Here is a 57,671-nt window from a genome sequence, read left to right on the forward strand (position 1 = left end):
GCGAATGTGTCACCTTGGGGAAGCTACGCTACATTACATTGTTGGAGTCATTTTTCATGAACTACTACCTAATAACACCAAGCCCACTTGGGGATGTCACTATTCAAGCGAACGATGATGGTCTGCTAGGGCTTTGGTTTGAAGAGCATACTACATTGCCCGATGTTCTGGGCTCACTAGCTCCCGAGCATCCAATTTTGGCTGAAGCTTCTAAACAGCTCTCTTGTTACTTTGAAGGCAAGGTACAGTCATTTGATCTCCCCTTAGCAGCTGAAGGAACTGATTTTCAAAAGCTTGTTTGGCGAGCATTGTGTGATATCCCTTTCGGAGAGTCGATAAGTTACCAAGAGTTAGCGAATCGAATCGGCAAACCTAAAGCCGTAAGAGCCGTTGGAGCTGCAAATGGAAAAAACCCCATCTCAGTTATCGTTCCTTGTCATCGCGTAATTGGGAAAAGTGGTACATTGACAGGCTATGCTGGCGGAGTTGAACGAAAAAGAAAGCTGCTGGAGCTTGAAGGAATTAAGCTCTAACACAACAGAGAACCTAAAATGTTGGAGCATTGTAGGGTATTTAGTCTGTTATCTATTGGTGCTGTTTTATAAATATCAGGTTGCTTAGATACTGATTTCATATTGCTATGGTTTTTTTATTGCGTTTTTGCAAATATAGAGAAGGACTAATTGCAAAATGCATCTGTTTTTGCAAAATGAAAATACTATATGAGTATGGTTTACATGAAATCGATACTTATCTGACCAGAATTATCTGAAAACAACGATTTAAAAAGTTGGCACGCTTGATGCATTATTTAGAACGACCCTTTTTAAGCCGAGGGTCACCTAGCCAACTGACGTTGTTAGTGAACCTCTATTGTTCACACTTGTATATAGCCAGTCACACTATTTGGTGGCTGGCTTTTTTTGTTTCTAGGCTAAGAGCTAAATCACTAAGGCTTACACAATATCGCCTAGTTCAACTCCCTTACTTTCAGCACAACCTTCATAACAGCTTGGTTTTCTCGGACATGCTGCTCCTCTCGAACAAATTAACCGTGCATCGCCTTCAATACCTCGTTCAACCCAATTGATATTGAGGATTTTAGCCACTGTTTGCAGATCCTTTTTGATAGAACGAGGAATGCTGACACTGCCACCCCCTTCGACACATGATCGTTTTAGTTCACTAGCTATCTCCAATGCGTTGCCGCCTTGAGCATCTATCGCAGGATTTAGATCAATACCCGCGCAGAGTACTCGATTATTTCCAGCCGGGTCGGTCATGTTGATGGATTCACAGCAATAAATACGAGGTTCATCACCCACATTAAGAATAGAGATTTGTGCAGAAGAGCCGTTTTGAGGTTCAGATAAGCGCCTAAATACCGCCCAGTGTTGACACGGGTCGTTCACCATCCGCATGTTTCCCCATGGCAGCGGAATACCGTTTCCTCGGTAGACGGCTTTGAGCTTTCCAGGCCCGTAGGCGTCGAAATAGTGCCAATGTGGATAGGGAGATACCACGGTCATACGACGCATGGCGACAGACGGAGATACGCCTGCACGTTTGTGAACATCGATTTCATAACCACTTCTGTCTAGTAGTTGCCTAAATGGGACTTTAGGGCAAAGTAGGGCACCGGCGAAAAAGCTGGACTCAAAATCTCGCCATGCTTGCAAAATATCTTGTGAGTTCAAAGCAGATGTTGACTGGTTTGCTGCAGAGTCTTCCCAGCTATTGTGGTGACCGACACTGAGGACGCTCTTCAGCCCTTCTTCACTGTGCAGAATTCGGTGTCCGATATAAACTGCGAGATCATATTTAAGCCTTGTTGGGTATGCTTTGAGTATTTCGTTGAGGTAGATGGTACCCGGAGGCTCAAAAAACGAGGTAACGAGTTGCTTGGCGTTAATTCCTAACTCATCCACCACATCTTTTGGTGTTCGATTGACCCATTGAACTCTTAAACCTAAATCGCCAGCAATATCGATCAAATCTTCTACAGATAGGTTTAAGCGCTTCAGTCCCACTTCTTCAGCTGCTCGTTCCAGATCAGGAAAGTGGTTTTGCAGACTTTCTTGGTGAGCGCGGATTAAAAGATGTGCGAATTGTCTTCCGGTGATTCCGGTTTGCGACAGCATTTCCGGAATGGCAATTTGCAGTATGTCGTTTGAAAACAAAAAGCTTGGCTCTAAAGCCATGCCACTGATGCCTCCGCGATTACCTTTAACCGGGGTAATTTCTTCCTGCTCAGGCTCATTATCTAAGAACCAAGCCGGATCTTTCTGGAAAACTTCGGCGATAACTTCAAGCATATCGATACTTGGGACGCGTTTTCCTCGCTCAATCATCGATAAATACGAGACGGAAGGAGCGTACTCTGGGTTGATGCGAATACAACGCGCAGAGAGGTCTTCCATTGTTAAATGGTTACGTTTTCTAAGGTTTCTTACCTTAGTGCCCAAAAAATGGGACTGACGGATTAGACTTTTTGACAGAGGCATTTTGTAAAATTCACATTGTAAAATTTTTGTTGTGAAATTGTAGTCAAAAACAAGCTAGTCTACAAAGTATACAAATCACAAAACGAATATAAATTTAAACACTTGTTTAGGATATTTGCTCTAAATAGAACAAAAGGCCGTATGAGGGAAAGACTATGAACATGCTGACATTCGATAAAACAGAACTACATAAAAACCACTCAACGTTTATCGCAGAAGCTGTCTTTGCCGTGGAAATGGTGAAAGCCGATGAGCAAATAGAGAAACAAAAGATGGCGAAACAACTGCTTGATACTTTGTTTCCACTAGAGAATGGCTCACACGAAGAAGTAGTGAGTTACGAAATCGACTATCGTCACGTGCAAGCTTATTTTAAAAATGGTGAGCATACGGGGTTAAAGCGTGCAAAACACTTTGTGGCTTATGCGGGGGATAAATGTTCTCCTGAAGCGATTTTATTCCGTGATGAGAGCGGAACGCACGTAGAAGTGATGATGGGCAAGCGTAAAGGAACGGGTAATCTAGAGCTTGTGGAAATCGAAGATATTCAATTAGAGACTTGTACTACCTTTGGTAAAACGGACAAGTGTCATGCTGCAGGTATTCGACATTGGGTCAGTCTCGTAAAAGGAGATGAGAAAGGACGTCCTAGAGCAAGCAGTGAAGATAAAGAGTTCACTGCGAAGAACGGCGATGATTACAACCTAGGTTTCAGCTTCGCATTTTAATAATCGCTAGCACTTTTAATTAAATACCTATTTTCCTTTGGTAGTGTGGCCCCGCTTGTATGAGTGGGGCTTTTTTTGGATTAATATGTCATCGTTTGACTTCTCGAGCACTATTATCTCGACTAGTCTTACACTGTGCCAATTCAAAGCGTTATCAACTATGCCTAGCAACGAAAAAAACAACAATAAGTTTTCTTTACCTCTCCATCTACACATTTCCACTATTTTTGTAGTCTTGGTGTTGGTCATCTGTGGGGTGCAGATATGGATTACGCAGACCAGTTTGACTAAAGTACTGCTTAATGCGAATGAAAATTTGTTTGAACGTATAGCTGGTGAAACTAGAAGTAAGATGTCATTTCATTTTGGTCCAGCTTTTAACATTGTTGATGCTTATTCCGCTGGCGAATTAGTTCGTGAGGTGAACCCAGACCTCCGTTTTAGCTTTGTCCCTGAACTTGCTGCACAGCTTCGCGCAAATAAACATATTTTCTCACTCAAAGCTGCTTTTCCTGACGGTGAATGGCTAGCGGTTGTCAGGTTGGCAGATGATAGAATGAGAGCGCATTTGGGCATTGGTCCAAACGCAGAATATGCGGCGCTTAATTATGATGTCGTAACCAATCTACTTTCCATACGAACGTACAGTGCGCATTTAGGTCTATTAAAGTCCCAAACAAGGGAGAATTTCATGCATGACCCTCGCTCCATGCGTTGGTATCGCAGTTCATCATCAGTAACTGCTCAGGTATCAAAACCGTACTTCATGTCAATTTTGTCTAGAACAGGTGTCACAATTCACAGAAGGGCCGCGAATGGTACGGTATTTGGCGCTGATATCTTGCTTGATCAGGTGTCTCAAGTCTTACGTGACAGTGATGAGAACCGAGATGCTATGCGCGTTCTCTATGACGATGAATTCAATGTCTACGCTTATAGTCAGCCGGAATTATTTGAAGTAAGGGATGCCCTGAGGCAGTCAACGCCACTAAAGTTGGGAGAGATTAGCCACCCTTTGATTTCTAATACATCAAGTGTCGTGGAGTTTGGAACTGAAGCGAAGGAGATTAACTATCAAGGAGAAAAATGGGTTGTTAAAGTTGATAAGCTTCGAGGGACCCGTGATCAGCTTTTTAACTTAGTGATGGCAGTAAAGTCAGAGCAGCTCTTAAAAGATGCCAATATTGTGGCGAAACGTTCGCTAATAGGTTCATTTATCGCGTTGCTAATCGCATTGCCTTGTATCTACTATCTTTCTCAGTGGCTCGCTCGGCCAATTCGCCAGGCCACTCAGAAAGCACGAGCTATACAACATTTTAACTTTGACGATGATAATCAGGAGCATTCTCGAGTCACTGAAATCAAAGCTATGTCGGATTCATTGACGGTGATGCAGTCGACGATAAAGCGTTTTCTATCATTGACTAACTCAATGGCAAAAGAGAATGATCTGGAACGAATACTTGAGTTAGTTTGTGTCGAAACCGCAGATGCAACGAGCGCGAACAGCACGTATTTGTACTTATTGAGTAAAGATGAGAAGTATCTCGACCCTAAGTTTATTAAGCTCAGAACCAAAGGCGTCATTGATGTTACAACACAGCAGCGGCTTCCTCTTGATGAACCTAGGTTGGCTGAAGATGTTGAGGTGTTTTTTAATCAGAAACAGCCTATTTACTCTAAGTACTACGAGGCCAGACCTTTTGTCATTAAGGAAAATGAAACCGACAACTTGTTATTTATCCCCTTGATGGACCGTAGCAAAAAAGTAATTGGTGGTTTGGGCTTAGGATTTGATGAAGAACATGAGTCTCAAGTATTAATGGACAATAAAGAGTATCTAGAGACTTTGGCAGCGTATGCCTCTGTTACCATTGAAACTCAAACCATGTTGGCTGATCAAAGAGCGCTATTGGACTCTTTTATTCAAGTGATGGCAGGAGCTATTGATACCAAATCGCCTTATACCGGTAACCATTGCCAGCGTGTTCCTGTGTTGACTGAAATGCTGACTCAAGCCGCTCAGGACTCCACTCAAGGCGCTTTCGCTGATTTTTCAATGAACAAAGAGCAGTGGGAAGAGCTGCATATTGCTTCTTGGCTACATGACTGCGGGAAAGTGACCACACCAGAGCATATTATCGATAAGTCCACCAAACTGGAGACCATCTACAATCGAATTCATGAAGTCAGGACTCGCTTTGAGGTACTAAAGCGCGACGCGGAACTTAACATTTATCGAGCTAAATCTAGTGGTCAGTTAGATAAACAGGACCTGGAAGCGATTCGCTTGGCTCAGGAAGAGTTAGATAAGGAATTTGCACTGATTGCCGAAATCAATCTGGGCTCTGAGTTTTTAGATGACGACAAAGTGACACGTTTAGAAACCATTGCTCAAAGAACATGGCAGAGCACGATTGACCCGAGATTAGGCCTTTCATGGGAGGAGCTCGCTCGTTACTCGGACAATTCGTTTGTTGAAGGTCAACGTGTTCCCTTGTTGGCAGATAATGAATCGCACTTGGTTGCATGGGAAAAAGAGCCTCTGCGGGAAGAACGTTTTGTTTTAAAGGCTGGTGAGCATCAAAATAACCAAGGTGAGATGTACAACTTATCGATTCGCAAAGGCACGTTGAACCCAGAAGAGCGCTACATCATAAACAGCCATATGATAGAGACACTCCGAATGCTAGAGAGCTTGCCATTCCCAAGACATATGAAAAACGTGCCCCTTTTAGCAGGCAGTCATCATGAGAAAGTTGACGGGACCGGGTATCCATTGGGTTTGAAGGTCAGCGAACTTCCGCTTCCTGCTCGAGCCATGGCGATCGCTGATGTTTTCGAGGCACTAACAAGCTGTGACCGACCATACAAGAAGGCCAAGATGCTTTCTGAAGCCATTAAGATCATGAGTTTTATGGTAAAGGACGGACATCTAGACCCAGCTTTGTTCAAACTGTTTTTAACGTCAGGCGTCTATCGTGATTATGCGCAGGCGCATATTGATGACAAGCAAATTGATGATGTGGATATTTCTCAGTATGTGGACCAGTTAAGCTACTAAAATCTGTGGCGTAACCTATTATTAATTATCATTTAATTAGTTTTAGGTACGTGAAATGGATTTCAAGAAGACGGGCAAAAGTTGGTTCCGTTACCCGCTGCACATACACATTTCGAGTTTGTTTATCATCATTGTGATGTTGGTGTGTGGTGTGCAGTTATGGCTTACGTATTCAAGCTTAAATAAAGTACTGGTTGACGCCAATGACCATCTATTTGATCGAATATCTGGTGAAGCGAGAGCCAATTTGCTTCACCATTATAGTCCTGCATTTTCAACCGTTACAGCGTTTTCCAAAGGGCAGTTGAGTCGTTTGTCGACACATGAAGAACGTCTGAGCTACGTCCCCGAAATCAGTTATTTATTATCCGCTAGCCCTTCTATTTTTTCCTATACGTTAACACTACCTAATGGTGACCATTTCAGTGTTTATCGAGTATTTGACCGTAAGATCCAAAAAGGCTTAGAGGTTTCTCCTGAAGCACGTTACGTGGTGTTTAGTTACTATGCTGAACAGCAACTTTTACACAGATACGAATACAATGAAGCACACGATTTAGTTAATTTCACCTCTCAGGAAAAATACCAAGTCGACTTAAGAGATCGAGAGTGGTTTGAAATAGCCAATCGCGAATCTGTAGCCATGTCGGCCCCCTACTATTTTCAAAAACTGGGGAAGATTGGTATCACGGTATCAAGACGCTCCGAGAGTGGTGTGGTGGTGGCCGCTGATATCACTTTGGATCAAATTTCTGAGGTGTTGGCTGAGACCATTAGCCGTAAGTCTTCATTTAGGGTGCTCTATGATGAAAGTGGGCGCTTGTATGCCTACAGCAACCCGAAACAAGTAATCATTCAAGAAGACGCCTTGGATAGTGCCACCATTCTTATTGAAGATATTGATAACCCGGTTGTTCACGAAGCCGTGCTGTTATTTGGCAATACGGTAGATACCGTACATGAGTTTTATGTCGACGGTGAAAAATGGATAGGTAAAGTCACCAAGTCGGTCAACAACTCAGGTCACGACTTGTATTTGATGATGGTGGTGAAATCCACAGAGTTGTTGGATAAGTCTCAAGTTATCGCCAAGCGATCGATTCTGACCTCACTGCTCGTCTTATTGATTGCTCTCCCTTTTGTGTATATTGCAGCACAGCGCGTTTCTGCACCGATTCGAAGGGCAACACTACGGGCACAGAAAATTGAGAGTTTTGACTTTTCTAAAAAGACACCGCAAAAGTCACATATCAAAGAGATTCATGACTTATCTCAAGCCCTGTTTGGTATGCAGCAGACGTTGTCTAGGTTCTTGCTATTGACCAATGCTATTGCAAGGCAAGACGAGTTGAAACCTTTGTTGGGTTTGGTGGCCAACGGAGCACTAGATGCGACCAGTGCGAAGCGTGCTTTGTTGTATCTAAGTGATGATGACAACGTGTTGATTCCGCACAGTGTGGTTTCAAAAACGGATGATAAGTTTGATCTCTCTCAACTGTCACCACTTGATGCAAAGAATCCAGATGTAGCGTATTTATTCGAATCTTTAAATGGCGTTCGACCAAAAGCGTTAGCGGTCGAACATCAGGACATCAAGCGTGCTATTCCGCAAATAGGAACTCAGGACGTATTCTTGTTTCTACCATTGTTAGATAGAGGTGGTCAGGTGTTAGGTGGCTTCGGTTTGATTATAGAGAGCGAACAGCTTGATACGTTGTCGACCACACGTTTGCCATTTATTGAATCATTAAGTGAATATGCTTCTGTTGCCATTGAGTCTCAGCAAATTCTTGCTAATCAAAAAGCGTTGCTTAACTCGTTTATTGAGGTGATGGCGGGAGCCATTGATACTAAATCTCCATACACGGGCAATCACTGTCAACGTGTTCCAGTACTAACAGAAATGTTGACCAAAGCCGCCGAGCAGTCTGAAGCTGAGCCATTTAAAGACTTTAAGCTGTCATCTGAAGAGTGGCAAGAGTTACAACTTGCAGCTTGGCTACATGACTGTGGCAAGGTGACGACGCCAGAACATGTGGTTGATAAAGCAGTGAAGCTAGAGACAATCTATAACCGCATTCACGAAATAAGAACACGATTCGAGGTGCTTAAACGTGATGCACATATCTTGATATTACAGCGGGCCCTAGGTGAACCATTATCGTTTGAATTACAACAAGAGCTTGACGCTAAATGGAAGCGTATTGATGACGATTTTGCCTTTATTGCCGCTACGAATGTAGGCGGTGAGTTTATGACGGATGATGCGGTGACACGTCTTCATTCTATAGCTCAGAGGCAATGGACTAAAACTATTGATGAAGGCCAAGGCTTGTCGTGGGAAGAGCGTCGACGTTATGAGCAAGCTGAAACAAAACTTGGTGAAAGTGAATCGGTATTGGCCGATCAACCTTATCACGCCATTCCATGGGCAGTTGAAGCAGAGCCTTCGACTCGATTTACGCTTAAAAAACCGATGTATCAGAATAACTTGGGAGAGCTGTATAACTTATCCATTCGCAAAGGCACGTTAAACGATGAGGAGCGTTATGTGATTAACAATCATATCGTTGAAACCATTAAAATGTTGGAGAGCCTGCCGTTCCCGAAAGGAATGCGCAATGTTCCTGCTATAGCTGGCGGTCATCATGAAAAAGTGGATGGAACTGGATACCCTATGGGGCTCAAAGCCGATGCAATGCCTCTTACTGCCAGAGTGATGGCGTTAGCCGATGTCTTTGAAGCGTTGACCAGTGCGGATAGACCTTATAAAGAACCCAAGACGTTATCAGAGTCGATTAAGATCATGTCTTTCATGGTCAAAGACCAACACCTGGATGCAGAGTTATTTAAGCTATTCTTGACGTCTGGGGTTTATCAAACATTTGCCATGGAGTTCTTAAACCCTGAACAGATTGATGAAGTAGATATAGAACAGTATTTATCCTGAAGTAATAACAAGGGCAGAGAGTGAATTAGCTGCCCTTGTTATTCTAATTTACGACTATGGTTTTTCCTGAGTTGTTAAAAAGGCATAACTCGGTTGCGGCCTGCTCGTTTGGCATCATAGAGCATCTTATCTGCACGATCGACCAGTGAGGTGTAGGTATCACCCGCTGTAAATTCAGCGACACCAAAGGAAGCGGTAATATTGCCGACCTTTGAACCATTTTTTCGATCTTTAATCGTCATTTTTTCAATGGCTAGGCGCAGTGCATCCGCCATTTGTCTTGCCACTCTTAAGGACTTATTAGGAATGATCAATGCAAATTCCTCTCCGCCAAAACGGTAGGCAGTTATCCCACCTCGACAAGCTTGTTTTAGACGTTGTGAAATGCCTTTTAAGATCGTATCACCAAAGAGGTGCCCGAATTCGTCATTGAATTTTTTAAAGTGGTCAATATCCAAAAAGATGAGGCTCATTGGCTGCTTAGCATCGCAGAACATGTTGAGATCGGCGTCAAACGCTCCGCGGTTATACAATGACGTCAAACTATCGAATAACGCATTGCATTGAACCTTAGCCAACTGTGATTTTAGGCGTGCTATCTCATCACTAGCGTTTTTTAATTGATTATGAATAAAGTCGGTTGAATGGCGAATGTCGTTTGCTTCGTCAACCAACTGTTGAATCAAAGGCATTACCTCATCAAGTGTCGGATCGCGCTGTGATTCTATTTGCGTGCTTAATCCGTCAAAACTCTGCTCAAGCACTTTGGAGAACTGTGATGTATCGGCGATGGCGTCCGTCATTGAACTCGAGACTTCAGTAACGAGGGCTTCCATATTGTGCTTGAGATCTTGCAAATTGACTTCGGCTTTGCCGGCAATATGGTCGCGATAAAGTAGATTGGTGTTTGCTGGCGGTAAAATGTCGAAATCTTTGAGAATAGCGTCAACTTCAGCGTTCAGTTCTGGAATGGTCTGATCGACGTAAGTATACCAAAGTGCATAATTGGCAGGCGTCGCGGGAACGTGGTGTTTTACCATCAATGGTACTGCTTTTTTTAAATTAGCCGCCGATTTCTGAAAATCGTTCTTTTTCATGATCTAACTATTGTCCTTGGCTCATTCTGATTGGCGAGGCTTGCACTTAATTTGAAGTCAGACTCTTCTGGTCCGATTATTTTTAATTATCCAACGAGTTCAGTAGTTTGTCACTTTAGAAAGTTCAGTTTTTGAAAACGGACTCAAATATTAACGTGATTTTGGTTCAATAATGGCGCTATTTATAAAATGCATTAAAATTAACGCCATTATTTATTGGTTGTGTAAATTTATAGCGCCGAAGTATTAATGCGTCTCTCTCGCCGTCTAACTACAGCCTCTTTCACGAAGTGGTCGAATAGCGGTGCGAATAAATTAGCAAATAAAATGGCGAGCATAATACCTTCGGGATAGGCTGGGTTGAGTACTCTGATACCGATAGTCATAACTCCGATCAGTAAACCATATGCCCATTTCCCTGTATCGGTAAAAGCAGCGGACACCGGGTCAGTTGCCATAAAGAAGGTACCAAAAGCGACACCACCAATGACGAAATGCCAATAAACAGGCATCGAAAACATAGGGTTAGATTCCGATCCAATAATATTCAGTAAAGTGGCGGTTACTGTGAGGCCAATTAAGACTCCTAGCACGATTCGCCAAGAGGCAATTCCGATTGCTATCAAGAAAATACCCGCCAACATAATCAGTAACGTTGATACTTCTCCCATAGACCCAGGTAAATTGCCAAAGAACGCATCCCACCACGTCAGTGACTGTCCGGTCAGGGTACTATATAGGGCACTCTCTCCGCCTTCATACCATTGGCTTAGCGGTGTAGCACCCGAATAACCATCTGCGGCGACCCATACGGCCCCTCCAGACATTTGAGCAGGGTAGGCGAAGTAAAGAAATGCTCGTCCAGCGAGAGCTGGATTTAGAAAATTGCGCCCTGTACCGCCGAAAACCTCCTTAGCGACCACAATACCAAAGGTTATCCCTAATGCTGCTTGCCAAAGCGGGATAGTTGGCGGGAGGATGAGAGCAAACAAGATGGAGCTAACAAAAAATCCTTCGTTGACTTCGTGCTTACGGACGATAGCAAACAGGACTTCCCAAAAGCCGCCCACAATAAATACGGTGAGGTAGACCGGTAAGAAGTAGCTGGCTCCAAACAACATTTTACTAGCCCAACCCACTTCAGTTAGGTCGTTGGCAGAGCTGAATGCCAAAGAAAGACGCCAGCTTTCGGCGATCATTTGATTGATCTCTTCTGGGGAATAGGTGACCGACAGCGCTGCGACAGTCTGGTTGCCAATATTAAACATTCCCCAGAACATAGCGGGGAATACAGCGATCCACACCATTATCATGATGCGTTTGAGGTCAATACTGTCCCGCAGATGTGTCTGTCCTCGAGTGACGTGCCCGGGCGTGTAAAACAACGTGGCGACTGCCTCATAAAGTGGATAGAAAGTTTGGTATTTGCCTCCAGCTTCAAAGTGAGGAGCGAGTTTATCGAGGTTTTTTTTCAATGACATCCCAAAGCCCTCCTTGAGGTGTTGTTTATAGCGTCAACAAAGTTTCTACGTGATGGAATCACAGAATGACCAACTCTCTTCTAAGCTATCAAGGGTGTTGCTGCGTATCAGATGTCAGGGTAAAGACGACGTTGGGAAATGGTATGTCAAAAAGAAGAGGAATTTATTGGTTCCACCATGATCTCCGGTTGCATGATAATAAGTTATTGCAAAAGGCCAGTGAGCAGGTCGACAGACTGCATTGCGTTTACTTTGATGAGCTGAAAACCATGTATGACAGACGCTTTCTGCCAGTAGAGATAGACGATTCAGCGAAGCGAGAGTTCAAGATGCAGGCGCTGGGTGAGCTGAACCAATCTCTGATGCAACTCGGGCAAGTACTACATCAAGTTTCAGTCACCAGCCTTGATGAGGCCGTGAGCCAGTTAGAACAGATGTTCGACTATTATTCGATTACTGACCTGTATGTAGCGAACAGTGCAAGCTGGTACATTGATTATGTGGTGACTAAAGCGCTCTTCAAGCGCACCGATATCGTCTTGCATCGTGATGATACCGAGTCCTTATTTCACCAAACGTTACTGCCTTTTGACTTAGAAGACTTGCCACACTCTTTCACTCGTTTTAAGAATAAAATGGAAAGCATTGTAGTGCCGTCCCCATCTCAAACCACGACCCAGCTCCCTCCTCCAATGAATAATCGAGATGGCCTCCCTGCCAACTATGGGTGCGAACCTTCTTCTCTGAAGCTCCATGACAGCGTTCGTGGAGGTGAACTAGCTGGTTTGGGGCACGTGCGAGACTACTTTGCTACTCAGGCAGCGCTTAGTTACAAATCCACACGCAACGAACTCGATAACTGGAGCAGCTCGACCAAATTTTCTCTCTGGTTAGCCAATGGTAATGTGTCGCCCAGAGCAGTGGTGAATCAATTACACCGTTTCGAGCAAAAGCATAGGAGTAACGAGTCCACCTACTGGATTCTGTTTGAACTACTCTGGCGCGAGTACTTTCATTGGTACAGTCATAAACATGGCGCCAAGCTTTTTTCGTTTGGTGGGATACAAGACAAGCGCCCCCTAACCACTTTTTATGCTTCAAGATTACGTCAGTGGGTCGAGGGTAACACGCCGTTTCCTATTGTGAATGCTTGTATGAACCAACTCCGTGAGACAGGCTACATGTCTAACCGAGGGAGGCAGTTGGTCGCGAGCTGTTTGGTGCACGAGCTGTCACTCGATTGGCGCTATGGTGCATGTTATTTCCAGCACATGCTTATTGATTATGATGTCGGGTCGAACTGGGGAAATTGGCAATATTTGGCGGGAGTAGGTGCTGACCCAAGAGGGAATAGAAAGTTTGATCTAGATAAACAGACCCAACTCTATGATCCTGAAAGTGTTTTCATCCGTAAGTGGAAAGGTGACCGGCCTAATTCTCGTTTGAACGCGGTGGATATGGCGGATTGGCCAATTCAGGACTGATAGGAGTGAAAATGGGATACAAAACGCTGAGACTCGTCTTAGGTGACCAATTGGATAGCCAACATTCATGGTTCTCTCAACTGGACAATGACGTCCTGTATCTAATCGCCGAACTAAAGCAAGAATCTGAATATGTGACGCATCATATTCAGAAGCAAGTGGCGTTCTTCCTATCGATGGAAAGTTTCGCGCAAAGCTTAACGCAGCAAGGGCATCACGTTCACTATCTCACTTTAGATGACACTTGTGGCTTTGACTCTTTAACGGAGCTGATTGTCTCAGTCGGTGAGCAACACAACATCGTTAGTTTTGAGTATCAAAGGCCAGACGAATATCGTCTGCTTGACCAGTTGTCCCACTTTTCTCACCCACAATTTTCGGTCACCGTGGTGGAGTCTGAACACTTTTTAATGCCTTTTTCAGAATTAGAAACCTATTTCGTTAGGGGGAAAGCACTAGTCATGGACCACTTTTATCGCAAGATGCGCAAGAAACATGGCATGTTGATGGAAAGTGAAACCAAACCGCTTGGCGGTAAGTGGAGTTATGATGCCAATAACCGCAACAAACTGAAAAAATCCGACATAGAAGCGCTACCCACACCGTTGCTGTTTGCGTCACCGACGAAAGAGACCGTTGCGCGGATAGAGCGTCACAAGCTAAGCTCGATAGGACGAATTGGTGATCAGCTCATTTGGCCTATCAACCGTTCTCAATCTCTCACTCTACTCGCACACTTTTGCCAAGTCTGTTTGCCCAATTTTGGTCATTTTCAAGATGCGATGACGGAACAGCATGAGAGTCAGTGGAGTCTGTACCATAGCCGCCTTTCTTTCTCGCTTAACTGTAAGATGCTTTCCCCTTTAGAGGTGCTGTATGCAGCCATTGAGCAGTATGCTCACTCTGATGGGCAGATCACGCTTGCACAGATTGAGGGTTTTGTCCGACAGATTCTCGGTTGGCGTGAGTATATTCGAGGCATGTATTGGAGCAATATGCCAGACTACTCGACGACCAATGCGTTAAGAGCCTCTAGGGCGCTACCTCAATATTTTTGGAACGGCGAGACAAAGATGAGTTGTATGAAGCGAGCCATCACTCAGTCTCTTGATTTCGCTTACGCTCATCATATTCAGCGTTTAATGGTGACTGGTAATTTCGCGTTGCTCACAGAGCTGGACCCCGACCAAGTAGAGCAATGGTATCTTGGTATTTATGTTGATGCGATTGAGTGGGTAGAAATGCCCAATACCCGAGGTATGGCTTTATACGCAGATGGAGGACTTATTGCGACCAAGCCTTATGGTTCCAGTGGTGGCTATATCAACAAAATGAGTGATTATTGTAGTGGGTGTTTTTATAACGTCAAAGAGCGTTCAGGCCGACAAGCTTGTCCCTTTAACGGCTTCTACTGGCGGTTTATGCATAAGCATCGTGAGTGGTTGAATAAGAACCCCCGTACGGCGATGATTTATCGGACTTGGGACAGGTTGGCTCCCGAAGTACAAGATGAACATCTTACAACGGCCGAAGCAAACATAGCTCGAATAGAACGCCTGTGAGGTGGAGATGCAGCCATTGAATGTTTTGATCGTTGGCGCTTCCGGAGGGATAGGGAGTGCGTTAAGCCAGCATATTCTGACTCACACCAATGCCAATGTCTTTGCTACTTATCGCAGTGCTCAGCTTAGAGTGCAGCATGCGCGATTGCGCTGGTATGCTTTGGATGTCACCGCAGAAAATGATTATGGCTCGCTAACGATGTCACTCAATGTCGAGGTTGACCATCTAGATTGGGTCATCAATTGTGTTGGTGCCTTGTCGATAAATGAGCAAACTCCCGAAAAGAATTTAAAGGCAGTTACCTCGAACAACCTGATGACCAGTATTCAAGTCAATACAATGCCTACTTTGCTGTTAGCAAAGCACGTTTTACCTTTTCTCAGACGCTCGGATGCACCCCGCTTTGCCACCATCTCCGCAAGAGTGGGTAGCATTGACGATAATGAGTTAGGTGGCTGGTACAGCTATCGATGCTCAAAAGCCGCGTTGAATATGGCGCTTAAGAACATAAGTATTGAATGGGGGCGCTTAATGAAACGTTCTTGCACGATAGCTTTACATCCAGGAACAACGGATACCGAACTTTCTTTGCCTTTTCAAGCAAACGTTCCTGAAAAACAGCTATTCGCGCCAGAAAAAACTGCAGGTTTACTGTTCCATGTTTTGGAAAATCTTCGTCCAGAAGACAACGGCCGATTCATTGCTTACGATGGCAGTGATATTGGCTGGTGACGATGTTAATGTTCTGGCGTTTTCTTAGTTCCGCGCGCCTTACTTGCGCATCGCTTTGAGCAATATCGAACTTGTTCCCAACAGCGTTGCCACTTTTTTCGCCAGGTGAAAGGCCTTTCACAACAAATGCAGATTTTACTCGGTAGGCGGGCTTTTCGGTGCATATTAACCACTTTTCGACTCTTTTTGTTAATTACGAATTGATAACAGACGAGATCACCACCCATAACAATTAAACTCCGCTCGCGATTATTTTATCTATCCTTTAAAGTAGTAACGGTCCATAAGGAGTTGTCATGCAGTTAGATATCTATCAAGTAAATGCATTTACCAGTGAGCCCTTTACGGGGAATCCTGCTGGTGTGTGTATTACTCAAGAATCGTTACCCGCCTCATTAATGCTGTCTATTGCCAAGGAAATGGCGATTTCAGAAACCGCTTTTCTGACACTATCCGATAACCGCTTGCGTTGGTTTACGCCACAAGTGGAAGTCGCGCTTTGTGGCCATGGCACACTGGCTACTGTTAATGTACTAGATGAGATAGGGCTATTAGAAAAAGATGGAAAATGCAGTTTTCATACGCTTTCTGGGGAGCTTCATGCGCAGAAAGTTGGTGAACGTATTTCCTTAGATTTTCCACTTTACCCTGCCAATGAGGCTGAAATGTCGCTTGCGAAATTGGAGGCTCTGGGTCTGAAAGAAGAGGATATCGAGTCCTGGGGTGAGTTCGAAGGTGGTAAAGACTTACTGGTGATGAAAAGTGAAGAACGCCTGCATCATCTAACTCCAAATTTCCACGCTCTTATCCAATGTGAAGGTCGAGCCATGGCGGTAACGGCTAAGTCGGAGCGTAGTGATGTGGATTTCATCGCTCGTTATTTTGCTCCATGGGTTGGAGTCAACGAAGATCCTGTTACGGGATCTGCTTATTGCGCATTAGCTCCTTATTGGGCCGATAAGCTCAACAAGTGTTCGCTTATCGGCTACCAAGATTCTGAGCGCGGAGGCTACGTTGGCATGATGTTGAAACAAGACCGTATTGAGCTCAGTGGTCAAGCGATTACGCTTATAAAAGGTACTATCCGTGTTTAATGAGAAATGGATTCCTCAGTTTCTGGATTTTATTCAAGCAGAAATGAGCACTGATGCGGCGCATGATCTTAACCATGTACTGCGTGTCGTTAATTGTGCTAAACGCTTATCAGTGACAGAAAACGCTAATCTGGATGTGGTTATTCCTGCGGCCTATCTGCACGATTGCTTCACCTATCCTAAGGATCATCCAGAACGTTCAAGCAGTTCAACTATCGCTGCACATAAAGCGTGTCAGTTTTTGAGAACGATAGGTTACCCAGCGCAGCATATTGACGCTATTCACCATGCGATTGTCGCGCACAGTTTTTCTGCCAATATCTCAACCGACTCTGTCGAAGCGCGAGTAGTACAAGATGCCGACCGATTAGATGCATTAGGTGCTATTGGTGTTACGCGTTGTATTCAGGTTGCGACCAGTCTAGGTCGAACTTTGTATCATATTGACGATCCTTTTTGCCTCGAGCGCTCTCCCGACGACGCTAAGTTCACTATTGACCATTTTTACATCAAGCTATTTTCCATTGCAGATACAATGAAAACCGACGCGGGTAAACAGGAAGCAATCAGTAGAGTGGCGTTTATGAAACAGTATTTAGCGCAGCTAGGGCACGAAATATCATGATTGAACATCAACTGGATAGACAAAGATTTGTACTTTCTTCGAACGGGCAAGACTCGGTATTGGATTACAAGCTTTCGGGTAATACGGTTAATTTTACCCACACCTTTGTGCCAGAATCACAGCGTGGAAAGGGCTCTGCAAAACAGTTAGTCGATCACGGTCTTGCTTGGGCTAGAGAGCAAGGCTACCAGATTGAAGCCGACTGTTGGTATGTGGCTAGATTCTTGAATAGATAGCAGTGTTTTGGGTTAGCTCAGCGACGGTTCTCACACCGTCGCTGCAAGAGTGACAAAGGCTAACGTTCTGGATCAAATGGATACGGATCTAAGCCATTACTTTTACCGTCGTCGTCACTGTCATTATAGATACCATCCACGGGGGAGCGTCCCCAAGCATCCAACTGTCTATTGATGGCTTTGGAGACAGAAACGTTGTCGAAATAGATTGTCCTTGGACTGCGAATTTCGGTATACATTCCGATCTTGGTGTAGCCATTATTGCCAATCAGCATGTTTTTACCTTTTCGGTCTAGCTTCAGCTCACCATTGACCCAGACTTTTACTTGCCCATCGTCGGCCAAAGACTTTTTAAAGTAGATACGAATATCAGTCCATTGATCTTGTGGTGCAACGCCTAAATCGATCACCGGATAGTTAGGTGCGTGGAAGCTGAGTTTGAAAAGCCCATCATTGCTTAGACGTACTGCTGCGTGAGGACCAGAGCTGAATGACTTCCACTGCGCCAAGATAATGGAGTACTTAGTGATGGTCTGCCAAGATGCATCGGGGCGAATACTGGCACTAAAATAGAACTCATCGCCCGGTGCATACTGATAGCGGCCATCCATAAAGGCTGTTTCGCTTCGATAAGCTGGTGGCTCGCCGTAAAACTTCATCACATGATTACCTGTGCGAGCCCAATCTACTTGCGCTACCTCATAATAGTGATAGCTGGCGGGTGTTTTGGTAAGTGAGTCGTAACTACTAGAAAAAGAGGGGGTGAGTTCCCCAGGTAAGCCGGAGTCTGTTAGACCATTTTCCCAACCAGCAGTGTATATGGTGGCTGGATTTTCGATTGTCGTGGTTCGGTCAATTTGAATGTCGACCCAAGCTGGTTGTGATTGGTTAAATCCGTCTTCCACTTGGTAGAAGAAGCCATCTAGGCCCACAAAGTCAGCATTTGGTTGATACAATATTTGCCCTTCGACAACGCTAACCGTTCCATAGTTTGGTTCAGATGCGATGACGATGGTTAGTTCATCACCTTCAGGATCTAGGTCGTTTGCTAACACATTGCATAGTAGTGCTTGGTTCTCTAAACCATTGCAGCTATCTGGGGAGATAATGGTTACCTCATTTTTCCACCTTTCTGGGTCAAGCGGATAATCGTCGTCTATATCGGCAACACCATCTCCATCATCGTCGGTGTCCTTGTTATTTCCAATGCCATCGCTGTCCGTGTCGACAGACTCGGTAGGGTCATAGGGAAAGGCATCTTCGGCATCGATGACGCCGTCATTATCAGAGTCTTTGGAAAGGGGCGATAAGTCAAACTGCAAACGATCGATACGGATTGAACCTTCTACTGCTGCTAGCGTGAACGTATGTTTCCCTTTCGTTAACCAAATGGTCTGAGGTGAGGTTTGCTCAAATTCGCGAGTAATCTGGGTGGAGGAAAGGAATGGAATCTGGAACAACACTTCTGTACCCTTGCGCAGTTCTACATGTTTGGTTTTGTCGGCAGTAGAACCTAACCAAGCAGAGAATTCGTAGAAGGCATCCTCTTCGACTTGTACTGTGTAGTTCATCCATTCGTCGCGTGCAAACCAGCCAACGTGTACCTGCCCATCATTGTGAGTAGAGAAGTCTACACCATCGTTACGGAATTGTTTTCCCCCTCGGTTCTCTGGTTCTTTGTCGAAGTAGGCGATACCTTGTCCACCAAGGTCATAATCTTCCGCCTCCACAATGGAAGGTAATCGGTGAACAGGTAAGGCAGACTTGGTGTCGTCCCAAGGATAAATATCTTCAAGGTCGGGGACACCATCGCCATCAGAATCGACATTGGCGAAGGTCAGTGAGGTATTCAGCAGCATCCCAAACATCAATGCGGGGATAATCATTGCAGGGTAATTTAATCTTGTTCTCATAATATATTCCTTTGTTATTTACGCCTGTTACGAGCTCAGGTCGCAACATCTAATAGGCGGATCAAATTGGAATTAAATGAGTGCACTCTTCAACACCTTAGAAAGTTTGGAATGCATATCAAACAGGTTTTATATTGATGTGGTGAATGTATATTGGGAAAGAAAGACTATTTCTAAGCATTAGATAGGAAAAGAGCGACTAAGGCTTAAAATTCGCTAATAAGTCCGTAATCTAATATATCTATATGATACCGAGGGTTAATATCACAGTAATTTTGTTAGTGATTGACATATAAAAACGGTGAATATAATAAGATTTCTTTGCAATTGGCTAGTAATGAACGCATAAGTTTTAAATTGCTAGCTTTCACACTCCAGCGCATTGAATGACCGATTAAAAACTCGGCGGTACTGTGATTTTCGTTTTTTTGTAAATTTACTTAGATTTGGAATGAAAGTCTTACAGAGATAGTGTAGAAGTGGTTAAACCACTTTGATATTCTGGGGGTGGTATCGACGTTAGGAGGCATAGAATGAAGTGGAAAGTCAGTATGGCAATATTGACGGCTCTTGCTTTAGTAGGTTGCAGTAAGCCGGAGATAGAAAACGTCGATAGTGAGCTAAATGCACACCACTTAGATCAAGTTGTTGTAGTGCACGGTTTAGCGAGAAGCGCTTGGTCGATGCAAAACATGTCAAAAAGTATTGCCAAGCAAGGTTATCAAGTCTGTGTCGTGGATTACCCAACGCTTCGCCAGCCTATTGAAAATACGCTTGCCGAGAGTGCCAAGGAGCTCTCTCGATGTATTGACGAATTTAATCACTCAAAAAACCTTGTCACTAATCAGTCAAAAATCCATTTTGTTGGGCATTCATTAGGCGGATTAGTGATCCGCTCGTACTTGGCACAGCATCCCGATTTTGTCGACTCATCGGAGATGGGAAAAGTGGTGTTTGTTGGTACTCCCAACCATGGTAGTGATGTTGCAGATTTCTTCTCGGATACTTGGATGTTATCTCTAGTGGGTGGCACCGCTGAATCGCTAACAACCAGTCCTAATTCATTCCCAAATAGTTTGCCAAACCCAAACTACGATTTTGGTGTCATAGCAGGTACGCAAAGCTACCCGGTTTTCAGTGGCATGTTCAGCAAAAGCAACGATGGGCTAGTCTCGGTGGAATCCACAAAACTTGACGGTATGCGAGATTTTATTGAAGTAGATATCAAACACGATAGGTTGCGTCGTGATCCTTATGTAACGTCACTGGTGCTGAACTTTATTGAGACCGATAAGTTCGAATCGAAATAGCATAGCATTTTAGAACCACACGATAGTGTTAGTTCTGGTTCGCTACGGCATTTTGTCTAGTGACTGCGTTAGCTTATGGTATTTTGAGTGACATTCTTCAAAAAAACAGAAAATTCATTTCATTAGATATTTATAATTATTTATTTGAATAAATATCCAGATTTGAAAGTAGTTGTCATTTGTGGTTGTTTTGCATGCGAATATTATTCAAAAATATCTAGTTATTAATCCAGATAAATAATTTTATTGCAGCGGCTATTTGATTATTGCAGGAATAAGTGTGAACAAGGCACAAGAATAACAATAAATAAAGGCGTATATTTTCTTTGAAATTATGATTAGTAATTCTTATGGCTTCAATGTGGTGATTGAATGTAAAACATACAGCTAAAGTAGCAGGAAAGCCCTTCTACTAAGGAGAATACTATGACTACCCATGTCGTTCACGAGCCGAAAAAGTCGGGAGGCTTTTTTGCAAATTTCAAGTTTCCCTCAGCCTATACCATTTTATTTGTGTTGATTGCTATCGTTGCAGTCATGACCTGGATTATTCCTGCTGGTCAATATGAGAGAGTGATGAATGAAGATCTGGGCAGAGAAGTCCCAGTGGCTGGAACTTATTCGAGCGTAGAAAGTAACCCACAAACTCCAATCGATGTCTTAATGGCTCCTATTGATGGTTTCTATGATCACAATAGTTATGAAGCAGGTGCAATTGATGTCTCGTTATTTGTATTAGTCATTGGTGGCTTCTTGGGATTAGTGACGAAGACCGGTGCAATAGATGCTGGAATTGAGCGCGTAACTCACAAGCTAGAGGGTAGAGAAGAGTTGATGATTCCCATCCTTATGGCCTTGTTTGCTGCGGGTGGCACTGTCTATGGGATGGCAGAAGAATCTCTACCATTCTACACACTTCTCGTCCCAGTAATGATGGCAGCTCGATTTGACCCACTTGTAGCGGCCGCTACCATCTTATTGGGAGCTGGGATTGGAGTTCTGGGTTCCACAATTAACCCGTTTGCTACTGTGATTGCTGCGAATGCGTCCGGTATTCCTTTTACCGATGGTATTTTATTGCGTTTAGCCATGTTAGTGATTGGATGGATTATCTGTGTCGCTTATGTCATGAGATATGCTCGAATGGTCAAGGCCGACCCATCGAAATCCATTGTTTATGATAAACATGAGGAGAACAAGGCTCATTTCCTCGGTAATAAAGGAGAGGAAAAACTCGATTTCACGACAACGAGAAAAGTGATATTAGCTATCTTTGGTGGTTCATTTGCTGTGATGATATATGGTGTTTCCGTTGCTGGCTGGTGGATGGCAGAGATCTCTGCGATGTTCCTAGCCTCGTCGATCTTGGTTGGACTAGTCGCTAGAATGAGTGAAGAATCTTTCATCAATAGCTTTATTGAAGGGGCGAGAGACTTACTCGGAGTAGCTTTGATTATTGGTATTGCTCGAGGCATCGTTGTTGTGATGGACCGAGGGATGATCACTGATACTATATTGAACTCGGCGGAACATATTGTCACTGGTCTTTCTTCGATAGTGTTTGTTAATGTTATGTTTTTCCTAGAAATATTATTATCTTTCTTGGTGCCTTCGACTTCTGGACTGGCTGTGTTGACGATGCCGATAATGGCTCCCTTAGGTGATTTTGCTGGTGTTGGTCGAGAGTTGGTTATTACAGCGTATCAATCGGCTTCAGGGCTGGTGAATTTGATAACCCCAACTTCTGCTGTCGTGATGGGAGGTCTTGCCATAGCTCGGGTTCCTTACGTGAGATGGTTGAAATGGGTGGCTCCACTAATGGCTATTCTTACCATGTTCTGTGTAGTAATGCTTAGTATTGGCACGCTTATCGGCTAAATGTTTGTTTGCTTCCTATTTTTACTAGCCCACTGTTATTAGCAGTGGGCTTTTCCGTTTTGGTTCCTGACTTGTCTACGAACGATACTCGCTAGTCCTTAGCCGTTGCGACGAAATACCAATTTCTTTCCTCCTTGTTTGAATATGGGCAGTGTCCTGTCACTCATGTCCAACGGTCTCTCGAATGTGATGGTTATCACGAAAATAGACTAAAAATTGTTAATAGATACAGAAGAGGTGAGCTAGAAATAGGTAACTAACAAAAGCCAATGCATATTTCTGCCAAGTAATCATATTCATTAGAATTAATAATGCGAATCAAGTTTCCTAAAAGAACGTAGCTATGACGGCTTCACGAATAATTCATGAATACTATTTCATTTAATATGCCAGATTAATTTTCGGTAATTATATTTATCAAGGAATAAATATTGTTAATGGTCACTTTTTTGATGCCCTTGTTCACATATATATTTGTGTGATCGGTATCCAATATTATTTTGAATGATTGGTACATATTAATTACACCACAACGAAGCTATTAATATATTCCATAAAGAACGATTTTAGTTCTTATAATATTAGAGAGACATGATTATGAATAAACTATACGTTGGTTCTGAAGTTGGTCAGTTACGCCGTGTCTTGATACATCGTCCGCGACGTGCTCTCACTCACTTAACTCCTTCTAACTGCCATCAATTGTTGTTTGACGATGTACTAGCGGTAGAGAAGGCTGGCGAAGAGCATGATGTGTTTGCCAAAACACTAGAATCACAAGGTGTTGAGGTTTTACTTCTAACAAATTTGCTTGCTGAAACTCTCGCTATTTCAGAAGCAAAAGATTGGCTGTTAAATATTCAGGTTTCAGATTTTCGTTATGGCAATACCTTTGCCAACGATGTGAGATGTTATTTGGGTGATATGCCAAACATCGAATTAGCTAAAGTACTTACCGGAGGCTTGTCATTTGGTGAAATGCCGCTTGAGTCTTCGTCAATGTTGCAATCTTTATATAAAGCTAACGATTTCATTATCGACCCGTTGCCAAATCACTTATTTACTCGTGATACATCATGCTGGGTTTATGGCGGTGTCTCTATCAACCCGATGGCGAAGGTCGCTCGTCAAAGGGAAACAAATCATTTACGTGCAATATATCGCTGGCATCCGACCTTTGCTGGGCAAGACTTCATTAAATACTTCGGTGATGAGCAGCAGTCGTATGATCACTCGACTATCGAAGGTGGAGATGTATTGGTCATAGGTAAAGGGTCTGTGTTGATCGGCATGTCTGAACGTACTACGCCACAGGGTGTAGAGCATTTAGCATCGAGCCTATTTAAGAATAATCAAGCCAAGCAGGTTATTGCTTTAGAACTACCGAAAGATCGTTCATGCATGCATTTAGATACGGTTATGACGCACATGCGTGAGGATACGTTCTCCATCTACCCCAATGTTATTCCTGATGATGTGAAATGTTGGAGTCTTACTGGTGATGAATCCGGTCGAGTAACGGCCACGCAGCAGAGTTCATACATTACGACGATCGAAAAAGCGCTACAGGTCGATAAGTTAAATCTTATCACTACTGGAGGCGACAATTTCGAAGCTGAACGTGAACAATGGAATGATGCAAATAACGTCCTGACGGTCAAACCTGGTGTTGTTATTGGTTACGAACGCAATACCTATACCAACGAGAAGTACGATAAAGCCGGAATTACCGTATTACCAATTCCTGGTGATGAGCTTGGCCGCGGCCGCGGTGGCGCGCGTTGCATGAGCTGCCCAATTGAGCGCGATGGTATTTAGTCACTTCGCTATTCATTACCTGTACTGGATAAAAGATTATGAAAAAACAAACAATCGTTGTTGCTTTGGGTGGCAATGCGTTACTAAAGCGCGGAGAGCCACTCGAAGCGGAAGTACAACGCCACAATATTGAAATCGCGGTTAAAACCATTTCGGAAATTGCCCTGCAATATAACGTCGTATTAGTGCACGGGAATGGCCCTCAAGTCGGGCTATTGGCACTGCAAGGACTGGAATACAAGAAGGTGAGTCCTTACCCTCTTGATGTGTTGGGTAGCGAGACACAGGGCATGATCGGTTACATGTTGATGCAAGAGTTCAAGAATCAAATGCCCAGCAAGAATATCACCTGCATGTTGACACAAATGACGGTGGATCCAGCCGATCCGGCATTCAAAGATCCTACCAAGTTTATTGGTCCTGTCTATGACAAGCAGGAAGCATGTGAATTAGCTGAGAAATATCACTGGACTGTGAAACCTGATGGAGATTATTTCCGCCGTGTGGTCCCAAGTCCATTACCAACTGGCATTGTTGAGCACGAAGCCATCACCTCTCTTATTGATGAGGGGCACCTTGTTATTTGCACTGGCGGAGGTGGTATTCCGGTCACTCGTAAAGATGGCAAGCTTGTTGGAGTAGAGGCGGTGATTGATAAAGACATGTCGGCAGCCTTCCTTGCCAAACAACTTCACGCGGACCGATTACTGATATTAACTGATGCAGATGCCGTTTACCTAGATTGGGGTAAACCAACTCAACATGCGTTACGAGCCACGACACCATCAGAATTGTCACGTTACCAGTTCGATGAAGGTTCAATGGGCCCTAAAATTGATGCCTCGTGTGAGTTTATTAATCAAGGTGGACAAATGGTGGGGATCGGCGCGCTACAAGATGGTCTTCGCATTCTTGAAGGGACCGCAGGTACCACGATTTCAAAACACTAAATTTGTCGTCGAATACACATTTAAATCAAAGTACGAGCGTGTCAGTGGCAGAGTGTTGTCGTGACTGACACGCATAGATAGAAAAGGAACATAATATGGCTTTCAATCTTCGCAATCGCAACTTCCTTAAACTTCTAGATTTTACCCCTCGTGAGATTCAGCACTTGCTTGAGCTGTCCATTGAACTTAAAAAAGCCAAGTACAACGGATACGAACAACCTCGCCTAAAAGGCAAAAATATTGCACTCATCTTTGAAAAAACATCGACCCGCACTCGTTGTGCTTTTGAGGTGGCGGCATTCGATCAAGGAGCACAAGTTTCTTATCTTGGGCCTACTGGATCTCAAATTGGCCATAAAGAATCAATGAAAGATACCGCTCGGGTACTGGGGCGTATGTACGACGGGATTGAGTATCGCGGCTATGGTCAATCTATCGTTGAAGAGCTCGGTGCTTATGCAGGTGTACCAGTTTGGAACGGCTTAACAGACGAATTCCACCCAACTCAAATTCTTGCAGACTTCATGACCATGATGGAACATGCTCCGGGTCGTCCATTGCAAGATATTCGCTTTGCCTACTTAGGGGATGCTCGCAATAACATGGGTAATTCGTTAATGGTAGGCGCGGCAAAAATGGGGATGGAAATCCATTTAGTTGCGCCAAAACAGTTCTGGCCTGAAGAAGCTCTTGTTGAGGAATGTCAATCCATTGCCAAACACACCGGAGCGAAAATCGTACTCACGGAAGACGTACACGAAGGTGTGCAAGGGTGTGACTTCCTATATACAGATGTTTGGGTCTCTATGGGTGAAGCAAAAGAAGCCTGGGCTGAGCGTATCAAGTTGATGCTGCCTTATCAGGTCAATATGGAAATGCTCAAAGCGACAGGCAATCCAAACGTGAAATTCATGCACTGCTTGCCTGCTTTTCATGGCGAAGATACGACGGTGGGTAAGTCTTTATCAGCAGAATATCCAATGTTAGCTGATGGCTGCGAAGTTACCGACGAAGTGATTGAATCCGAGCATTCTATTGTCTTTGATGAAGCGGAAAACCGTATGCACACGATTAAAGCTGTAATGGTCGCGACCTTAGGTAGCTAAAAGGCTAGCACATTGCATGAGAGGAACAGGAATGTCCTCTCATCTTAACTAAAGTAGCAATAAGTTGCTGTAACAATGCGATTGGCTCGGGATTTTTCAGAACGATTAATTGTTACGTTATACCAGCGAAACAAATACAAGATCACGAACCCACTCATGGATGAGTTTCAATATTTTACAGGTGATAACATGTATGAAACTCCAACTTGTAACGACATGCTCGATGTCGATCAAAAACTGACAGATGTATGTAAGAAGCTTCTTCAGCAGCAGAGCTTTACTACACAGAATAAGCTCCGAGAAGCACTGGTAGACCTTGGTTATGATGGGATTAGTCAATCGACGGTCTCTCGTCTATTGACCAACCTGGGAGTAGTCAAAGTTCAAAATGCCTGCGGTAAAAAGGCGTATTGTCTAACGTCGGAGAACAGCCCTGTTCGTGTCGACTCTTCTATTTCGTCACAGATCGAGCTGATCACTAACAATCAGTCTCTCGTTGTCGTGAAAACTCACCCTGGAAGTGCTCAGCTTATTGCTCGCCTGATTGATATCGACCCTCACGCTGATATTTTGGCGACTATTGGTGGCAATGATACGATTCTAGTGATTCCAAAACAGGCTTCTGAAGTGAGTCGATGTGAGCGTGTCGTTAGAGCAAGGCTTGGTGCATTGTAGCCATATTGATACAGCACGATAATTGTTGTACCCCAACAAAAAAAGCAGCGATGTTGTTAATCGCTGCTTTTGTTACATTTTCCTCAGTTATTCAATATCAATGATCATGGCCTGATAAGGCTTCAAAACTAGCTCGTGCAGAGAGCTTGGTGCATCATCATAGTTATTTAGTACGACTTGTTTCACAGCGTATTGGTAGGTTCTCTCTAAGGTACTATCGGTAAAGTTAGCTATGATCAGCAAAGATTTTTCGCCGCTCGAGCGAATGTATGCGTAGACTTCACTGTCTTGCGGGTCGAGTAAGGTATGGTTGCCATAAACTACGACATCCCCATATTCTTCACCTTGGCGCAGTTGGATAAGCTGGCGATAATGGTGATAAATGGAATCCTCATCGTTAACCGCTTGTTCTGCATTGATCTCCACATAGTTTTCATTCACTGGTAGCCAAGGCGTGCCAGTAGTGAAACCTGCATGATCTTTTGTATCCCATTGCACTGGGACACGGGCATGGTCACGAGAGAAGTAGTTTAAAAACTCAATCGCATCATCATTGGAAACGCCGCGCTCAATCATTTTCTGGTAATGGAACTTCGCCATGAGATCATTAAACTCTTCGATATTATTGAAGTGCTTATTAGTCATGCCGATTTCTTCACCTTGATAAATATACGGGGTGCCGCTCATCATATGTAGAACCGTACCGAGCATTTTTGCACTGATGATGCGATATTCAGGAGAGTCAGAGCCGTAACGCGATACCGTACGAGGTTGGTCATGATTACTCCAATACACACTATTCCAACCTTTCTGGTATAAGTCTTCCTGCCAGCGCGACATGATTTCTTTGTACTGAACCAAGTCAAAATCTTTTTTCACTGCATTGTGTTCTTCACGGTCGATGCTGACATGCTCGAATTGGAAGATCATACTAATTTCATTGCGGTCAGGATGAGAGTAGTAACGGCCATCCAGTGTTGTGGTGAAGGGGGTTTCACCGACGGTGAGTACATCGTAATGCTTCAGAACTTTATCGTGCATTTCACGCAGATATTGGTGAACCAGTAGGTTATTTGACCAATGCTCCCAACCAGCGACTCCCGCATCAAAAATAGTTGCATCTGGATAGTCTGACGGTTTACCGATCATATTAATGACGTCCATTCGGAAACCACCTAAGCCCTTTTTCAGCCAAAAGTGCATCATGTCGTAGACCGCTTCACGTACCTCTGGATTTGCCCAGTTTAGGTCAGGTTGTTTATTGCTAAACAGGTGCAGATAGTACTGGCCGGTCGCTTCATCAAGTGTCCACGCTTTAGGCTTGAAGAAAGATTCCCAATTATTGGGTTCACTGCCATCTTCTTTGGGATCTTTCCAAATATACCAATCGCGTTTTGGATTATCCTTACTGCTTTTGGATTCGATAAACCAAGGGTGTTCATCTGAGGTGTGGTTTACCACGAGATCCATGACAATTTTGATGCCGCGTTTATCCGCTTCGAATAACAGCTTTTCCATATCGGCCATAGTGCCAAATTCTGGTGCAATTTCACGATAGCCAGAAATATCATAGCCGTTGTCATCCATCGGAGATTTATACACAGGACTGAGCCAAATGACGTTCGCGCCAAGGGCTTTAATGTAATCCAATTTTTCTATAATACCTGGGATATCACCAATGCCATCTCCGTTAGAGTCGTTGAAACTTCTTGGATAGATTTGATAAACGACAGCGTCATGCCACCAACGCTTTTCCAGTTGTTCCGTACTCATGGATCAATTCTCCTTAGCAAGTGAGGTAATGTCTAACTGCTGGTACGAATAATAAGCTCCGTATCCAGTTGGATAGATTCGTAGGGTAGTTGGCCGAGCGCCATCTTTGCAGCGATTCGGCCTTTATTCTCAATAGGCTGCTGAATAGTCGTTAAGCCGGCTTCTGCAGCTTTGGGTATTCCGTCAAAACCGACAATTCGAATATCGATGTTGATTTCTCTTGCCACTTCCAGAGCGGCCAAAGCGATTTTATCGCTCATACAAAGCAGTACATCCACGCGTTTAGGGGCCGTTAGTGTGCCACGCAACATGGTTTTTAACGTCGTTTCGTCAAGATCGTGAATTTGCCAGACATTTTCGAATGACAACGGTATGCCGTTTTCCTCGAGAGCTTGTTTGTAGCCTTCAAAACGACAGCGAGAAACGGACTCTTCGCTGGTATAAAGATTGTCGAGGTTGGCGAGCGACAACGATGTTGATGGCTCAAGACGCAGCCCCAAAATAAGCACATTGTCGTCGGATGAATGAATGGCATGCATGGCTATGTCGTAGCTTGCTTTGCGGTTGTCGACATTGATGGATGGAATGTCAGGCAATGCAAAATCGACCGCCACGACAGGCTTATGCTGACGCAGTATCAGGTTGATTATGCTTGAGTCCACAGGTTTGCCATAAACTATGAAACTATCGGGAATAGTTTCAACCTGCGTATTCTGATAGTTATCACTGCTTGATGGCAGCAACAGCATGTTGACATGAGACTCGTCTAAAGTCTTTGATATTCCAGCTAAAAACTGAGTAGCAACTGGGTCGGTAAAGTTATAGGCGAGATTGTCTGCGAGCAAAACTCCGATTACGCCGGTCTTTCCGGTGCGTAGGCTTCGTGCAGTGATACTAGGGCCGGTGTAACCGAGTTTTTCACATTCAAGCAGAATGTTCTCTCTCAGCGCCTTTGAAAGTTGGTTTGGACGGTTGAAAGCGTTTGATACGGTAGCCGTTGATACACCTAGGTGAGCGGCGACGGTTTTCAATGTAGGTTTCTTCCGTTCCATATCAGTCATTGTCCATGTTTATATTATCTGCAATCTAGAATAGCGAAATTTATCAGTTGAGTCTAAATCGATTAAGAAGGAATGCGAAATTAAAATTTCATAGCCATTATAATTTGTTTGATGCTTGTCACTTAAATGTAACCAAGGTATTTCAAAACATGATCAAAGGCACAAGATTTGGCAAGAAAGTGGTCGAATTGTCAATAAGGTTTTATGGTATTCATTAACGGCTTAACCGATTAAGTAATTAAGAAGAAGTTAAGTCGAGGACATAAGAACTGACTATAAAAACGAAACAAAGTATCTGAATACATGGAGTCTTACTGATGAAAACCTCTCTACTTGCTAGCGCAGTAGCTCTTGCTGTTTCTGCATCCTCCGCATTCGCCGCTGATTTAAAATTCGCACCTGGCGAAGACGCACGCTTTAACTGGCAAAGCTACGAAGAGCTTAAAAATATGGATCTGAAAGGTGAAACGGTCACTATTTTCGGTCCTTGGTTAACAGAAGATAAAGAGCTTGTTGAAAGTGTCATTGCGTATTTTGAAGAGGCAACTGGTGCCGATGTGAAATACTCAGGCTCTGACTCATTTGAACAGCAAATTGCGATTGATGTGCAAGCAGGTAGTGCACCTAACATTGCGATTTTCCCGCAGCCTGGTTTAGCGGCAGACCTAGCGTCTAAAGGTTTCCTAACTCCACTTGACCCTAAAATGGGTGATTGGATTAATGACAACTACGCTGCTGGTTCTTCATGGGTTGACCTAGGCACATTTGCTGGCAAAGACGGTAAAGATCATCTGTATGGTTTCTTCTATAAAGTCGATTTGAAGTCACTAGTATGGTATGTGCCTGAAAACTTCGAAGATGCAGGTTATGAAGTACCTCAATCAATGGAAGAGCTAAAAGCACTGACTGAGCAGATTGTTGAAGATGGCGAAACGCCATGGTGTGTTGGGTTAGGTTCTGGTGGTGCAACTGGCTGGCCTGCAACGGACTGGGTGGAAGATATGATGCTTCGTACTCAATCGCCAGCTGATTACGATAAGTGGACTACAAACGAGCTCAAGTTCAATGATGAGAAAGTTGTTGGTGCTATTGAAGAGTTTGGATGGTTTGTACGTAACGATAAGTTCGTCGACGGCGGTGCACGTGCAGTAGCTGCAACGGACTTCCGTGATTCACCAAAAGGTTTGTTTACATCGCCAGCTAAGTGTTACATGCACCGTCAAGCGTCATTCATTCCAAGCTTCTTCCCAGAAGGTACAGAGCTAGGTGCTGACGTTGATTTCTTCTACTTCCCTGCGTATGAATCAAAAGACTTAGGGAAGCCAGTACTTGGCGCAGGTACTATGTGGAGCATTACTAAAGACTCTAAAGCAGCACGTGCATTTATGGAGTTCTTACAGTCACCAATCGCACATGAAATCTGGATGGCTCAATCGGGCTTCCTAACTCCGCATAAAGGTGCCAACGTTAATGCTTATGGCAACGATACTCTGAAGAAACAAGGTGAAATCTTGTTGGATGCGACGACGTTCCGTTTCGATGGTTCAGACTTGATGCCAGGTAAGATCGGTGCCGGTGCATTCTGGACAGGTATGGTCGACTACAGTGGCGGCAAACCTGCGAAAGAGGTCGCTGATGACATCCAAAAAACTTGGGATGCACTTAAGTAACCAAGGAAGTAAGTAACTTGGCGAAGTAACGCGATGCCGGTAGACGTAATTTCATTGGGTCGTCTATCGGCTTTCGCAATCTTGATATTCGTTAAGTCTCTCTATAAAGCGAGGTAATGATGGAACAGCTTTATTCCTCTTTATTTATCATGGCACTAGGCGTCGCTGGATGTGTGGTCTACTTCGTAGGCAGCAACTGGCTTCTCACTATCCTATTTCCTACCAGAAATGTCTCAAACCAAAAGATGGCACAAAACCTTAGACGAGCGGCAGCGATTCGTCCTTGGTTATTCCTTGGGCCTGCCTTGGCGTTTTTAGGCCTCTATCTTGTCTATCCAGTATTTGAGTCATTCTATCTGTCAATGCACGACAGAAATGCTGACAAATTCGTAGGATTAGGAAATTACATTTGGCTCTTCAACGACCCTGAGTTTAGAGAGTCACTATTTAACAATCTATTGTGGTTATTGGTTGTGCCTGCCGCCTCCACATTTTTTGGCTTGGTTATCGCAGCACTGACTGACAAAGTGAGCTGGGGGAATATTGCTAAGAGTTTAATCTTTATGCCAATGGCTATTTCGTTCATTGGTGCATCGATCATTTGGAAGTTTGTCTACGACTACCGTGCGCCGGGGTCGGAGCAGATAGGTATTTTGAATGCCGTAGTTGAGTACTTTGGAGGTACCGCACAGGCTTGGATAACCATCCCGTTTTGGAATAACTTCTTTTTGATGGTCATTCTTATTTGGATTCAAACCGGCTTTGCCATGGTTATTTTGTCTGCGGCTCTGCGTGGTATTCCAGAAGAAACGGTAGAAGCGGCAGTCTTGGATGGCGCCAATGGTGTACAGATATTCTTTAAAATTCTCATTCCACAGATATGGGGAACGATTGCAGTAGTGTGGACCACAATCACTATTCTGGTTCTGAAGGTCTTCGATATCGTATTAGCGATGACGAACGGTCAGTGGAGTACTCAGGTTCTGGCAAATATGATGTTTGACTGGATGTTCCGTGGCGGCGGTGACTTTGGCCGTGGCGCGGCGATTGCGGTGGTGATCATGGTGGCGGTAATTCCTGTCATGGTATGGAACATGCGCCAAGCCAGCGCTCAAATGGAGGGGCGATAATGTCTGAAAAAGCCCAAACAGCGCCAAGTCTTGAAGAGAGTAACGCACGCTTTAGCTTAAGCAAATTGCGACGTTCGCCACTGACCATTTTGGTTCACGCTTCGGTTTTGCTGATTGTGATTCTATGGACTCTACCAACAGCAGGTCTGTTTATCTCATCGTTTAGGGACAAAGATCAGCTTGCTTTATCAGGTTGGTGGACGTCATTAACTGCTTCCGAGCAGAACCTAGTAGACCGTACTGGAGCACCCGACACTCAAATTCAGGAAGGTGACGTTTATGTACTCAAGGGGCAATTGCTTGTGGACGGCAAGCCTGCTGATGTACATGCTTTTGGTTTCTCTTCTCGCGAACCGACGAAATTTGTCCCTGGCGATGTTGCTGAAATGAGAAAGGGTGGCACCTTGACGGTAACGGAGGATGGTCAGTACACAATGACCGCACTTGAACCGTTCAAAGGTAAACGAGGGAAGCGTATTTTCTTTACCGCCGTTGTGCCACCAAAATTTGGTTTGGACAACTATCGTGAAGTGCTTACGGCAGAAGGTATTGGTCGTTCGTTTATTAATTCTTTGACCGTTACTATTCCCGCAACAATTATCCCAATTCTTATTGCGGCGTACGCGGCTTATGCGTTGTCTTGGATGAGAATGCCGGGTAGAAACTTACTGATTGCAGTTGTGGTTGGTTTGTTGGTTGTACCTCTGCAAATGTCTTTGATTCCTTTGTTAAGACTCTATAACGACATTGGGGCTTTCTTTGGTGTCGGGGCAAAAACCTATTTGGGAATATGGTTAGCGCATACTGGGTTTGGTTTGCCGTTGGCTATTTATTTGCTGCGAAACTACATCTCCAGTTTGCCTAGAGAGATTATCGAGTCGGCGAAAGTGGACGGTGCGACTGACTTCGAAATATTCATGAGAATCGTTCTGCCGCTGTCGTTCCCGGCACTAGCATCATTCGGGATATTCCAGTTCTTATGGGTATGGAATGACCTTCTTGTTGCAACGGTATTCTTGGGCACTGGTGAAGAGCACATGGTACTCACAGCACGATTACGTGAACTATTAGGTTCTCGTGGTGGTAACTGGGAGATTTTGACAGCATCTGCATTTGTTTCGATTGCTGTGCCTTTGGGCGTGTTCTTTACGCTGCAACGTTATCTAGTTCGTGGCCTACTTTCTGGTTCTGTTAAGTAAGCAGTTCCTGACTCAACGATGAGAAGAAAAAATGACAGGATTATCTCTAACAAACGTTAAAAAATCATACGGTGAAACTCAGGTACTGCACGGCATCGATCTGGACATCGACCAAGGCGAATTCATCGTATTCGTTGGGCCTTCAGGCTGCGGTAAGTCAACACTACTTAGAATGATTGCTGGCCTTGAGGACATTACTTCTGGTGAGCTTTGTATTGAAGATGCTCGTGTAAATGAGCTGCCGGCAGCGATGCGTGGCATTGCCATGGTATTCCAGACTTATGCTCTCTATCCGCATATGACCGTATATGACAATATGGCTTTTGCGATGCGCATAGCGAAAGAGCCAAAAGACGCTATACATGAGCGCGTTATGGAAGCCGCGCGTATGTTGCAACTTGAACCGTATCTTGATCGTCTGCCTAAGGCGCTCTCCGGTGGTCAGCGACAAAGGGTGGCGATTGGTCGAGCGATTGTCCGCCAACCTAAGGTGTTCCTATTCGATGAACCGCTTTCCAACTTAGATGCAGCGCTACGTGTTCAAACGCGAATCGAAATTGCCAACTTGAAGGAAGAGTTAACGGAAACCACGATGATTTACGTGACTCACGATCAGGTAGAAGCAATGACGCTCGCTGACCGAATCGTCGTCTTATCAGCAGGTAAGATTGAGCAAGTAGGCACGCCACTTGAGCTTTATACCAACCCAGCGAATGTATTCGTGGCTCAGTTTATTGGCTCTCCGGCGATGAACATTAGTAAAGCGCGTATGGAGAAAGCAGGAGAACATTCTTTGGTTACTGCAGAGAGTGGTCACAATGTGGAAATACCAATTGCAGCAGCACAAGATCTCAACGGCTGTACGTTACAATTGGGAATCAGACCGGAAGACTTTTTAGTCGCTGAAGAGTCCGATGCGCTTATGTCTGGGAAAGTGTTATTTGTCGAATCCTTGGGTGAAGTGACTCTCCTACATATTAATGTTGAAGGACACGACGAAACAGTCGTGGCAAAGCTACCAGGAATCCTTGATTTCCACAAAGGTGAAACCATTCACTTAAAAGCGCCGCCAGAGAAAATTCACTTGTTTAATGAAGAGGGTATTTCTTTGAAATATCTTTAAATAGAGGTTGTTAGCAATGATTCAAAGGGCTCCTTTCAGGGGCTCTTTAACTTTTAAGAGGTGAACCTAAACCGTTTCTTAAAGCAAATTGAATAAGTTCAGCCTTGCTATCCAAACCAAGACCAATCTGCATACGGTATTTATGAGACTCAATAGTTCTTGGGCTCAGATGAAGTAATTCTCCACATTCTTTAGCGGATTTGCCTTGAGCAAGTAACGATAAGATGGTCGTTTGCTTTAACGTCAGTTTAACGAGTCGTTCATTGTCGGATTCTTGAGCAATACTGCCTGCATTGCCATGTAAACTTAAACGTAAATCAGCATGCTGCCAATAACACAACCACATTTCGGCGACCATTTTTATCTGTCGAGCTAGAGTCTCTGTGAACTCATCATAACCTCGTTCAAAGTTGGTTAACGATATTGCTCCCCACGGTTTGGCAAAGAAACTTAGGGGAATAATGGCGTGCCAACGTCCGCCTTGACGAAAAATACGTTTTAAAACGTATTGACTGGATGTCGCTAATTCTACTTCATCAAATACTCGATAAAGTGATTTCGTTTTGAGCAAGCGCAAGTAGAGTAAATGACTATCATCATCCGACAGATAATCGAACTTATGCAGAGGGGGAATAGTTTCACGAGCACTGGAGAGAGTTTTTTGATCTCGGAGTAGTATTGGAGAGTTTGGATAAACCGTTAGTCTATCCAAACCATAAAACTCAAGTAGTTCTGAGGCGCAGGCATTCCATGTGCCAACAAATTGCTCGATTTCTCCAGCATGCAGTTTTTGGGACTGAGATAAAATCAAAGACTCAAAATTCATTTTCGACATAAAGACTTATTAGCTTTTCAATATACACTAAAAATAATTATAGGCACGTAGATGAAATTAGTGATCGTAACTTTGTTCTAAACAGAAAACTTCTTGAATCGTTTTTGTATTAGCTTGTACAGCGCGCTGAATAATCTCTTCATTTTCATAGCTTACTTGATTGAATGACCCATTCAGTAGACTGAATAGTGACTCAATATCAATCATCTGTTTATAGCTTCTGGTTTTCAGGTAATACAGACGGCGATATCGGGATAGTACACCAAGTATTGTCTTAAGCAGTTGGTGGGAAATAGTCTTTGATTTTTCTTCAGTGAGAGTCAGCAGAAATCGCTGATAAAGTTGCTCTATTCTATCGATATGGTTGAGTGTTAATGGTGATTCTAATAATGCGTGAGATAACTCAGTAACCAAGGTCTTCGCTTTTTTCAGCTGTGCAGGTGCTAGGGGGTATTCTCGTTGAGATAAAAGCTGTGACAAGATGAAGTTTGCAGTGGAAGTGGATTCGATGAACTCTTTCCATGTTAGGTTTGAAACAAAACCTCCCAAATGCGTTTTATATTCGACGAAACCTTCGCTACTTAATGCAATTATGGCTTCTCGCATTGGTGAAAGGCCTACATCATAAAGTTCTGCTAATTCGTTTACTCTGAGTTTTTGACCGGGTGGAAATTGATAATTAATGATATCGGATTTTAAGCGAAGTTTGGCTCGCTCTTTTGCTAGTGACATTCAGTACTCCTTAACCTGAACTACTTTGTAACTAATAATTGCCCGACTGAGTACCGTAAAACTACTGCATTATCGTTGAAAAACGATTAATTATATAAGTGAGGTGTATGGTGGTCGATTAACCACTCCATCAGTTGAATGTTTACTCGAAATTTAGACTACTAGTTAATCGCCATATTCGACGTGCTATTGAGGTTTTGAAATCTTCTTTACGCCGTAAGGGAGTTCAGAGAACAGCTTTGGAACTGTGACTGTGCTTGGCCCTTCTTTGGGCGGTTGCCAATCGAGCAGCATAATAGCAAGAACATTTCGATGTTCCCCATAAGCAAAATCAAAGTCGCCGGAAACTGATGGGATCATGCCTTTATCTTTGTCGATGGCTTTTTGTATCGACACTCTTGTTTTCGCTACAACAGGATCATCATCTAACCCAGCAAGCAAGAAACTTAACCCGACTTCTGCTACGACATCTTCTTTAGTATGCAAAATGATGTCATCGATGTTTTTTCTAAAGTAGTCGAAGATCCACTGGTGCTCTTTTTCGTCGACCAATCGTTGGTAATAGCCTGAGTCTGCGAGGATAATATGCGTCATGCCGTAAAGTTTATTACCGAATTGCTGATTGCTTAATCGGTAGTCCTCACCATCAGGGTAAGTTTTTCTAAAAGCAGCGATAAATTCATCAACAAGATCTTGTTCACCGATTTGCTTTAGCCAATAGGCTTGATTTGCTAGTTGAGCAGCCCAAGCTGTGATCATTTCTGGGTCGGTTAATACAGTTTCAAAATCGTATTGCTGTAATATCGACCTTAGTTTCTTATCGTCATTATGAACTACACCGTATTCATTCAGTCGTGCCAAATAGCGCAATAAGTCCAGTCCCATATAGAAATATTCAGGTTGGTCTTTAGTGGCCTGGTAGCGACGTTGGCTGCGTTCATCTTTGCCTTTTTTATAGTCGTTAAGTCTTTGCAGAGAATACGCTCGAATGGCTTTAGGCGTGGTCACGTCTGCGGCAATTTCGTTTATTCTAGAGGTCACGTTGGCAAGATCACCTAATACGACAGCATTGTATTTAGGGTCTTGTGTTTGCCTATACATACGCAGTCCGAAGTGGCCTTGTTTGTAGGCAGACAGAGTAAATAATTGCGACTCGTAGGTGTCTTTAACCACGTTTGCTGACGCCTGAAAATGTTGCTTGGTTGGTGGGGTATCAAGGGTGATGATACTAGCACCAGTTAGCAAAAATACGCTAACAAATATTGCAACGATTGCTTTGTTCATTTTCATAACGTGCAGCCTAAACGGTAAGTGTGAGCTGGATTGTAAAAACTTATTAATTAACGTGTGTGATTTTGAGGTTAATTTTTATTCAGAATATTTATGAACACTTGATTTTAGATCCTTCACTTTTTCATTTAGCGTGGTTGTAGAAGCGCATAAGTTGAAATCGAATTGTTTTTTCCTAGTCTACGTTATGCAGAGGCAGGGAGGCGGCGCTTCTGTCTATTTCTAGTACAGAAGGAGTGACAAAATGAGAGTATTATTAGTGACACTAAGCTTGATATTCGTATCGTTCTCAAGTTTTGCGGAAAATGGTGGTGCACCGGGTACCATCTGTCAGATGGAGTCAGGGCAAGTGATTACGACTCACCTGGAGCGTTGTCCTAAAAACACAACGAAACTCTGATCGTACATTAGTATGATTGAGAAGCTAACACGAACCAGCGATATATCGCTGGTTCGTTTGGTTTTATAGGGGGAAGACGGGTTATACGGTAAAACGGGATACCAGTTGCTCTAACTGCGTTGCACGTTGATTTAGATTGTCACTACCGCTCTTATTTAGACCTGCAAGTTGTGCGGATTCACCACTTTGGTCTGAAATCACCACGATACGTTGAGCTATATCTTTGCCTACAATCGCTTGTTCCTCCGTTGCCGTTGCAATTAGCGCGTTCATATCGTGAATATTAGCGATGGCTCGTTGTATTTCTTCAATGGCGGTAGCGGCATCATTGGTTTGACGTACCGTTTCATCTCCTCTGGTTCGGCTGGAGTCCATCGCTCTGACGGCTTCATCGGAAGCGCTTTTGAGTTGCTCGATCATCTGATGGATTTCGCCTGTGCTGTCTTGTGTGCGGCTAGCTAACTGTCGAACTTCATCCGCTACGACGGCGAAACCTCGTCCTTGTTCACCCGCTCGAGCCGCTTCAATGGCTGCATTTAATGCCAGTAAATTAGTTTGCTCGGCGATATCTTGAATAACTGTCAAAGAGGTAGAGATGTTTTTGACATCTTCTTCTAACTTACTGATAACTGAACTTGCCTGAAGGACTTCATCAGCTAGAGCTTGTACAGACGTTGCTGCTGTATTTACCGTTTGTTGGGCGTCTCGGGCATTTTCGTCTGCTTGCTGTGCTGATGTTGCAGCGCTAGTGGCGTTAGATGAAATTTCAGAGGATGTCGTCGTCATTTCAGTCATAGCTGTAGCTACTTGTTCGGTTTCTTCTCGCTGATTGGTGGCAAGGCTATCCACCTGCATTGCTCTTCCTTTCATTGCTCGAGTTTCTTCCACAACAATATGGCTGGTCTCCGAGACATTGGTAATGATTTCTTGGAGGCTGATCACAAACGCATTGAAGTTCTCTCCTAGACGCTTAAATTCTGGTGCATCGAAGCTCTCCATTCTTGCTGTCAAGTCGGCATCACCTGTCGCAAACGTTTTTAGCGAAGCATCGAATTTATCAAGTGGCTTCATAATGCTTCGGTTGATGAAGGTAGCCATACCAAATACCACTACCAGTGTCAGTCCAGACAATAAAATGATAGTGACAATTTTTGCGTTAAGAGCTTCTGTTGCTTGCTGCTCCATTGCAGAAATCGTGGTGTCTATGTCGTCGATGTAAAAACCGGTACCGAGTACCAAGTCCCACTCAGGTATATATATTGAGTAGCTTAATTTAGCTTCAGGATTGCTATGTCCTGGTTTAGGGAAATAGTAGGTAGTAAACGCATTTGATTTGGCGTTATTAATAAGTTCTTTGATAAACAAGTTACCTTTGCTGTCCTTAGCATCGATAAAGTTTTGGCCTAGACCTGTGCCGTTTTTGCCTACAAGCAGTCGATTGCCCTTCGAGTCATAGCCAAATAGATAGCCATTTTCTCCGTATTCAAGGTTTTTAAGTAACTGAAGTACTTCTTCTCTCTGACTTTTTTTCTCTATTAGTGGCAGAAGAGAGGACTTGGCAAGTTGTAAGTAGTTACGCAGTTCTTGTTTCTTATTAACGAGCAAGCTTTCTCGAGTATCATCAAATTGTTGTTGGTTGAGCTCAGAAACCTTTGAGTAAGTGACTCCTAAAATTCCTAATGTAACGAGTATTAAAGGAAGTATCGTTAAGACATACAACCGTTTTCGAATAGACAAATTCATAACATTCGTATCCTGATTATTATAATAAATACGCAATTATTGAGTTGCGTATCAATAACAAAGCAAGCGGTGTGCCTAAAATTTATTCAGGGGACGGTGTTTGGAAAATAGTGCGAAAAGTTCTTCCATCTGAATGATTTATTGAGATTGTTCCCGTCAAGCTGGCTAATTTGAAGAAGTGTTTATCGAATGCTTTAAAGCGGCCTTTGTCCCGTAACCGGAGATCGATTGCCGCTGAAATTACGGATTATATGATTCAGCGGACAAATCTTGCCATTAAACATATTGATTCTGCTTATCTGTATGAAAAATAAAGATAAAAATCAGTTTGTGAGTTGGTTTCTTCGACTAAGCTATAAATGACGAAGTAAAGGAAATCGTCATTTTTAAACGTAATGACATGGAGAATAATATGAAAGCAGTCTTTATTTTTATGCTAGGTGCTGTGTGTTCGTTCGCTTCTATAGCTGAGGAAGGAGGCGCACCAGGTAATATATGCTTAACGGAATCTGGCTTAGTTATCACTACTCACCTCGATACCTGTCCAAAAACGATGACGAAGCTTTAAAAGCTTGAGACAAAGTGTTGAACCAGCATTTATGCTGGTTCGTGTTTTTTAATGCACAAGCGATAGATCGTTGCGGTATTAGCTATAAGGAATGTACCTTCGACTAGTGAACCGCCGATAGAGCCAATCCACATATTATGGGTAAACCAGCATGCAGAGTTGAATAAAATTAAACTCCGCATTTTGATACCAGATGCGGAGAATAATGCCCACGTTCCCACTGCGGAACCAATAATTGGTAAGAGCTCTACAGGAGAGGAGACATTGGGGAGTGTCATGCCAATTAGAATGACAATGAAGAACCACATGGCGCGCTTAGAGCGAGTTTTAATGGAGACGAAAGCACGAATACCATTGATAGCGACACCTATTGCACCAACCACGGCCCCCATCATGGCAAAGTGTACCATCATGATGAAACAAAACGCGACCATACAGTAACGGAAACGAAGGTCGTCTTTTTGTAAAAATGCCATGATTCCAAAGATAAAAGCAACACCACCAACAAGTTGGGCGAATAGCATTAACGTCATTCTAATTGCTTCTCCAGATAGTTCAGGCAACTTTGTGGGCTGGACAAAACGGTAATGTCAAACTGACACTCCGCTAATGCATATGCCATCGACGCTTGTGCTAACAGGATAGCATCATAACGGTTTGTAGAATGTGTACGATGCTCTGTGATAGTGTTTGCAATGCTTGAATTGAAAGCCTGCGTTGAGCCCGCGACATAATGTTCCCACGCCGCAGGAATAAATAAAAACTCGAATTGAGAATGGTTGTTGCAGCTTTCTAGTAATGATCGAGTGGGTTCTATGGTACTTTCAAGCGTAACAGCAACAAGTATCCGACTATAGCCAATGGTTTGTTCTGCCATCGGTCGGTCGACTCGAAAAACACGGTTATCAGGGTAAGCATCCACAATTGGGCCCAGGGTTGAACAAGTGCAGACAATAAAGTCATAGCCTTGAGTAAGCTGCTGGCTTAAATAACCTTGAATCTGCTTGACGATAGAGGGAGTTTGCCCTGTTTTGCGTATGTCGCTTAGAAATGATTCTTGAACATCGTGGAATATGTCATGTTTAGGGAGCGATGTTGCGGCTAGAGGTTTAAAGAGGGTGATGTTGCTCGCTAAAGTGTGCAGGAACAAAATCTTCATAAAAATCCTTTTCGTTATTGCTTGGGAGGCTCCTTCTGGAGCCTCAACAATACAGATTAATTATTCACTAATGCAACCGCTTCACGGGTAAGTCGAGCAAGTTCTTCCCATTCCCCAGCTTCGATTAGCTTTTTATCAACCATCCATGTCCCACCACAAGCAAGTACACGAGGGATCGCTAGGTAGTCTTTGATATTCTTAGGATTGATTCCACCAGTTGGCATTAAGCAAATATCACCGTAGGGTGCCAACAGTGATTTCACCATACTAACGCCACCAGATGCTTCCGCTGGGAAGAATTTTAAAGTAGTGAGCCCCATTTCTAGCGCCGCCTCAACCGTACTTGGGTTGTTGACTCCGGGTACAATGTCGATCTCAAGCTCTTGACACGCTTTAACGGTATTTGGGTTGAAACCAGGTGAAACAATAAATGTCGCTCCTGCTTCTTTTGCTGCAATCACTTGCTCGCGATTTAAAACCGTACCAGCTCCAATCAACATGTCTGGTTGCGCTTCTCTTAGCAAACGAATCGCTTCGACTGCAGCCTCAGAGCGGAAAGTGATCTCAGCAGCAGGTAGGCCGTTTTCAGCCAGCACTTTGCCTAAAGGGATAATATCTTCCGCTTTGTCGATAGCGATAACAGGGATGACTTTAAGCGCCTGTAGTTGTTCGTTGATAGTCGACATGTAAATTCCTTAATGTTTTTGGGTCACGACATCAGTCGCAGTCTTGGGGATTATTGCCCCTTTATGTTGAATAACGATTCCCGCGAGACGATTGCCTCTCTGACAAGAGTGCTCCATTGAGCCGCCAGCGAGATAACAGGAGAGGAAGCCGCCGTTAAATGAGTCGCCCGCCGATGTAGTATCTACAACATTTTTCACGGGCTGCGTGGGAACGGTTAGGGATTGCTTGCCAAAGTTTTCTGAAACTAAACAACCCTCTGCGCCCAGTTTTAGCACAACATTTTTGATGCCCTCACTATGAAGTCGCTCTATGGTTCCTTGAGGATTGAGGTCTCCCCAAATTAGCTTTTCATCATCAAAGGTGACTAATGCTATATCAGTAAGTTGATACATCTGGCGGTAGTTTTCTTTGACGGTAATAAGTTCATCTGAAGGCCACAAAGCTGGACGATAGTTGCTATCAAAGCTTATTTCGACATTATTTCGTTTTAGCTCGTTAAGTAAGCCGAAAAGTTTGACTCGATCCTCAGTGGGTAAAATAGCTAAACTGATGCCGCTGAGAAAGACCATGTCTGCCGATTTTAGAGCGTGAGCAATGGTGTCAAAATTAGGGTGTTGTAACAGGTATTTTGCTGCTGACTGGTTACGCCAATAGAGAAACGTCCGTTCCCCTTGTTCGTCTAGCTGAATAAGATAGAGACCGGGCGTTCGATCCCTGTCACGCAACACGAACTGCGTATCGATATTTTCATCTTGCCAACGCGCAATCATTCCTTCGCTGATCGCGTCGGTTCCCAAAGCGCTGACAAAGGAGGTTCTTATTAAGGTGTCCTCAGAGTTAAGCTGACAGCCACGGTTCAAATAAACCGCGGCATTAAGCGTATCTCCACCAAACGTCTGATGCATCTCACCAAATGGTTTCCCATTTAGTTCAATCATACATTCACCAATGATGGCGATATGTTTCATCGTAAGTCTCCCAATTACTTGATGGAAAAATAACGCTTGGCGTTGTTAAAACAGATATCTTCAACCATAGGACCTAACAGTGATAGGTCGTTTGGTACTTCGCCATTTTCCGCCCAGCGACCAATCATGTCACACAAGATACGACGGAAATATTCGTGGCGAGTGTAAGAAAGGAAGCTGCGAGAGTCTGTCAACATACCAACAAACTGGCTTAGTAAACCCAGTTGAGACAACTGTTCCATTTGTCGCTGCATGCCATCTTTTTGGTCGTTAAACCACCAACCAGATCCAAATTGAACTTTGCCTGCAATGCCGCCACCTTGGAAGTTTCCAATCATCGTCGCCATCATTTCGTTATCACGAGGATTTAGGCAGTAAAGAATGGTTTTAGGTAGTTCATTACTTTGGTCCATTTCATCAAGAAGATGAGCTAGCTCGAATGCAAAGGTACGGTCGCTGATGGAGTCAAAGCCAGCATCTGCACCAAGCAATTTGAACATGCGCGTATTATTGTTTCGCTGCGCGCCAATGTGCAGTTGCATTACCCAACCTAGCTTGGCGTAGCGTTTACCTAACCAGACTTGTACCGCAGTAGAAAACTGAGCACACTCTTCGTCTGTAAGCCTTTCTCCGCTTAGACGACGGTTTATCAGGAGGTCTAACGCTTGCTCTGATGGAATTTGTGCGTAGCGAACGATTTCAATGCCATGATCGGCTGCACGGCAGCCGTGAGCATCGAAGTGAGTAAGACGTTTATCAAGTGCGTCAAGTAGTGTTGCGAAACTGGTAATCTCAATATCAGCTGCGCGGCCCAGTAACGTCATATAATCTGCAAAACCATCTAACTCAATTTTGAAGGCTTTATCAGGACGCCAACTAGGTAGTACTTCAACATCGAAACTTTCATCATCAGCAATCGCTTTATGATGTTCAAGCGTATCGACTGGGTCATCAGTTGTCCCAGCCATGACGACATTCATTTGCTTCATAATACCGCGAGCTGAAAACTCAGGCGTTTGTAGCAGCTCGTTACAGTGGTTCCAAATGGCGTCAGCCGTCTCGGGACTAAGTCGCTTCCCTGTAATACCAAATGGTCGACGCAACTCTAAATGTGTCCAGTGATAGAGCGGGTTACCTAGCGTCATAGGCACTGTCTTTGCCCACGCTTGAAACTTGTCGTAATCAGATGCAGAACCTGTGATCAACTGCTCTTGAATACCAGCCGAGCGCATGCCGCGCCATTTGTAATGGTCGCCTTCAAGCCAAATTTGACCGAGGTTATCGAACTTACGATTGCTTGCGACTTCGGCTGGATTTAGGTGGCAGTGATAATCGTAAATTGGCTGGTCCGCCGCATGCTCATGATAAAGGCGGCGAGCAGTTTCATTACTCAGTAAAAAATCTTCACATAGAAAGTCTTTCATCATTAATTCCTCAACTCAGCTTTAAAGTGCTGCGACGGTCGCTTTTGCACCATTGTCGATTAGTGATTGATAAGCGCTCGAAACGGCGTTTATAACCTGAAGGTTACGGCCAATATCAGCTGGAAAAATCGCTTCGATACCAAGTAATGCTGGGACGACAGTGACATTCAGACCGTGCTGATCGCAGACACTACGAAGCATTGTCGCCATTGGGTCGCGAACGTCGATTTCGTTGCCTTGCTCATCAACACCCGATACATAACGCATCCAGCCAGCGATGCCAGCGGCAAGCCACTTAAATTCAGAACCTTGGTCTAGATGGAATTTTAGGCTTCCCCCCATACGTTGAGGGATCTTTTGGCTACCGTCCATCGCGATCTGCCAAGTCTTGTGTTTTAAGCTAGGGTTAGTGAAACGATCAATGAGCAGCTTGGCGTAAGCTTCTAAATCTGTTCCTTCGGGCATCTTTAGTGATGGGGCTTGCGCTAACATCATCATATCGAAAGCGGCTTTGCGATAACCGGCATCTGTCATCGTGTCTGAAATATGAGCGTAACCACCGAGGTAACCTAGGTAAGCTAAGAATGAGTGACTACCGTTGAGCATTCTGAGCTTCATCTCTTCATAAGGCACAACGTCTGCAACGAACTCAGCACCAGCGATGTTCCAATCTGGACGGCCAGCTACGAAGTTGTCTTCGATTACCCATTGGCGGAAAGGTTCACAAGCAATACCACATGGGTCTTCAACGCCGAGTAGTTCAGTGATTTCACGTAGCGTTTCTTCCGTTGCTGCGGGAACGATACGGTCTACCATAGTGCAAGGGAAAGTTACATTTGCTTCAATCCAGGCGCCTAGCTCAGCATCTAATAACTTAGCGAATTCTAAAATAGCCGCTTTCGCCACGTGACCGTTTTCTTGTACATTGTCGCAAGACATGACAGTAAATGGTGATAGCCCACGTTCTCGACGAACTTTCAAGGCTTGCACTATATAGCCTAGTGCTGATTTTGGAGAAGATGGGCTTTCTAAGTCTGCAACCACTAAAGGATTGTTCTTATCTAGTCGACCAGTAGCAGGGTCTGCGCAGTAGCCTTTTTCAGTGATAGTCATTGAAACAATGGCGACCTGTGGCTCGGCCATCTTCTCAATAATAGCATCGATGCCGTCTAAACTTGGGTGTAGAGATTCTGTTACTGAACCAATGACTTTGACGTCAGTTGACTGAGCGCCTTTTTCAGCGACACTATATAAATGATCTTGTGCACGTAGCGAAGTAATTAACTCTTCTCCACCGAAAAGGTTGATTTCACAAATACCCCAATCGCTTTGTGATCTTCGCGCAACTTCATCAGTAAAGAGTCCTTGGTGTGCGCGGTGGAATGCACCGAAACCTAGGTGAACGATTCGTGATTTCAGCTCAGAACGCAGGTAGTTAGGTTGGCTTACAGATGCGTTCAGTGTGTGGTTACTGATATTTGTCATTGAATCGGTTCCTTATTTAGCCGCTGAAAGTGGAAACGCATCACCGTTTTGATATGTATTTCCGTTAACGATGAGTTGACGTTTTTCGCTGTTTGGAAGGTTCAGCGTTAATGTGTCATATGCCGGTAGGAAGTCACCGGTACGAGTGATATTCAAAGTAATGGTGTTGTTGTCGCAAACCATTTCGATATTCAGAGTAATGTGGTTGCCTGCAAGATAACCGTTAGACTCACCGTCATCATCAAAAATGCTACATTGAGTCTGTCCCACGCCTTGGAGTGGGTAAATATTCAGGCCACGACGGTCGTCTTTTTGGGCGTTGGCATTAGCGATTCTCGCACTTGTCGGGATTACTGAACCTGCACGAGCAAGCAGAGGGATACGCTCTAGTGGTGCTGCGACGGAAATTGTGTTACCGGCGCTATACCATTGACCTGTGTAGAAGTCGTACCAACCATCCTCGTTATTTGGAAGATAGATGTCACGTTCACGTTGTCCTTCTTCTACTACAGAAGCGACGAGTAGATCTTTGCCTAGTAGGTAGTCGTCATTTTCGATAAAGGTATTTTCATCATGCTCATGGTCTAGGAACGTAGGGCGAAGCATTGGTTCATCATGAGTATGAGCTTGATACAACGAATCATAGATGTAAGGAAGAAGCTGGTAACGAATCTTCATTGCGTCACGAATAATAGGAGTGACAGTTGGATGCATCCAAGGTTCGTTAACGCTGCCATCGTCATTCCAAGAGTGGATGGTGAAACGTGGGTGCATAACACCGTTCTGTACCCAACGAGCGAAGAGTTCAGGGTCAGGCTTGTCGCCCGAGAAACCACCAACATCATGACCAAGGTTATACAAGCCAGACAAGCTCATACCTAAACCCATTTTGATATTGTATTTTAAGCTGGTCCAGTTGGTTCTGTTGTCACCACTCCAAGTTTGAACATAGCGGTTCATCCCAGGGCACCCTGAGCGTGAAATCAGGTATGGGCGAAGTTCTGGAGCGAACTCGGTCTGCGCTTCGTAAGAAGCTCGCATCATGAGTAATGGTTGTAGTGGGCGAATCAGGCCCACAGGAATCTCTTTGCCGAAACCGAAGCAACGTGCACTCTTGTCCCATATCTCGTATTCGTTATTGTCATTCCAAGTAGAGTCGATGCCTTTCTCTAATAACTGCTCTTTAACATTGTCTTGCCACCACTTGATAGTTTCTGGATTGGTAAAATCAAGGTGTGAGCCGTCCGCATCCCAGAACACCGAGTTTTCTGGGAGGTCATACTCGGAATCTTTAATGAACAAGCCTTTCTCTTTGACTTCATCGAAACGAGGATGGTCATGTAGCAAACAAGGCTTAATATTTGCAGCTAGCTTCAGCCCATGAGCATGGAAATGGTCTGACATTGCATTTGGATTAGGAACTTTTTCGTAGTTCCAGTTGAAGACATAGCGTTTGTCCCCGATAGACGTATAACCCGAAGAAAGTTGGAACGAGTCGCAAGGGATACCGTGCTCTGCACACTGGTCTACAAAACCTTCTAGTAGCTCCTGAGAATTAGGTGCGTCTGTGTATTGCATGGTTGAGCCGCTGTAACCCAAGCTCCATTTCGGACCAAAGGCAGTGCCACCAGTTAAACGGACAAACTGTTGAGTCACATTTTTAATGCTTTCGCCGTACATGAAATACAGGTCTAGGTCACCATCTTCGGCACGATAGCTACGGTATTTGATGTGGTAGTTATCCAGCTCATTTCCTAAATCAAACCAGCAACTTGCTAAGTTGTCATAAAAAACACCAAACGATGCGCCACTTTCATCAGAGGTCGTTTTAGTTATATAGAAAGGAACATGTTTGTACAGTGGATCAGTCTTGCTTGCGTCATAACCCATTGCATCTAGGTTGCGCATTTCAAAACGACGGCCCTCACGATTGAGGTTGCCGGTCTTCTCTCCAAGACCGTAGTATAGTTCGTTGTCACCACGATTCATAAAGTGGGCAATACCTGGTTCACTGACACCCAATTGGTATGCACCTGTTCTACGATCTTTAGTTAATGGTTTCCACTCACCATTTACTTTATGTTCCCACTCCATCCATAGAGGCTGGTGGACAGTTAAACGCAACTGCTCTGTCTCAATGCATAGAGTATCTTGGTTTTCGTAGAGTTCGAATGTAGGTAAGGTGAATCCCTCTAGTGACATTCTGTCGCGACCTTCCCATGGTACGTCGTTACCATCGGGTGCCACCATCCAAGTTCTATCAAGGCGAAGAGTATTGTGACGTTGGAATAACACACGAATTAGGTGGTTCTCTAGTACGAATAAATGGAGAGTGTGTTTGTCGTCGCAGCTTAGGATTACTTCGTTATTATTTTGCTGCTTAAATTGCCAGTTTCTAATGGTCTTCACTTTAGAATTCCTTTCAATAGAGAGAGCCCAAACGGGCTCTCAGAATGATATTTGGTGAGATTAGTAGCCTAGGAATAGTTGAGGTAGTATCAGGCTTACTTGAGGTACGAAAGTCACTAGCATTAGTGCTAGTACCAATACAGCGTAGAAAGGCAGTAATGGTTTGATAACTTTGTCGATCTTCACATCGCCTACAGAACAACCGATAAACAGCGCACTACCTACAGGTGGAGTACAGATACCGATACATAGGTTGAAGGTCATCATGATACCGAAGTGAACTGGATCCATACCTAGGTCCATCGCGATTGGAAGGAAAATAGGTGTGAAGATCAGTAGTGCTGGTGTCATATCCATGAAGATACCGACGATAAGCAGAATCAAGTTGATGATCAGTAGGATGATCAATGGGTTTTCTGATACCGCCAATAGAGCATCGCTGATCATGTATGGAATATCCGCGTTTGCCATAGCCCAGGACATCCCCATTGAAGCACCGATTAGTAGCAGCACGATCGAAGTAGTAACCACAGATTCAAGAATGATTCCTGGAAGTTGCTTAATGGAGACTTCACGATAAAACACGACGGCTAGTAACAGGGTATAGACCACTGCAATTGCAGAAGCTTCCGTTGCTGTGAAAATACCGCCGATGATACCGCCCATGATAACAATGATTAAGCTAAGCGCAGGCAAAGCATCAAGCGTTTTCTTAATTACGACAGAGGTTGATGGCTTAGCGGCAACTGGGTAGCCTCGTTTCTTCGCGATAATAGCGGCAACGATCATAAGACCAAGGCCCATAATCATTCCTGGGATGTAACCCGCTAGGAAAAGTGCGCCGATTGATGTACCACCGGAAATAAGAGAGTAAACGATGAATGTGTTACTTGGTGGAATCAATAGACCTGTCGGGCATGAAGTAATGTTAACAGCTGCAGAGTACGCTGGGTCATAACCTTCCTTCTTTTGCAGTGGTGCCATGGTGCCACCTACAGCTGCGCCAGAGGCCACGGCTGAACCTGAAATAGCACCAAACATCATGTTAGCAAGTACGTTTACGTGAGCTAACGACCCTGGGAGGCGGCCTCCAAGTACTTTTGCGAATTCAATAAGGCGAAGTGCAATACCGCCTTGGTTCATGATATTACCCGCTAGGATAAAGAATGGTATTGCTAGTAGAGCAAAGCTATCAAGGCCGGATGCCATTTTCTGAGAAATAACGGCGATAGCGGCATCAAAAGGTAGTGTCATCATTACCGTTAATAATGACGCAATACCAATAGCGAACGAAATCGGAACCCCTAATCCTAGGAAAAGGAAAAAGCTACCAAATAAAACAATAATTATTTGCCATTCCACAGTAATATTCCTTATTAATTATTGGTTTGAAAGAGTGGAAGAGTTGGTATTTTTTGAGGTCATAAAAGCGATATTCTCAAGAATATCTTGGACCAAATAAATCACCATAAATAAGCCCGCAAGAGGAATTGCGGCATACACTAAACCCATCTCTATACCTAGAGCGGGAGATACTTGACCTGTCGCTAGAGTTTTTAACATTAATCTACCGCCACCATAGACCATAATGATGGAGGCGAAAGACATGCTGATCATATTAATCAGTAACTTCAACTTGTTATGTTTAACTTCGTCGTGTTCGATTTTCATTGCTAATAAGTCAATAGCAAGGTGGCGTTTTTGCCCTAACGTATAAGCTGCACCCATCAAACCAACCCAGATAAAGAGAAAACGTGCAACTTCATCAGTGAATGTACTCGGCGCGTTTAATACATAGCGAGAGAACACCTGCCAAGACACGCAAACAACTAAAACACTACTCAGCGAAATACAGAATAAGGATAAAACCTTATTCATTATCGTAATGAGCTTATTCATAACATCTCCTAGTTGACGAAATCCTTCGTCTTATAATTTGGAAAAAGAGCAAGAGGTAAGGTTGAGCAGATTTAAACACAGTAAATTGAAACCGCTTGTGACAAATCTCACAATAAAATTGGTCCAACCAATTTTAGCGATGAAAGTATGACATTGGTCAACCAATTCGATTTTTTACGTTGATTATTGGTTGGTGATGGTTCAGATTGATAGCGTAGTTAATAAGAAACGGAATTTAGCCATAATTGGTTAACCGAATTGTAATAATTAATCCTATAACTGAACATAAATTGAATGGAGACTCCCCTATGCGTTGGAACAAAACAGCACTAACAACTTTCGTTACTTGTGCTCTCGCTGCATCGACTTCTTTTACCGCTTCTGCAGTAACCACGCTAAAACTTAGCCACAACCAAGACCGTAATCACCCTGTGCATAAATCAATGCAGTACATGGCTGATGAAGTGAAAGAGCTGACAGATGGTGAAGTTCGTATCCGTATTTATCCAAACGGACAGCTTGGTACTCAACGTGAATCGATGGAATTGCTACAGAATGGTGCTTTAGACATTGCGAAATCAAATGCGAGTGAAATGGAAGCATTTGAACCAGCTTATGGTGCGTTTAACATTCCTTATATCTTCCGTGACCGTGACCACTACTACCGTGTAATGCAAGGTGAAGTCGGAGAGAAAATTCTTGAATCTTCTCACGACAAGGGTTTTGTTGGTCTTACATATTACGATGCCGGTGCACGCAGTTTCTACGCATCAAAGGCAATCAATTCTCCAGCTGATCTAAGTGGTATGAAAATTCGTGTTCAACCTAGCCCAACGGCAGTTGAAATGATCAAGTTAATGGGTGGGTCACCAACACCGCTTTCCTACGGTGAGCTATATACTGCAATGCAGCAAGGCGTTGTGGATGGTGCTGAAAATAACCCAACAGCTCTAACAACAGCTCGTCATGGTGAGGTGGCGAAAGTATTTAGCCAAGATGAGCACACTATGATTCCAGATGTATTGGTCATCAGTTCCAAAGTTTGGGACAAGTTACCTCAAGACCAACAAGAAGCACTTAAGAAAGCGGCTAAAGACTCAATGATGTATCACAAAGACTTGTGGACAAAAATGACCGACGAAGCTATCGAAAAAGCGAAAGATGGTATGGGTGTAGAATTCGTAACCGTTGAGAAACAACCGTTCGTTGATGCAGTTAAACCTATGCATGACGCTGCGTTAAACAACCCAGCAATTGCTGACTATGTACGCGGCATTGATGCGTTAGCAGTTCAATAATAATTGAGTTTGGGAGCACGTTTTGTGCTCCCGTTTTTCGGAGTTTACGTAAGATGTTAGAACGTTCTGAGCTTGCTGAAAATGCTATCAATTGTTTACACGATGAACAATATGATGTGCCTTTTAACTTACAGAATTTAAATCATACCAACATGCTGTTCATGGGGGGTCGTGAGACCGAATCTCTTAATGGACATTGGAATTTCGCAGTCGACCTGCTAGATACCGGACTTCGTCAACGTTGGTATGACATGAAGCCAATGCCATCTGAGCAACGAGTAGAACCATGGGACTATGACCCGTATGTGGGGGAAACTATCCCGGTTCCTTCGTGTTGGCAGATGCAAAAAGAAAAGTGGTACTTCTTCGAAGGCAGTGCTTGGTATACCAAATCTTGGGACTATGAAGAGCCTAATACGGATGAGCGTGTATTCTTACGTGTTGGTGCTGCACAATATGATTGTAAGGTATTCTTAAATGGCGAGTTTCTAGGTAATCACTATGGTGGTTCCACGCCATTTTTCGCTGAGTTTACGGGTAAATTAAACCAGGGTCGTAACTGGATAATGTGCTGCGTAAACAATACTCGCACCCTAGACCGAGTCCCAATGCGCAATACCGATTGGTTCAACTACGGTGGTATATACCGTGATATCGAGATTGTCAGAACCCCAAAAGAGATCATTCGAGATTTACATGTCTACTTAGTACCAAACGGCCAATATAACTTGGTGCATGTTGACGTAGAAGTTGAAGGTTCTCAGTCTGAAATTACCTTTGCAATTGAAGAGTTGGGTATCAATGAAAGACTGTCAATTGTAGATGGAAAAGCAACAATAGAATTAAGCGTTGAACCTGAGCTTTGGTCTCCAGAAAGTCCGAAATTGTATGATGTTTCAGCAACCTACGGGAATGATGTCGTCACAGATCGTATCGGTTTTAGACAGGTCGAAGTTAAAGGTACTGAAATCTTTGTTAATGGTGTGAATACTTTCCTACGTGGTATTAGTGTCCATGAAGATGACAAAGAGATAGGTAAGGTTGTTACACCGGAGGACCTGAAGCGTCGGTTCCAGCATGCGAAAGAACTGAACTGCAATTACATGCGATTTGCGCACTATACGCACCACGAAATGGCGACCAAAATGGCTGATGAGCTTGGTTTCCTTATTTGGGCTGAAATACCAGTATATTGGGCGATAGATTTCGAAAATCCAGCAACTTACCGAGACGCTGAAAACCAATTACTAGAGATGATTAAGCGTGACCGTAACCGCGCAAGTATCATTATGTGGTCAGTGGGCAATGAAAATGCTGATACGGATGCGCGTTTAGAGTTTATGTCTGGTCTAGTTCGTACCGCGCGTGACAATGATCCTTGTCGTCTAGTTTCTGCTGCTTGTTTGGTTAACCATGCGAAGAACAAGATTGAGGACCGCTTAGCTGAGCATCTAGATATCATTGGTATCAATGAATACTACGGTTGGTATGAAGAAGTATTTGATGACCTTATCGAAATCGGTGAAAACTCTAATCCAGGTAAACCGGTTGTTATTTCGGAGACCGGTGCTGATGGCTTTATTGGTGAAGGCGCGCCGAAAACTGGCTTCTTCAGCGAGTCATACATGACAGACGTATACAAAAAGCAAATCGAATATCTGGAAAAACTGGATTACATTAAAGGCATTTCGCCATGGATTCTTTATGAGTTCCGTGTGGAGCGTCGCCAGAACATGTTCCAGAAAGGTTGGAACCGGAAAGGCCTGATCTCGAATGACAAATTTACGAAAAAAGAGTCATTTACGCTACTTGCTGACTTCTATAACAAGTTGAAACAAGAAAGCTTAAAATGAGATATAATTGGTCAACCAATTGGTTGACCAATTTAAACCAAGTGATATTATTAACCTAAGACCAATTTATAAGACGATGCTATGAATATCGCTATTACTGCACCTAAAAGACTGTATCAAGAAATCGGACTTGCGCTTCAAGAGCGTATTCAATCAGATGAATTCAAAATCGGAGACAGATTGCCTCCTGAACGTGATATCGCTGAAGAGATGGAAGTGAGCCGATCTGTGGTGCGTGAAGCGATTATTATGCTAGAGCTACAAGGTTTAGTTGAAGTGCGCAAAGGCTCAGGCGTTTACGTCAACGCAAAGCCGTCTGCTGATGCTCAGCAATCTCAATTGGCAACGCTTAGAGCAAATTCTGATATTGGCCCTTTTGAGTTACTTCAGGCTCGACAAGTACTCGAAAGCCAAATCGCCAGTTTTGCAGCGATGCATGTGACGAAAAACGATATCAGCCGCCTCAGAGAGGCATTAGATACCGAGCGTCAACAGTTGGAAACAGGTCATGGGGATTACGATGGCGACGAACTATTCCATTTAACCATTGCAGAAGCGTCTCAAAACAGTGTCCTTAGTGATATTGTTAAAGATCTTTGGATGCGCCGCGATGAGAGTTCAATGTGGAGACAGTTGCACTCACGTATCACTAACATGAATTATCGTACCGCTTGGTTAGACGATCACGAAAAAGTGTTGCTTGCCCTTCAACGTAGAGATCCTGAAGGTGCAAGAGAAGCGATGTGGCAACACTTGGAAAACGTAAAACAAACGTTATTTGAATTATCTGACGTAGATGATCCGCAATTTGACGGCTTCCTTTTCCGTTAGTTAAAAATAACAATTTAGCTCTTCAATAATAATAACGACTAGTGAGTATGAAATTATTCGCTACGCACTAGTCTTGTCCAAAGATAGGTAATTAATATGGAACAAACATGGCGTTGGTATGGCCCTAATGACCCTGTATCACTAGATGACATTAAACAGGCGGGAGCAACTGGTATTGTAAATGCTCTGCACCATATTCCAAATGGTGAGATTTGGACAAAAGAAGAAATATTAAAGCGTAAAGAAATAATTGAAGCAAAAGGCTTTGTTTGGTCGGTTGTAGAAAGTGTACCAGTACATGAAGAAATTAAGACGCGTTCTGGTAATTATCAACAGTGGATTGATAACTACAAGCAATCGCTAATCAATCTTGCTGAATGCGGTATTGATACGGTGTGTTATAACTTCATGCCAGTATTAGATTGGACGCGTACAGATTTGGAATATGAATTAGCTGATGGCTCAAAAGCACTGCGTTTTGACCAAATCGAGTTTGCAGCGTTTGAACTATTTATTCTCAAACGTCCAGGCGCGAAAGCTGAATATACCGAACAGGAGCAAGCGGATGCGAAGGCGTGTTTTGACGCTATGTCTCAAGCTCAGATCGATAAACTAACGTCTAACATTATTGCTGGACTGCCTGGTGCCGAGGAAGGGTACACACTTGAAGAGTTTCAAGCGCGTCTAGATACCTATAAAGGCATCGATAAAGAAAAACTGCGCGAACACATGGTGCTGTTTTTACAAGAGCTGATTCCAGTTTGTGAGCAGTATGGACTTAAGTTGGCGGTTCACCCTGATGATCCACCGCGTCCGATTCTTGGATTGCCACGTATTGTGTCGACGATTGAAGATATTGAAGCGTTAACAACGGCAGTGCCGAGTAAGATGAACGGTATCACGATGTGTACTGGTTCGTATGGCGTCCGTGGCGACAATGACTTGGTGAAAATGATCGAATCATACGGAGATCGCATTTACTTTACGCATTTACGCTCTACTCAGCGTGAAGATAATCCGATGAGCTTCCATGAGGCTGCTCATTTGGAAGGCGATGTCGATATGTACAATGTCATCAACGCATTATTGAAAGAAGAGAATCGTCGAGTAAGCGCCGGCGAAACTCGCATGATTCCGATGAGACCAGACCATGGCCATCAAATGATCGACGATCTAAAGAAACAAACCAACCCGGGTTATTCTTGTATCGGTCGTTTGAAAGGACTGGCTGAGATTCGTGGTGTGGAACTTGCTTTGAAGCGCGCATTTTATATGTAATGGCTCCACCATTCGTATACTAAAAAAGAAGGAGGCATTTGCCTCCTTCTTTTTTTTGTGGCTAATGAATTAGACCTTGAACAATAGCGGTAACACCACTGATTGAACATAATGCTAGTGCGCCAAGACGAATTTTCTCTTTTGGTAAAGAATGAGTGGTCATTAAAGCTAACTTATAGCCTAACCATGCTGCTGGGATAAGCGGAACCGTGATATACAAATGATGTAGCGTTAGGAAGCCTATCGGCGCTTGCACGACTAATGACATGATTGAACTGAAGACAAAGAAAGCAGACAAATTGCCTCTTAATTGGTTCGCCTCTTGGTGCTGGAGTAGCAAGGCCATCGGTGGCCCCCCAATGGCACTGCTGGTACCAAAAAAGCCGGAGAAGAAGCCAGCGACACCCATTCTGGTCGGTGTTGGTTCTATTCTGAATGGCAGTAGGCTAACTACAACGGCGAATACTACTAATACCCCCAACCACAGAGATAGAACCTGTGTGGAAACGTACAGAAGCAACGCAGCTCCTGCAATCGAGCCCGGTACACGGCCAATCATGGCCATTTTTAATCCGCCGATTGCAATATTAGAGCGATGTTTCGCAGCATTAAGTAAAGAGATAAATAATGCAACCAAACAGATAGGGGCCGGTACATAGTCAGGAGATACTTGGAACAGCAGTGGTGCAGCAACGATCGCTAACCCAAATCCAATGGCAGTTTGTACAAACGAACCCAAAAAGATCAGCAACATCGCGATAAGTGCCGTGTGACTAAACCAGTCAGCGAGCATGGGACTTCCTTTATAAAGAACAACAATACAACAGCGGTGCTGCTATTGTATACAATTGTCATCGCGCAGACACGCTAAAAGTAACAAAATATTTAAAATAGATGATGTTAAGAATTATTATATGAAGTGATATAGAAAATAAAAAAGGGAGCAATAATGCTCCCTGAAATATTAAGCAACTAAAAGAAGTTAAAAATGAATGCCGCTAATATTCCCTTATTCCTTGCGAAGTATTATTATGTCCTATTCAGAGCTTTCTAACCCAGTGCAGAGCAGTAATTCTGTCGCTAAAGCACCAGTACTGAAAGTAATACCAGCTACAAGTAGTACAATGGCATATTTGCTTGCTATGATGCAGAGGCCAATGGTATTAATTATCTTCTCCATATCGCTTCTCCTTTGAAACGTGAACAGTATTTATCTGCTATCTATTTTATGTCATTGGTAGAATATTAATTGCGACGTCAAGCTATATATTGGACTTTATCTTTGAGCTAATTGTATAAAAAGCGAGTAGGTCATAAATTTACAACTGCTTACAATGACAAGTCTGGGAATGTAATTTGATATATTGAAATGTTTGTACGTGTTTTGAAACAAATATCTTATAATTAAATCATCAATCAACAAGGGATACGTTGTATGTTGAATATGGATTTCTCCCAAAGAGTTGTTATCGATACATTGACTATGGAATGGATCGCCTCTCCCGCAAATGGTGTTAATCGGAAGCCTTTAGAACGAGAAGCCGCTGAGTCAGGTCATGTTACTAGCATCGTTGAATACCTCCCAGGAACTCGGTTTAGTCAACACTCGCATCCACTGGGGGAAGAGATATTTGTATTAGAAGGTGTG

50 protein-coding genes (2 of these 50 cut by a window edge) are annotated in these 57,671 nt (G+C 43.7%); 28 read left to right on the forward strand and 22 right to left on the reverse strand.

Going from position 1 to position 57,671, the window contains the following annotated elements; translation table 11 throughout:
• Together AWH66_RS10890 and AWH66_RS10895 are read left to right on the forward strand one after the other, a co-directional pair.
• Positions 1 to 60 carry the 3' end of a DNA-3-methyladenine glycosylase 2 family protein gene (locus AWH66_RS10890; protein ID WP_063602987.1) on the forward strand. 1,314 nt of this gene lie to the left of the window's left edge, so the window shows 60 of its 1,374 coding nt (coding positions 1,315-1,374); the start codon falls outside the window, past its left edge; its stop codon occupies positions 58 to 60.
• The gene (locus AWH66_RS10895; protein ID WP_063602988.1) at positions 57 to 533 is read left to right on the forward strand and encodes a methylated-DNA--[protein]-cysteine S-methyltransferase; all 477 of its coding nucleotides are present in this window, start codon (positions 57 to 59) and stop codon (positions 531 to 533) included. The genes AWH66_RS10890 and AWH66_RS10895 overlap by 4 nt, the downstream gene beginning before the upstream one ends.
• Positions 534 to 956: 423 nt before the next feature.
• Here AWH66_RS10895 and AWH66_RS10900 read toward each other — a convergent pair whose 3' ends face one another.
• Positions 957 to 2,504 (reverse strand): DUF3612 domain-containing protein, encoded by a 1,548-nt coding sequence (locus AWH66_RS10900; protein WP_081411533.1) that lies wholly within the window; start codon positions 2,502 to 2,504, stop codon positions 957 to 959.
• Between the two features lie 155 nt (positions 2,505 to 2,659).
• On the opposite strand from AWH66_RS10900, the gene AWH66_RS10905 reads away from it, so the two are divergent.
• From AWH66_RS10905 to AWH66_RS10915, 3 genes are all read left to right on the forward strand, one after another.
• Complete coding sequence (locus AWH66_RS10905; RefSeq protein ID WP_063602989.1) at positions 2,660 to 3,232, forward strand: aldolase/citrate lyase/malate synthase family protein; 573 nt, start codon at positions 2,660 to 2,662, stop codon at positions 3,230 to 3,232.
• Between the two features lie 160 nt (positions 3,233 to 3,392).
• Positions 3,393 to 6,296, forward strand: coding sequence for an HD domain-containing phosphohydrolase (locus AWH66_RS10910; protein ID WP_063603691.1), 2,904 nt, complete (start codon positions 3,393 to 3,395; stop codon positions 6,294 to 6,296).
• 55 nt (positions 6,297 to 6,351) lie between these two features.
• Positions 6,352 to 9,246 carry an HD domain-containing phosphohydrolase gene (locus AWH66_RS10915; protein ID WP_063602990.1) on the forward strand — a complete coding sequence of 965 codons (2,895 nt, stop codon included), beginning with the start codon at positions 6,352 to 6,354 and terminating at the stop codon, positions 9,244 to 9,246.
• A gap of 74 nt (positions 9,247 to 9,320) precedes the next feature.
• Here AWH66_RS10915 and AWH66_RS10920 read toward each other — a convergent pair whose 3' ends face one another.
• Entirely contained in the window at positions 9,321 to 10,343 is a 1,023-nt protein-coding gene (locus AWH66_RS10920; RefSeq protein ID WP_063602991.1) for a GGDEF domain-containing protein, read from the reverse strand.
• 230 nt (positions 10,344 to 10,573) lie between these two features.
• On the reverse strand, positions 10,574 to 11,824 hold the full coding sequence (locus tag AWH66_RS10925) for an NADH:ubiquinone reductase (Na(+)-transporting) subunit B (protein ID WP_063602992.1): 1,251 nt from the start codon (positions 11,822 to 11,824) through the stop codon (positions 10,574 to 10,576).
• Between the two features lie 143 nt (positions 11,825 to 11,967).
• On the opposite strand from AWH66_RS10925, the gene AWH66_RS10930 reads away from it, so the two are divergent.
• The 3 genes from AWH66_RS10930 to AWH66_RS10940 are packed head-to-tail and all read left to right on the forward strand — an operon-like array spanning position 11,968 to position 15,603.
• Entirely contained in the window at positions 11,968 to 13,308 is a 1,341-nt protein-coding gene (locus AWH66_RS10930) for a DASH family cryptochrome (RefSeq protein WP_063602993.1), read from the forward strand.
• 11 nt (positions 13,309 to 13,319) lie between these two features.
• The gene (locus AWH66_RS10935; RefSeq protein ID WP_063602994.1) at positions 13,320 to 14,870 is read left to right on the forward strand and encodes a cryptochrome/photolyase family protein; all 1,551 of its coding nucleotides are present in this window, start codon (positions 13,320 to 13,322) and stop codon (positions 14,868 to 14,870) included.
• A 16-nt stretch (positions 14,871 to 14,886) separates the two neighbouring features.
• The gene (locus AWH66_RS10940) at positions 14,887 to 15,603 is read left to right on the forward strand and encodes an SDR family NAD(P)-dependent oxidoreductase (protein WP_063603692.1); all 717 of its coding nucleotides are present in this window, start codon (positions 14,887 to 14,889) and stop codon (positions 15,601 to 15,603) included.
• A gap of 5 nt (positions 15,604 to 15,608) precedes the next feature.
• Here the strand turns inward: AWH66_RS10940 and AWH66_RS25415 are convergent, their stop codons facing one another.
• The gene (locus AWH66_RS25415) at positions 15,609 to 15,767 is read right to left on the reverse strand and encodes a DUF2256 domain-containing protein (protein ID WP_083400021.1); all 159 of its coding nucleotides are present in this window, start codon (positions 15,765 to 15,767) and stop codon (positions 15,609 to 15,611) included.
• Positions 15,768 to 15,899: 132 nt separating this feature from the next.
• Here AWH66_RS25415 and AWH66_RS10945 point away from each other — a divergent pair, with 132 nt between their 5' ends.
• From AWH66_RS10945 to AWH66_RS10955, 3 genes are read left to right on the forward strand one after another with little or no spacing between them, the layout of a single operon-like run.
• The gene (locus AWH66_RS10945) at positions 15,900 to 16,697 is read left to right on the forward strand and encodes a PhzF family phenazine biosynthesis protein (RefSeq protein ID WP_063602995.1); all 798 of its coding nucleotides are present in this window, start codon (positions 15,900 to 15,902) and stop codon (positions 16,695 to 16,697) included.
• Between the two features lie 43 nt (positions 16,698 to 16,740).
• Positions 16,741 to 17,322 (forward strand): HD domain-containing protein, encoded by a 582-nt coding sequence (locus AWH66_RS10950; protein WP_063603693.1) that lies wholly within the window; start codon positions 16,741 to 16,743, stop codon positions 17,320 to 17,322.
• A complete protein-coding gene (locus AWH66_RS10955) occupies positions 17,319 to 17,558 on the forward strand; it encodes a GNAT family N-acetyltransferase (protein ID WP_063602996.1) in 240 nt (79 codons plus the stop codon). The genes AWH66_RS10950 and AWH66_RS10955 overlap by 4 nt, the downstream gene beginning before the upstream one ends.
• Before the next feature lie 59 nt (positions 17,559 to 17,617).
• Here AWH66_RS10955 and AWH66_RS10960 read toward each other — a convergent pair whose 3' ends face one another.
• Positions 17,618 to 19,471, reverse strand: a complete 1,854-nt coding sequence (locus AWH66_RS10960) for a heparin lyase I family protein (RefSeq protein WP_063602997.1) — start codon at positions 19,469 to 19,471, stop codon at positions 17,618 to 17,620.
• Between the two features lie 533 nt (positions 19,472 to 20,004).
• Between AWH66_RS10960 and AWH66_RS10965 the strand changes: the two genes are divergently transcribed.
• The 6 genes from AWH66_RS10965 (at position 20,005) to AWH66_RS10990 (ending at position 27,208) form a co-directional block, all read left to right on the forward strand.
• Complete coding sequence (locus tag AWH66_RS10965; protein ID WP_063602998.1) at positions 20,005 to 20,781, forward strand: alpha/beta fold hydrolase; 777 nt, start codon at positions 20,005 to 20,007, stop codon at positions 20,779 to 20,781.
• A gap of 426 nt (positions 20,782 to 21,207) precedes the next feature.
• On the forward strand, positions 21,208 to 22,659 hold the full coding sequence (locus AWH66_RS10970; protein WP_063602999.1) for a YfcC family protein: 1,452 nt from the start codon (positions 21,208 to 21,210) through the stop codon (positions 22,657 to 22,659).
• A gap of 597 nt (positions 22,660 to 23,256) precedes the next feature.
• Complete coding sequence (arcA, locus tag AWH66_RS10975) at positions 23,257 to 24,477, forward strand: arginine deiminase (protein ID WP_063603000.1); 1,221 nt, start codon at positions 23,257 to 23,259, stop codon at positions 24,475 to 24,477.
• Between the two features lie 38 nt (positions 24,478 to 24,515).
• A complete protein-coding gene (arcC, locus tag AWH66_RS10980; protein WP_063603001.1) occupies positions 24,516 to 25,427 on the forward strand; it encodes a carbamate kinase in 912 nt (303 codons plus the stop codon).
• A 95-nt stretch (positions 25,428 to 25,522) separates the two neighbouring features.
• On the forward strand, positions 25,523 to 26,533 hold the full coding sequence (locus AWH66_RS10985) for an ornithine carbamoyltransferase (RefSeq protein WP_063603002.1): 1,011 nt from the start codon (positions 25,523 to 25,525) through the stop codon (positions 26,531 to 26,533).
• A gap of 189 nt (positions 26,534 to 26,722) precedes the next feature.
• Entirely contained in the window at positions 26,723 to 27,208 is a 486-nt protein-coding gene (locus AWH66_RS10990) for an arginine repressor (RefSeq protein WP_050798595.1), read from the forward strand.
• Between the two features lie 87 nt (positions 27,209 to 27,295).
• Here the strand turns inward: AWH66_RS10990 and AWH66_RS10995 are convergent, their stop codons facing one another.
• Positions 27,296 to 28,981 (reverse strand): glycoside hydrolase family 13 protein, encoded by a 1,686-nt coding sequence (locus AWH66_RS10995; RefSeq protein WP_063603003.1) that lies wholly within the window; start codon positions 28,979 to 28,981, stop codon positions 27,296 to 27,298.
• 32 nt (positions 28,982 to 29,013) lie between these two features.
• Positions 29,014 to 30,033 (reverse strand): LacI family DNA-binding transcriptional regulator, encoded by a 1,020-nt coding sequence (locus AWH66_RS11000; protein WP_063603004.1) that lies wholly within the window; start codon positions 30,031 to 30,033, stop codon positions 29,014 to 29,016.
• A 326-nt stretch (positions 30,034 to 30,359) separates the two neighbouring features.
• Here AWH66_RS11000 and AWH66_RS11005 point away from each other — a divergent pair, with 326 nt between their 5' ends.
• The 4 genes from AWH66_RS11005 (at position 30,360) to AWH66_RS11020 (ending at position 35,164) form a co-directional block, all read left to right on the forward strand.
• On the forward strand, positions 30,360 to 31,712 hold the full coding sequence (locus tag AWH66_RS11005) for an ABC transporter substrate-binding protein (RefSeq protein WP_006070304.1): 1,353 nt from the start codon (positions 30,360 to 30,362) through the stop codon (positions 31,710 to 31,712).
• A 116-nt stretch (positions 31,713 to 31,828) separates the two neighbouring features.
• Positions 31,829 to 32,842, forward strand: coding sequence for a carbohydrate ABC transporter permease (locus AWH66_RS11010; RefSeq protein ID WP_231892907.1), 1,014 nt, complete (start codon positions 31,829 to 31,831; stop codon positions 32,840 to 32,842).
• Complete coding sequence (locus tag AWH66_RS11015; RefSeq protein ID WP_063603005.1) at positions 32,842 to 34,041, forward strand: carbohydrate ABC transporter permease; 1,200 nt, start codon at positions 32,842 to 32,844, stop codon at positions 34,039 to 34,041. Before AWH66_RS11010 ends, AWH66_RS11015 begins: the two co-directional genes overlap by 1 nt.
• A 31-nt stretch (positions 34,042 to 34,072) precedes the next feature.
• Complete coding sequence (locus AWH66_RS11020; RefSeq protein WP_063603006.1) at positions 34,073 to 35,164, forward strand: ABC transporter ATP-binding protein; 1,092 nt, start codon at positions 34,073 to 34,075, stop codon at positions 35,162 to 35,164.
• Positions 35,165 to 35,210: 46 nt separating this feature from the next.
• On the opposite strand, the gene AWH66_RS11025 is transcribed toward AWH66_RS11020, so the two are convergent.
• From AWH66_RS11025 to AWH66_RS11035, 3 genes are all read right to left on the reverse strand, one after another.
• Positions 35,211 to 35,999, reverse strand: coding sequence for a helix-turn-helix transcriptional regulator (locus AWH66_RS11025; RefSeq protein WP_063603007.1), 789 nt, complete (start codon positions 35,997 to 35,999; stop codon positions 35,211 to 35,213).
• A 57-nt stretch (positions 36,000 to 36,056) separates the two neighbouring features.
• Positions 36,057 to 36,731: a GntR family transcriptional regulator gene (locus AWH66_RS11030; protein WP_006070309.1), complete on the reverse strand. Its 675-nt coding sequence runs from the start codon at positions 36,729 to 36,731 to the stop codon at positions 36,057 to 36,059.
• A 186-nt stretch (positions 36,732 to 36,917) separates the two neighbouring features.
• Positions 36,918 to 38,021 carry a DUF3541 domain-containing protein gene (locus AWH66_RS11035; protein WP_083400007.1) on the reverse strand — a complete coding sequence of 368 codons (1,104 nt, stop codon included), beginning with the start codon at positions 38,019 to 38,021 and terminating at the stop codon, positions 36,918 to 36,920.
• Positions 38,022 to 38,265: 244 nt separating this feature from the next.
• Between AWH66_RS11035 and AWH66_RS25915 the strand changes: the two genes are divergently transcribed.
• Positions 38,266 to 38,421, forward strand: coding sequence for a hypothetical protein (locus AWH66_RS25915; protein WP_167360946.1), 156 nt, complete (start codon positions 38,266 to 38,268; stop codon positions 38,419 to 38,421).
• 81 nt (positions 38,422 to 38,502) lie between these two features.
• Here the strand turns inward: AWH66_RS25915 and AWH66_RS11040 are convergent, their stop codons facing one another.
• On the reverse strand, positions 38,503 to 40,164 hold the full coding sequence (locus tag AWH66_RS11040) for a methyl-accepting chemotaxis protein (protein ID WP_063603008.1): 1,662 nt from the start codon (positions 40,162 to 40,164) through the stop codon (positions 38,503 to 38,505).
• 412 nt (positions 40,165 to 40,576) lie between these two features.
• Here AWH66_RS11040 and AWH66_RS25920 point away from each other — a divergent pair, with 412 nt between their 5' ends.
• Positions 40,577 to 40,732, forward strand: a complete 156-nt coding sequence (locus tag AWH66_RS25920; protein WP_167360947.1) for a hypothetical protein — start codon at positions 40,577 to 40,579, stop codon at positions 40,730 to 40,732.
• Between the two features lie 29 nt (positions 40,733 to 40,761).
• On the opposite strand, the gene AWH66_RS11045 is transcribed toward AWH66_RS25920, so the two are convergent.
• From AWH66_RS11045 to AWH66_RS11085, 9 genes are read right to left on the reverse strand one after another with little or no spacing between them, the layout of a single operon-like run.
• On the reverse strand, positions 40,762 to 41,265 hold the full coding sequence (locus AWH66_RS11045; protein WP_063603009.1) for a YgjV family protein: 504 nt from the start codon (positions 41,263 to 41,265) through the stop codon (positions 40,762 to 40,764).
• A complete protein-coding gene (locus tag AWH66_RS11050) occupies positions 41,262 to 41,891 on the reverse strand; it encodes a hypothetical protein (protein ID WP_063603010.1) in 630 nt (209 codons plus the stop codon). The genes AWH66_RS11045 and AWH66_RS11050 overlap by 4 nt, the downstream gene beginning before the upstream one ends.
• Positions 41,892 to 41,947: 56 nt before the next feature.
• Complete coding sequence (locus AWH66_RS11055) at positions 41,948 to 42,577, reverse strand: bifunctional 4-hydroxy-2-oxoglutarate aldolase/2-dehydro-3-deoxy-phosphogluconate aldolase (protein ID WP_063603011.1); 630 nt, start codon at positions 42,575 to 42,577, stop codon at positions 41,948 to 41,950.
• A gap of 9 nt (positions 42,578 to 42,586) precedes the next feature.
• Entirely contained in the window at positions 42,587 to 43,546 is a 960-nt protein-coding gene (locus AWH66_RS11060) for a sugar kinase (RefSeq protein ID WP_063603012.1), read from the reverse strand.
• 14 nt (positions 43,547 to 43,560) lie between these two features.
• Entirely contained in the window at positions 43,561 to 44,970 is a 1,410-nt protein-coding gene (uxaC, locus tag AWH66_RS11065) for a glucuronate isomerase (RefSeq protein ID WP_063603013.1), read from the reverse strand.
• A gap of 21 nt (positions 44,971 to 44,991) precedes the next feature.
• Positions 44,992 to 46,455, reverse strand: coding sequence for a fructuronate reductase (locus AWH66_RS11070; RefSeq protein ID WP_063603014.1), 1,464 nt, complete (start codon positions 46,453 to 46,455; stop codon positions 44,992 to 44,994).
• A 12-nt stretch (positions 46,456 to 46,467) separates the two neighbouring features.
• Positions 46,468 to 48,864, reverse strand: coding sequence for a glycoside hydrolase family 31 protein (locus AWH66_RS11075; RefSeq protein WP_063603015.1), 2,397 nt, complete (start codon positions 48,862 to 48,864; stop codon positions 46,468 to 46,470).
• A gap of 60 nt (positions 48,865 to 48,924) precedes the next feature.
• Positions 48,925 to 50,226: a TRAP transporter large permease gene (locus AWH66_RS11080; RefSeq protein ID WP_006070321.1), complete on the reverse strand. Its 1,302-nt coding sequence runs from the start codon at positions 50,224 to 50,226 to the stop codon at positions 48,925 to 48,927.
• Positions 50,227 to 50,244: 18 nt separating this feature from the next.
• A complete protein-coding gene (locus tag AWH66_RS11085; protein WP_063603016.1) occupies positions 50,245 to 50,763 on the reverse strand; it encodes a TRAP transporter small permease in 519 nt (172 codons plus the stop codon).
• A 308-nt stretch (positions 50,764 to 51,071) separates the two neighbouring features.
• Between AWH66_RS11085 and AWH66_RS11090 the strand changes: the two genes are divergently transcribed.
• The 4 genes from AWH66_RS11090 (at position 51,072) to uxuA (ending at position 56,023) form a co-directional block, all read left to right on the forward strand.
• The gene (locus AWH66_RS11090; protein ID WP_063603017.1) at positions 51,072 to 52,061 is read left to right on the forward strand and encodes a TRAP transporter substrate-binding protein; all 990 of its coding nucleotides are present in this window, start codon (positions 51,072 to 51,074) and stop codon (positions 52,059 to 52,061) included.
• Between the two features lie 53 nt (positions 52,062 to 52,114).
• Positions 52,115 to 53,914 (forward strand): glycoside hydrolase family 2 protein, encoded by a 1,800-nt coding sequence (locus AWH66_RS11095; RefSeq protein WP_063603018.1) that lies wholly within the window; start codon positions 52,115 to 52,117, stop codon positions 53,912 to 53,914.
• 81 nt (positions 53,915 to 53,995) lie between these two features.
• Positions 53,996 to 54,745, forward strand: a complete 750-nt coding sequence (locus AWH66_RS11100; protein WP_006070325.1) for an FCD domain-containing protein — start codon at positions 53,996 to 53,998, stop codon at positions 54,743 to 54,745.
• 96 nt (positions 54,746 to 54,841) lie between these two features.
• Entirely contained in the window at positions 54,842 to 56,023 is a 1,182-nt protein-coding gene (gene uxuA / locus AWH66_RS11105) for a mannonate dehydratase (RefSeq protein WP_063603019.1), read from the forward strand.
• Between the two features lie 61 nt (positions 56,024 to 56,084).
• Here uxuA and AWH66_RS11110 read toward each other — a convergent pair whose 3' ends face one another.
• Positions 56,085 to 56,816, reverse strand: a complete 732-nt coding sequence (locus AWH66_RS11110) for a sulfite exporter TauE/SafE family protein (protein WP_063603020.1) — start codon at positions 56,814 to 56,816, stop codon at positions 56,085 to 56,087.
• Between the two features lie 243 nt (positions 56,817 to 57,059).
• Positions 57,060 to 57,203 (reverse strand): hypothetical protein, encoded by a 144-nt coding sequence (locus AWH66_RS25925; protein WP_006070328.1) that lies wholly within the window; start codon positions 57,201 to 57,203, stop codon positions 57,060 to 57,062.
• Between the two features lie 255 nt (positions 57,204 to 57,458).
• Between AWH66_RS25925 and AWH66_RS11115 the strand changes: the two genes are divergently transcribed.
• Positions 57,459 to 57,671 carry the beginning of a cupin domain-containing protein gene (locus tag AWH66_RS11115; protein WP_063603021.1) on the forward strand. The gene runs 444 nt beyond the window's last position, so 213 of the gene's 657 nt are visible here — the first part of the coding sequence; it begins with the start codon at positions 57,459 to 57,461; its stop codon lies off the right edge, out of view.

It is taken from the genome of Vibrio barjaei (assembly GCF_001639065.2).
Taxonomy (GTDB): domain Bacteria; phylum Pseudomonadota; class Gammaproteobacteria; order Enterobacterales; family Vibrionaceae; genus Vibrio; species Vibrio barjaei.

Excerpts from the sequence above, each read along its gene's own strand:
- AWH66_RS10895 (WP_063602988.1), top strand. The coding sequence starts at position 57 with ATGAACTACTACCTAATAACACCAAGCCCACTTGGGGATGTCACTATT.
- AWH66_RS10900 (WP_081411533.1), bottom strand. The coding sequence starts at position 2,504 with ATGCCTCTGTCAAAAAGTCTAATCCGTCAGTCCCATTTTTTGGGCACT.
- AWH66_RS10905 (WP_063602989.1), top strand. The coding sequence starts at position 2,660 with ATGAACATGCTGACATTCGATAAAACAGAACTACATAAAAACCACTCA.
- AWH66_RS10910 (WP_063603691.1), top strand. The coding sequence starts at position 3,393 with ATGCCTAGCAACGAAAAAAACAACAATAAGTTTTCTTTACCTCTCCAT.
- AWH66_RS10915 (WP_063602990.1), top strand. The coding sequence starts at position 6,352 with ATGGATTTCAAGAAGACGGGCAAAAGTTGGTTCCGTTACCCGCTGCAC.
- AWH66_RS10920 (WP_063602991.1), bottom strand. The coding sequence starts at position 10,343 with ATGAAAAAGAACGATTTTCAGAAATCGGCGGCTAATTTAAAAAAAGCA.
- AWH66_RS10925 (WP_063602992.1), bottom strand. The coding sequence starts at position 11,824 with ATGTCATTGAAAAAAAACCTCGATAAACTCGCTCCTCACTTTGAAGCT.
- AWH66_RS10930 (WP_063602993.1), top strand. The coding sequence starts at position 11,968 with ATGTCAAAAAGAAGAGGAATTTATTGGTTCCACCATGATCTCCGGTTG.
- AWH66_RS10935 (WP_063602994.1), top strand. The coding sequence starts at position 13,320 with ATGGGATACAAAACGCTGAGACTCGTCTTAGGTGACCAATTGGATAGC.
- AWH66_RS25415 (WP_083400021.1), bottom strand. The coding sequence starts at position 15,767 with ATGCACCGAAAAGCCCGCCTACCGAGTAAAATCTGCATTTGTTGTGAA.
- AWH66_RS10945 (WP_063602995.1), top strand. The coding sequence starts at position 15,900 with ATGCAGTTAGATATCTATCAAGTAAATGCATTTACCAGTGAGCCCTTT.
- AWH66_RS10950 (WP_063603693.1), top strand. The coding sequence starts at position 16,741 with ATGAGCACTGATGCGGCGCATGATCTTAACCATGTACTGCGTGTCGTT.
- AWH66_RS10955 (WP_063602996.1), top strand. The coding sequence starts at position 17,319 with ATGATTGAACATCAACTGGATAGACAAAGATTTGTACTTTCTTCGAAC.
- AWH66_RS10960 (WP_063602997.1), bottom strand. The coding sequence starts at position 19,471 with ATGAGAACAAGATTAAATTACCCTGCAATGATTATCCCCGCATTGATG.
- AWH66_RS10965 (WP_063602998.1), top strand. The coding sequence starts at position 20,005 with ATGAAGTGGAAAGTCAGTATGGCAATATTGACGGCTCTTGCTTTAGTA.
- AWH66_RS10970 (WP_063602999.1), top strand. The coding sequence starts at position 21,208 with ATGACTACCCATGTCGTTCACGAGCCGAAAAAGTCGGGAGGCTTTTTT.
- arcA (WP_063603000.1), top strand. The coding sequence starts at position 23,257 with ATGAATAAACTATACGTTGGTTCTGAAGTTGGTCAGTTACGCCGTGTC.
- arcC (WP_063603001.1), top strand. The coding sequence starts at position 24,516 with ATGAAAAAACAAACAATCGTTGTTGCTTTGGGTGGCAATGCGTTACTA.
- AWH66_RS10985 (WP_063603002.1), top strand. The coding sequence starts at position 25,523 with ATGGCTTTCAATCTTCGCAATCGCAACTTCCTTAAACTTCTAGATTTT.
- AWH66_RS10990 (WP_050798595.1), top strand. The coding sequence starts at position 26,723 with ATGTATGAAACTCCAACTTGTAACGACATGCTCGATGTCGATCAAAAA.
- AWH66_RS10995 (WP_063603003.1), bottom strand. The coding sequence starts at position 28,981 with ATGAGTACGGAACAACTGGAAAAGCGTTGGTGGCATGACGCTGTCGTT.
- AWH66_RS11000 (WP_063603004.1), bottom strand. The coding sequence starts at position 30,033 with ATGGAACGGAAGAAACCTACATTGAAAACCGTCGCCGCTCACCTAGGT.
- AWH66_RS11005 (WP_006070304.1), top strand. The coding sequence starts at position 30,360 with ATGAAAACCTCTCTACTTGCTAGCGCAGTAGCTCTTGCTGTTTCTGCA.
- AWH66_RS11010 (WP_231892907.1), top strand. The coding sequence starts at position 31,829 with ATGATGGAACAGCTTTATTCCTCTTTATTTATCATGGCACTAGGCGTC.
- AWH66_RS11015 (WP_063603005.1), top strand. The coding sequence starts at position 32,842 with ATGTCTGAAAAAGCCCAAACAGCGCCAAGTCTTGAAGAGAGTAACGCA.
- AWH66_RS11020 (WP_063603006.1), top strand. The coding sequence starts at position 34,073 with ATGACAGGATTATCTCTAACAAACGTTAAAAAATCATACGGTGAAACT.
- AWH66_RS11025 (WP_063603007.1), bottom strand. The coding sequence starts at position 35,999 with ATGTCGAAAATGAATTTTGAGTCTTTGATTTTATCTCAGTCCCAAAAA.
- AWH66_RS11030 (WP_006070309.1), bottom strand. The coding sequence starts at position 36,731 with ATGTCACTAGCAAAAGAGCGAGCCAAACTTCGCTTAAAATCCGATATC.
- AWH66_RS11035 (WP_083400007.1), bottom strand. The coding sequence starts at position 38,021 with ATGAAAATGAACAAAGCAATCGTTGCAATATTTGTTAGCGTATTTTTG.
- AWH66_RS25915 (WP_167360946.1), top strand. The coding sequence starts at position 38,266 with ATGAGAGTATTATTAGTGACACTAAGCTTGATATTCGTATCGTTCTCA.
- AWH66_RS11040 (WP_063603008.1), bottom strand. The coding sequence starts at position 40,164 with ATGAATTTGTCTATTCGAAAACGGTTGTATGTCTTAACGATACTTCCT.
- AWH66_RS25920 (WP_167360947.1), top strand. The coding sequence starts at position 40,577 with ATGAAAGCAGTCTTTATTTTTATGCTAGGTGCTGTGTGTTCGTTCGCT.
- AWH66_RS11045 (WP_063603009.1), bottom strand. The coding sequence starts at position 41,265 with ATGACGTTAATGCTATTCGCCCAACTTGTTGGTGGTGTTGCTTTTATC.
- AWH66_RS11050 (WP_063603010.1), bottom strand. The coding sequence starts at position 41,891 with ATGAAGATTTTGTTCCTGCACACTTTAGCGAGCAACATCACCCTCTTT.
- AWH66_RS11055 (WP_063603011.1), bottom strand. The coding sequence starts at position 42,577 with ATGTCGACTATCAACGAACAACTACAGGCGCTTAAAGTCATCCCTGTT.
- AWH66_RS11060 (WP_063603012.1), bottom strand. The coding sequence starts at position 43,546 with ATGAAACATATCGCCATCATTGGTGAATGTATGATTGAACTAAATGGG.
- uxaC (WP_063603013.1), bottom strand. The coding sequence starts at position 44,970 with ATGAAAGACTTTCTATGTGAAGATTTTTTACTGAGTAATGAAACTGCT.
- AWH66_RS11070 (WP_063603014.1), bottom strand. The coding sequence starts at position 46,455 with ATGACAAATATCAGTAACCACACACTGAACGCATCTGTAAGCCAACCT.
- AWH66_RS11085 (WP_063603016.1), bottom strand. The coding sequence starts at position 50,763 with ATGAATAAGCTCATTACGATAATGAATAAGGTTTTATCCTTATTCTGT.
- AWH66_RS11090 (WP_063603017.1), top strand. The coding sequence starts at position 51,072 with ATGCGTTGGAACAAAACAGCACTAACAACTTTCGTTACTTGTGCTCTC.
- AWH66_RS11095 (WP_063603018.1), top strand. The coding sequence starts at position 52,115 with ATGTTAGAACGTTCTGAGCTTGCTGAAAATGCTATCAATTGTTTACAC.
- AWH66_RS11100 (WP_006070325.1), top strand. The coding sequence starts at position 53,996 with ATGAATATCGCTATTACTGCACCTAAAAGACTGTATCAAGAAATCGGA.
- uxuA (WP_063603019.1), top strand. The coding sequence starts at position 54,842 with ATGGAACAAACATGGCGTTGGTATGGCCCTAATGACCCTGTATCACTA.
- AWH66_RS11110 (WP_063603020.1), bottom strand. The coding sequence starts at position 56,816 with ATGCTCGCTGACTGGTTTAGTCACACGGCACTTATCGCGATGTTGCTG.
- AWH66_RS25925 (WP_006070328.1), bottom strand. The coding sequence starts at position 57,203 with ATGGAGAAGATAATTAATACCATTGGCCTCTGCATCATAGCAAGCAAA.